This is a genomic window from Mariniphaga anaerophila, from assembly GCF_900129025.1.
In the GTDB taxonomy this organism is placed as follows: Bacteria; Bacteroidota; Bacteroidia; order Bacteroidales; family Prolixibacteraceae; genus Mariniphaga; species Mariniphaga anaerophila.
Genome location: NZ_FQUM01000008.1, coordinates 57,672 through 115,342, shown reverse-complemented (window position 1 = coordinate 115,342; position 57,671 = coordinate 57,672). Strand labels below are relative to the sequence as shown.

General features: G+C 41.0%; 50 protein-coding genes and 1 tRNA gene (2 of these 51 cut by a window edge). 31 read left to right on the top strand and 20 right to left on the bottom strand.

Annotation, left to right across the window (positions count from 1 at the left end; translation table 11 throughout):
- Positions 1-100, bottom strand: the 5' portion of a protein-coding gene (locus tag BUB08_RS16060) for an NfeD family protein (RefSeq protein ID WP_073002925.1). It extends 1,304 nt beyond the left edge of the window; 100 of the gene's 1,404 nt are visible here — the first part of the coding sequence; the start codon lies at positions 98-100; the stop codon falls past the left edge of the window.
- A gap of 166 nt (positions 101-266) precedes the next feature.
- Between BUB08_RS16060 and purB the strand changes: the two genes are divergently transcribed.
- Positions 267-1,613 carry an adenylosuccinate lyase gene (purB, locus tag BUB08_RS16055; protein WP_073002976.1) on the top strand — a complete coding sequence of 449 codons (1,347 nt, stop codon included), beginning with the start codon at positions 267-269 and terminating at the stop codon, positions 1,611-1,613.
- Positions 1,614-3,434: an ABC transporter ATP-binding protein gene (locus tag BUB08_RS16050; protein ID WP_073002924.1), complete on the top strand. Its 1,821-nt coding sequence runs from the start codon at positions 1,614-1,616 to the stop codon at positions 3,432-3,434.
- 141 nt (positions 3,435-3,575) lie between these two features.
- Here the strand turns inward: BUB08_RS16050 and BUB08_RS16045 are convergent.
- The 3 genes from BUB08_RS16045 to xerD form a co-directional block, all read right to left on the bottom strand.
- A tRNA-Trp gene (locus BUB08_RS16045) sits at positions 3,576-3,648 on the bottom strand.
- Positions 3,649-3,826: 178 nt separating this feature from the next.
- Positions 3,827-4,582, bottom strand: coding sequence for a tRNA pseudouridine(38-40) synthase TruA (gene truA, locus BUB08_RS16040; protein WP_073002923.1), 756 nt, complete (start codon positions 4,580-4,582; stop codon positions 3,827-3,829).
- A 163-nt stretch (positions 4,583-4,745) separates the two neighbouring features.
- On the bottom strand, positions 4,746-5,645 hold the full coding sequence (gene xerD, locus BUB08_RS16035; RefSeq protein WP_073002922.1) for a site-specific tyrosine recombinase XerD: 900 nt from the start codon (positions 5,643-5,645) through the stop codon (positions 4,746-4,748).
- Between the two features lie 136 nt (positions 5,646-5,781).
- On the opposite strand from xerD, the gene aroQ reads away from it, so the two are divergent.
- Entirely contained in the window at positions 5,782-6,201 is a 420-nt protein-coding gene (aroQ, locus tag BUB08_RS16030; RefSeq protein WP_073002921.1) for a type II 3-dehydroquinate dehydratase, read from the top strand.
- On the opposite strand, the gene BUB08_RS16025 is transcribed toward aroQ, so the two are convergent.
- The gene (locus BUB08_RS16025; protein WP_073002920.1) at positions 6,194-6,844 is read right to left on the bottom strand and encodes an outer membrane lipoprotein periplasmic chaperone LolA1; all 651 of its coding nucleotides are present in this window, start codon (positions 6,842-6,844) and stop codon (positions 6,194-6,196) included. The genes aroQ and BUB08_RS16025 overlap by 8 nt on opposite strands.
- A 9-nt stretch (positions 6,845-6,853) precedes the next feature.
- Positions 6,854-9,268, bottom strand: a complete 2,415-nt coding sequence (locus tag BUB08_RS16020) for an FtsK/SpoIIIE family DNA translocase (protein WP_073002919.1) — start codon at positions 9,266-9,268, stop codon at positions 6,854-6,856.
- 267 nt (positions 9,269-9,535) lie between these two features.
- Between BUB08_RS16020 and arcC the strand changes: the two genes are divergently transcribed.
- Genes arcC through BUB08_RS16005 form a run of 3 tightly spaced genes read left to right on the top strand, consistent with a single transcriptional unit; the run spans position 9,536 to position 12,726 of the window.
- Positions 9,536-10,516, top strand: coding sequence for a carbamate kinase (gene arcC / locus BUB08_RS16015; RefSeq protein ID WP_073002918.1), 981 nt, complete (start codon positions 9,536-9,538; stop codon positions 10,514-10,516).
- 12 nt (positions 10,517-10,528) lie between these two features.
- Positions 10,529-11,527: an ornithine carbamoyltransferase gene (gene argF, locus BUB08_RS16010; protein WP_073002917.1), complete on the top strand. Its 999-nt coding sequence runs from the start codon at positions 10,529-10,531 to the stop codon at positions 11,525-11,527.
- A gap of 44 nt (positions 11,528-11,571) precedes the next feature.
- Complete coding sequence (locus BUB08_RS16005) at positions 11,572-12,726, top strand: hypothetical protein (protein ID WP_073002916.1); 1,155 nt, start codon at positions 11,572-11,574, stop codon at positions 12,724-12,726.
- Positions 12,727-12,750: 24 nt separating this feature from the next.
- Here BUB08_RS16005 and dacB read toward each other — a convergent pair whose 3' ends face one another.
- Positions 12,751-14,196, bottom strand: a complete 1,446-nt coding sequence (dacB, locus tag BUB08_RS16000) for a D-alanyl-D-alanine carboxypeptidase/D-alanyl-D-alanine endopeptidase (protein WP_139249751.1) — start codon at positions 14,194-14,196, stop codon at positions 12,751-12,753.
- A gap of 57 nt (positions 14,197-14,253) precedes the next feature.
- Between dacB and crcB the strand changes: the two genes are divergently transcribed.
- From crcB to eno, 3 genes are all read left to right on the top strand, one after another.
- Positions 14,254-14,634 (top strand): fluoride efflux transporter CrcB, encoded by a 381-nt coding sequence (gene crcB / locus BUB08_RS15995; RefSeq protein WP_073002914.1) that lies wholly within the window; start codon positions 14,254-14,256, stop codon positions 14,632-14,634.
- Between the two features lie 10 nt (positions 14,635-14,644).
- Positions 14,645-15,004 (top strand): DUF190 domain-containing protein, encoded by a 360-nt coding sequence (locus tag BUB08_RS15990; protein WP_073002913.1) that lies wholly within the window; start codon positions 14,645-14,647, stop codon positions 15,002-15,004.
- 193 nt (positions 15,005-15,197) lie between these two features.
- On the top strand, positions 15,198-16,499 hold the full coding sequence (gene eno, locus BUB08_RS15985; RefSeq protein WP_073002912.1) for a phosphopyruvate hydratase: 1,302 nt from the start codon (positions 15,198-15,200) through the stop codon (positions 16,497-16,499).
- A 436-nt stretch (positions 16,500-16,935) separates the two neighbouring features.
- On the opposite strand, the gene dnaK is transcribed toward eno, so the two are convergent.
- Complete coding sequence (gene dnaK, locus BUB08_RS15980) at positions 16,936-18,870, bottom strand: molecular chaperone DnaK (RefSeq protein ID WP_073002911.1); 1,935 nt, start codon at positions 18,868-18,870, stop codon at positions 16,936-16,938.
- Between the two features lie 270 nt (positions 18,871-19,140).
- Here dnaK and BUB08_RS15975 point away from each other — a divergent pair, with 270 nt between their 5' ends.
- Positions 19,141-20,250 (top strand): acyltransferase family protein, encoded by a 1,110-nt coding sequence (locus tag BUB08_RS15975; RefSeq protein WP_073002910.1) that lies wholly within the window; start codon positions 19,141-19,143, stop codon positions 20,248-20,250.
- Between the two features lie 26 nt (positions 20,251-20,276).
- A complete protein-coding gene (gene mntA, locus BUB08_RS15970; RefSeq protein ID WP_073002909.1) occupies positions 20,277-20,660 on the top strand; it encodes a type VII toxin-antitoxin system MntA family adenylyltransferase antitoxin in 384 nt (127 codons plus the stop codon).
- Positions 20,661-20,672: 12 nt separating this feature from the next.
- Here mntA and BUB08_RS15965 read toward each other — a convergent pair whose 3' ends face one another.
- A complete protein-coding gene (locus tag BUB08_RS15965; protein ID WP_139249750.1) occupies positions 20,673-21,965 on the bottom strand; it encodes a hypothetical protein in 1,293 nt (430 codons plus the stop codon).
- Between the two features lie 160 nt (positions 21,966-22,125).
- Here BUB08_RS15965 and panB point away from each other — a divergent pair, with 160 nt between their 5' ends.
- Entirely contained in the window at positions 22,126-22,941 is an 816-nt protein-coding gene (panB, locus tag BUB08_RS15960; RefSeq protein ID WP_073002907.1) for a 3-methyl-2-oxobutanoate hydroxymethyltransferase, read from the top strand.
- A gap of 33 nt (positions 22,942-22,974) precedes the next feature.
- Positions 22,975-23,691 (top strand): RluA family pseudouridine synthase, encoded by a 717-nt coding sequence (locus tag BUB08_RS15955; protein WP_073002906.1) that lies wholly within the window; start codon positions 22,975-22,977, stop codon positions 23,689-23,691.
- Here BUB08_RS15955 and BUB08_RS15950 read toward each other — a convergent pair.
- The gene (locus tag BUB08_RS15950; RefSeq protein ID WP_073002975.1) at positions 23,669-24,151 is read right to left on the bottom strand and encodes a cytidine deaminase; all 483 of its coding nucleotides are present in this window, start codon (positions 24,149-24,151) and stop codon (positions 23,669-23,671) included. The genes BUB08_RS15955 and BUB08_RS15950 overlap by 23 nt on opposite strands.
- Before the next feature lie 177 nt (positions 24,152-24,328).
- Between BUB08_RS15950 and BUB08_RS15945 the strand changes: the two genes are divergently transcribed.
- From BUB08_RS15945 to BUB08_RS15920, 5 genes are all read left to right on the top strand, one after another.
- On the top strand, positions 24,329-25,270 hold the full coding sequence (locus tag BUB08_RS15945) for a glucosaminidase domain-containing protein (RefSeq protein ID WP_073002905.1): 942 nt from the start codon (positions 24,329-24,331) through the stop codon (positions 25,268-25,270).
- Between the two features lie 655 nt (positions 25,271-25,925).
- A complete protein-coding gene (locus BUB08_RS15935) occupies positions 25,926-26,858 on the top strand; it encodes a Ppx/GppA phosphatase family protein (protein WP_073002903.1) in 933 nt (310 codons plus the stop codon).
- A gap of 126 nt (positions 26,859-26,984) precedes the next feature.
- Positions 26,985-27,731 (top strand): glycosyltransferase family 2 protein, encoded by a 747-nt coding sequence (locus BUB08_RS15930; RefSeq protein WP_073002974.1) that lies wholly within the window; start codon positions 26,985-26,987, stop codon positions 27,729-27,731.
- A 5-nt stretch (positions 27,732-27,736) separates the two neighbouring features.
- Positions 27,737-29,779 carry an LTA synthase family protein gene (locus BUB08_RS15925; protein WP_073002902.1) on the top strand — a complete coding sequence of 681 codons (2,043 nt, stop codon included), beginning with the start codon at positions 27,737-27,739 and terminating at the stop codon, positions 29,777-29,779.
- A 29-nt stretch (positions 29,780-29,808) separates the two neighbouring features.
- The gene (locus BUB08_RS15920; RefSeq protein WP_073002901.1) at positions 29,809-31,227 is read left to right on the top strand and encodes an ArnT family glycosyltransferase; all 1,419 of its coding nucleotides are present in this window, start codon (positions 29,809-29,811) and stop codon (positions 31,225-31,227) included.
- 40 nt (positions 31,228-31,267) lie between these two features.
- Here the strand turns inward: BUB08_RS15920 and BUB08_RS15915 are convergent, their stop codons facing one another.
- Genes BUB08_RS15915 through BUB08_RS15900 form a run of 4 tightly spaced genes read right to left on the bottom strand, consistent with a single transcriptional unit; the run spans position 31,268 to position 37,093 of the window.
- A complete protein-coding gene (locus BUB08_RS15915) occupies positions 31,268-32,704 on the bottom strand; it encodes a glycosyltransferase (protein WP_073002900.1) in 1,437 nt (478 codons plus the stop codon).
- A 9-nt stretch (positions 32,705-32,713) separates the two neighbouring features.
- A complete protein-coding gene (locus tag BUB08_RS15910) occupies positions 32,714-33,421 on the bottom strand; it encodes a VTC domain-containing protein (RefSeq protein WP_073002899.1) in 708 nt (235 codons plus the stop codon).
- Positions 33,422-33,424: 3 nt separating this feature from the next.
- The gene (locus BUB08_RS15905; protein ID WP_073002898.1) at positions 33,425-34,105 is read right to left on the bottom strand and encodes a DUF4956 domain-containing protein; all 681 of its coding nucleotides are present in this window, start codon (positions 34,103-34,105) and stop codon (positions 33,425-33,427) included.
- A gap of 15 nt (positions 34,106-34,120) precedes the next feature.
- Positions 34,121-37,093 carry a right-handed parallel beta-helix repeat-containing protein gene (locus tag BUB08_RS15900; protein ID WP_073002897.1) on the bottom strand — a complete coding sequence of 991 codons (2,973 nt, stop codon included), beginning with the start codon at positions 37,091-37,093 and terminating at the stop codon, positions 34,121-34,123.
- Between the two features lie 341 nt (positions 37,094-37,434).
- Between BUB08_RS15900 and BUB08_RS15895 the strand changes: the two genes are divergently transcribed.
- Positions 37,435-38,892 (top strand): T9SS type A sorting domain-containing protein, encoded by a 1,458-nt coding sequence (locus BUB08_RS15895; protein ID WP_073002896.1) that lies wholly within the window; start codon positions 37,435-37,437, stop codon positions 38,890-38,892.
- Here BUB08_RS15895 and BUB08_RS15890 read toward each other — a convergent pair.
- Positions 38,889-39,767 (bottom strand): metallophosphoesterase, encoded by an 879-nt coding sequence (locus BUB08_RS15890; protein ID WP_073002895.1) that lies wholly within the window; start codon positions 39,765-39,767, stop codon positions 38,889-38,891. The genes BUB08_RS15895 and BUB08_RS15890 overlap by 4 nt on opposite strands.
- A gap of 195 nt (positions 39,768-39,962) precedes the next feature.
- Here BUB08_RS15890 and BUB08_RS15885 point away from each other — a divergent pair, with 195 nt between their 5' ends.
- Positions 39,963-41,921 carry a DUF2079 domain-containing protein gene (locus tag BUB08_RS15885; protein WP_073002894.1) on the top strand — a complete coding sequence of 653 codons (1,959 nt, stop codon included), beginning with the start codon at positions 39,963-39,965 and terminating at the stop codon, positions 41,919-41,921.
- A 48-nt stretch (positions 41,922-41,969) separates the two neighbouring features.
- On the opposite strand, the gene BUB08_RS15880 is transcribed toward BUB08_RS15885, so the two are convergent.
- From BUB08_RS15880 to BUB08_RS15865, 3 genes are all read right to left on the bottom strand, one after another.
- Positions 41,970-42,722, bottom strand: coding sequence for a hypothetical protein (locus BUB08_RS15880; protein WP_139249749.1), 753 nt, complete (start codon positions 42,720-42,722; stop codon positions 41,970-41,972).
- 282 nt (positions 42,723-43,004) lie between these two features.
- Positions 43,005-43,727, bottom strand: coding sequence for a glycosyltransferase family 2 protein (locus BUB08_RS15870; protein WP_217651635.1), 723 nt, complete (start codon positions 43,725-43,727; stop codon positions 43,005-43,007).
- A 227-nt stretch (positions 43,728-43,954) separates the two neighbouring features.
- Positions 43,955-46,051, bottom strand: a complete 2,097-nt coding sequence (locus BUB08_RS15865; RefSeq protein ID WP_139249748.1) for an ArnT family glycosyltransferase — start codon at positions 46,049-46,051, stop codon at positions 43,955-43,957.
- A gap of 145 nt (positions 46,052-46,196) precedes the next feature.
- On the opposite strand from BUB08_RS15865, the gene BUB08_RS15860 reads away from it, so the two are divergent.
- The 3 genes from BUB08_RS15860 to BUB08_RS15850 all read left to right on the top strand — a co-directional run bounded on the left by BUB08_RS15860 (position 46,197) and on the right by BUB08_RS15850 (position 50,409).
- Positions 46,197-48,416, top strand: coding sequence for an APC family permease (locus BUB08_RS15860; RefSeq protein ID WP_073002890.1), 2,220 nt, complete (start codon positions 46,197-46,199; stop codon positions 48,414-48,416).
- 78 nt (positions 48,417-48,494) lie between these two features.
- The gene (gene coaD, locus BUB08_RS15855; protein WP_245820212.1) at positions 48,495-48,977 is read left to right on the top strand and encodes a pantetheine-phosphate adenylyltransferase; all 483 of its coding nucleotides are present in this window, start codon (positions 48,495-48,497) and stop codon (positions 48,975-48,977) included.
- A gap of 7 nt (positions 48,978-48,984) precedes the next feature.
- Positions 48,985-50,409, top strand: a complete 1,425-nt coding sequence (locus BUB08_RS15850; protein ID WP_073002888.1) for a TlpA family protein disulfide reductase — start codon at positions 48,985-48,987, stop codon at positions 50,407-50,409.
- Here the strand turns inward: BUB08_RS15850 and BUB08_RS15845 are convergent.
- Positions 50,397-51,014 (bottom strand): NUDIX hydrolase, encoded by a 618-nt coding sequence (locus tag BUB08_RS15845; RefSeq protein ID WP_073002887.1) that lies wholly within the window; start codon positions 51,012-51,014, stop codon positions 50,397-50,399. The two genes, BUB08_RS15850 and BUB08_RS15845, sit on opposite strands and share 13 nt — an antisense overlap.
- Before the next feature lie 42 nt (positions 51,015-51,056).
- On the opposite strand from BUB08_RS15845, the gene pyrE reads away from it, so the two are divergent.
- Both pyrE and BUB08_RS15835 read left to right on the top strand, forming a co-directional pair.
- Positions 51,057-51,689, top strand: a complete 633-nt coding sequence (gene pyrE / locus BUB08_RS15840) for an orotate phosphoribosyltransferase (protein WP_073002886.1) — start codon at positions 51,057-51,059, stop codon at positions 51,687-51,689.
- 7 nt (positions 51,690-51,696) lie between these two features.
- Positions 51,697-52,146, top strand: a complete 450-nt coding sequence (locus BUB08_RS15835; protein WP_073002885.1) for an SRPBCC family protein — start codon at positions 51,697-51,699, stop codon at positions 52,144-52,146.
- Positions 52,147-52,171: 25 nt separating this feature from the next.
- Here the strand turns inward: BUB08_RS15835 and BUB08_RS15830 are convergent, their stop codons facing one another.
- Positions 52,172-52,915 carry a biotin--[acetyl-CoA-carboxylase] ligase gene (locus BUB08_RS15830; protein WP_073002972.1) on the bottom strand — a complete coding sequence of 248 codons (744 nt, stop codon included), beginning with the start codon at positions 52,913-52,915 and terminating at the stop codon, positions 52,172-52,174.
- A gap of 156 nt (positions 52,916-53,071) precedes the next feature.
- Between BUB08_RS15830 and rsfS the strand changes: the two genes are divergently transcribed.
- The 6 genes in view from rsfS to BUB08_RS15800 are tightly spaced (at most 18 nt apart) and all read left to right on the top strand, a layout consistent with a single transcriptional unit that may run on beyond the window.
- Complete coding sequence (rsfS, locus tag BUB08_RS15825) at positions 53,072-53,443, top strand: ribosome silencing factor (protein WP_073002884.1); 372 nt, start codon at positions 53,072-53,074, stop codon at positions 53,441-53,443.
- A gap of 8 nt (positions 53,444-53,451) precedes the next feature.
- A complete protein-coding gene (ftsH, locus tag BUB08_RS15820; protein WP_083570811.1) occupies positions 53,452-55,533 on the top strand; it encodes an ATP-dependent zinc metalloprotease FtsH in 2,082 nt (693 codons plus the stop codon).
- 18 nt (positions 55,534-55,551) lie between these two features.
- Positions 55,552-55,758 carry a putative signal transducing protein gene (locus BUB08_RS15815; RefSeq protein WP_073002883.1) on the top strand — a complete coding sequence of 69 codons (207 nt, stop codon included), beginning with the start codon at positions 55,552-55,554 and terminating at the stop codon, positions 55,756-55,758.
- Positions 55,755-56,585 carry a phosphatidate cytidylyltransferase gene (locus BUB08_RS15810; protein WP_083570810.1) on the top strand — a complete coding sequence of 277 codons (831 nt, stop codon included), beginning with the start codon at positions 55,755-55,757 and terminating at the stop codon, positions 56,583-56,585. The genes BUB08_RS15815 and BUB08_RS15810 overlap by 4 nt, the downstream gene beginning before the upstream one ends.
- A gap of 6 nt (positions 56,586-56,591) precedes the next feature.
- The gene (locus tag BUB08_RS15805) at positions 56,592-57,257 is read left to right on the top strand and encodes a phosphatidylserine decarboxylase family protein (RefSeq protein ID WP_073002882.1); all 666 of its coding nucleotides are present in this window, start codon (positions 56,592-56,594) and stop codon (positions 57,255-57,257) included.
- Positions 57,254-57,671: the 5' portion of a CDP-alcohol phosphatidyltransferase family protein gene (locus BUB08_RS15800; protein ID WP_073002881.1), read on the top strand. Its footprint extends 329 nt past the window's final position; only the first 418 of its 747 coding nucleotides appear in the window; its start codon is at positions 57,254-57,256; its stop codon lies off the right edge, out of view. Before BUB08_RS15805 ends, BUB08_RS15800 begins: the two co-directional genes overlap by 4 nt.

The window sequence follows — 57,671 nt, the reverse complement described above, 5'->3', positions numbered from 1 at the left end:
TGAGTTTATACACCAGTTTTTCGGCCTTCTCCTCTCCTTCTGCAAACAAAAAAAGCGGGAAAAAAATCAGTACAAATAGTAAATTCCAAAATTTATTCATTGTTCAAGTTCTTTCGTATTGACAAAACGATTTAACCTGATTACAGGTTCTGCAGCGAAGTTATAAATAAATCAGCCACATCAAGCGAAAAAATAACGCCCTTCAAAAAAAAACCTAATTCGCCTAAATTGCTACCTTTGCGATGCATTTTTTAAGAAAAAATAAAATGAATCAGAACAGTTTGACAGCCATTTCGCCGGTTGACGGCAGATATCAGAATAAAGTAGAAAACCTTTGGAAATATTTTAGCGAATATGCCCTGATAAAATACCGTGTGTTTGTAGAAATCGAATATTTTACGGCGCTTTGCGAAATTCCGCTGCCCCAGTTAAAAGATATTACAAAAGAACAACTCCTTAAACTCAAGGAAATACACCAGCAGTTTTCCATTGAAAATGCAGAACGCATAAAAGAGATTGAAAGCGTAACCAACCACGATGTTAAGGCTGTTGAATATTTCATCAAAGAACAGTTCGACAAAATAGGATTGGCCAAATACAAAGAGTTTATTCATTTTGGACTCACTTCGCAGGATGCCAACAATACAGCTTTGCCTTTAACCATTCATCATGCTTTAACCGAAGAATATTATCCGCTTTTGCAGCAACTAACGAATAAGCTCGAAGAATTATCAGCACAGTGGAAAGACATTCCGATGCTAGCAAAAACTCACGGGCAACCGGCATCTCCAACCAAGTTGGGAAAAGAAATCAGGGTTTTTATTGAACGGATTCAGGTTCAGTTGGAACAGCTAAAAAGTCTGCCCTGTTACGCAAAGTTTGGTGGCGCAACCGGAAATTTCAACGCACATTTTGTGGCATACCCAAATATCGACTGGCAACAATTTGCCAACTCTTTTTGCAAAGAAAAGCTGGGGCTCGAGCGCTCTCAGTTTACTACTCAAATTGCGCACTACGATAATTACGGAGCTATTTTCGATGCCATAAAACGCATCAACAATATTCTGCTCGACCTTAATCGCGACATGTGGAGTTACATTTCGATGAATTACTTTAAACAAAGCATTAAAAAAGGCGAAGTAGGTTCGTCCACCATGCCACACAAAGTAAACCCCATCGATTTTGAAAACTCCGAAGGAAACATCGGAATTGCCAATGCCGGATTCGAACAACTCTCGTCGAAGCTTCCGGTATCGAGGCTGCAGCGCGACCTGACAGACTCTACTGCAACCAGATTTATCGGCGTTCCTTTCGGGCACACAATTATTGCCATAAAATCAACACTAAAAGGGCTGGGAAAATTGCTTCTGAACCCGCACACCATTGAAAAAGATTTGGAAGAAAACTGGGCGGTTGTGGCCGAAGCCATTCAAACCATTTTGCGCCGCGAATTTTTCCCGAATCCATACGAAGCGCTGAAAGATTTGACCAGAAAAAATGAGGTAATTAACAAACAGTCCATTCACAACTTTATTGATACATTAAACGTTGATGACGCTGTTAAAAAGGAATTGAAGCAAATTACACCGCAAAATTATACCGGAATTTTTTAAATGAAAGACTTTATACATCTCCTTCGACGGTTTATCCCGCCCTACAAATGGAAACTGGCATGGAACATTGTTTTCAACTTTCTGAGTGCCATTTTCGGAGCCTTTTCATTTTTGCTGCTCATCCCTTCGCTCCAGATTCTTTTCGGAACGCAGGAACTGGTAACAATTAAACCGGAATTTACTTACAGCATTTCTTCGTTTTCAGAATATGCGAACTACCTGATTAGTCAGGTGATAATAAAATACAACCATGAAAAAGCATTAATTTTCATCGGAATTTTCATTATCATCACCGTTTTTCTGAAAACAGGTTTTTATTACTTGGCCAATTACATGATTGTTTTTATTCGTAATGGCGTGGTACGGGATATTCGATCCAGAATTTATAAAAAAATACTGAAGTTGCAGTTGGGATTCTTTTCTGACGAACGAAAAGGAGACATAATGGCGCGCATGACCGGCGACGTTACCGAGGTGGAAAATTCCATAATGAACTCGCTGGACATGATGATTAAGAACCCGATTCTCATTATTGTTTCTGTTGCGGTTATGGTTTACATGAGCTGGAGTCTCACTCTGTTTGTGTTTGTGATGTTTCCCATTGCCGGCTACATTATCGGGCGCATTGGCAAAAGCCTGAAGAAAGAGAGCCGCAAAGGACAAAATAAAATGGGTGAAATTCTGTCGGTAATCGAGGAAGACCTTTCCGGGTTGCGAATTATCAAAGCATTCAACGCCGAAAACAAAGCCGAAGAACGATTCGAAAAGGAAAACGAAAGCTACTTCAACATTATGAACCAGCTGATGTGGAGGCGTTTTCTGGCTCACCCTATGAGTGAATTTCTTGGCACAGCCGTTATTATTATTGTATTGTGGTATGGCGGCCAACTTATTTTAAACCATAAAAGTTCGCTCGATGCAGCCGCATTTATCGGATACCTTGTTTTCTTCTACAACATAATAAACCCGGCAAAAGCTTTTTCAACGGCACTGTACAGTGTAGAAAAAGGACTGGCTTCGATGGAACGAATTGACAAAATTCTGAACACGCAGGAAACAATCGTCGAAAAACCAGAGGCAACACCAATTAAAGATTTTCACTCAGATATTTCTTATCAAAATGTATCATTTGCATACAATTCTACTCCGGTTTTAAAAAACATCTCGCTGAATATTAAGAAAGGTGAAACAGCCGCGTTTGTGGGACGTTCTGGAAGCGGAAAAACCACACTGGTTGACTTACTGCCACGTTTCTACGAAGTAACGGACGGAAAAATAATGCTCGACGGGACAGACTTACGCGATCTGAAACTGAAAGACCTGCGCAACCTCATTGGTTATGTAAATCAGGAACCAATTCTTTTCAACGATTCGTTTTACAACAACATTGCGTTCGGACTTAAAAATGTTACCGAGGAGCAGGTGATAAATGCCGCGAAAATTGCCAATGCACACGATTTTATCATGGATACTGAAAATGGTTATCAAACCACAATCGGCGACCGTGGAGACAAACTTTCAGGGGGACAAAAGCAGCGAATTTCCATTGCACGTGCCGTAATGAAAAACCCGCCGATACTTATTCTTGATGAGGCTACTTCGTCGCTCGACACCGAATCGGAAAGCCTTGTACAGGATGCGTTGGTCAAGCTAATGAAAAACCGGACGTCACTGGTAATTGCACACCGGCTTTCAACCATCAAAAATGCAGATGTTATTTACGTTCTGCATAAAGGGGAAATTGTGGAACAAGGCACCCACGACGAGTTGCTGGCTTCAGATGGGCGTTACCGAAAGTTGCACAAAATGCAAATGTTTTAAAAAGATGTTAAAAGGCTGCAGAGATGCAGCTTTTTTTGTTTTTCTACGGAGACAGGCTGAAGTAAAACTGTACATCATTTTATATACGACCACAAAAAACAAGCGAGGCTCTGCATATTGCTGAACCTCGCTTTTCGCTTGCACGGGAGGAGAGACTCGAACTCCCGACACCTGGTTTTGGAGACCAGTGCTCTGCCAACTGAGCTACACCCGTGTTTATTTTGCGAGTGCAAATATAGTAATTCATTCTAAATTACCTAAAACTTTTTTTGAATAGCAATGGCCATTTTCTGCAATTATCTTTTGAATAGAAAAACATCTGAAAAAAGAAAAATTATTTCATTCTGAATGACAGCTATTTTAAAGAAAAACAATAGCCGAATTCCCAGAAACTATTCTCCCAAAAGAATTTCTTCGGGATACTCCACATCAACAAGGAAAAGCCCCTGAGCAGGAGCCGAAGCGCCTGCAGCACCTCTGTCCTTTTGTTCTATTATTTTTTTGAAGCCTTCCAGAGAGAGCTTCCCTTTGCCAACTTCCAACAGGGTTCCTACTATTGCGCGAACCATATTCCGCAAAAAACGGTCGGCTTTAATTTCAAAACACAACGTACCATTTTCCTTTTTCCATTCGGCCCGATAAATTTTGCAAAAATTGGTTTTCACATCTGTGTGCAACCTGCTGAAACTTGTAAAATCAGAATACTCAAAAAGGCTTTTTGCGGCGTCGTTCATCTTATTAACATCCAGCTCTCCGTGAAAGAAAAAAGAAGTCTCGGTTTGAAACGGACTTTTTTGCGTTGTAATATAGTATTTGTATGTGCGCGAAAGGGCGCTAAAACGCGCATGTGCTTCCCGGTTCACGCTCCATATTTTCTGAATGGCCACATCCGGCGGCAAAAATCCGTTCATCCGAAATACCAGTTTCTGTGTATCTTCAATCTTTTTCGAAGCGTCGAAATGCAAAATGTAAAACGAAGAATGAACTCCGGTATCCGTGCGGCCGGCGCCTGTAACAGATATATCTTCACGTAAAACGGTTGAAAAAGCCTTCTCAACAGTTTCCTGCACAGAAAGCGCGTTAGGCTGAATTTGCCAGCCATGATAATTGGTTCCTTTAAAACTAAGTTGAACAAAGTAGCGTTGCATTCCGACCTTTTAAATAAAAACAAATTAACAACTTTAATACGAAAATCGCCCAATAATAAAAACCCGTTTTACCTTTTGATTCGCCCAAAAAAGCCAATATTTTCCGAGTCATAAAAAAAGGCTGGAAAAATCCAGCCCCTAAAAATTCTTATATTCAAAAAAACTATGATCTCGGGTGAAATTGATGAATTGTACTTTTCAGGTAATCACGGTCTAAATGCGTATAAATTTCCGTAGTTAAAATTGACTCGTGCCCCAGCATTTCCTGTACTGCACGCAAATCGGCGCCGCCATTAATAAGGTGGGTTGCAAACGAATGTCTGAAAGTATGCGGACTAATCTTTTTATCGAGGTTTATTTTCTGCGCCAAGTTTTTAATTATGGTAAACACCATTACCCGACTCAGCTTTTTCCCCCTCCGGTTCAGGAACAGAACATTTTCACTTTCTTTGCTAATCTTCAACCGTTTGCGATAGCCATTCATATACTTTCCAATCTCTTCAACTGCGCGGCTACTAACCGGCACCAGCCTTTCTTTATCGCCTTTTCCTTCTATTTTGATAAATCCCTGTTCGAAAAACAGGTTAGTCACTTTCAAATTAACAAGTTCGGAAACGCGCAGCCCGCAACTGTAAAGCGTTTCCAGCATTGCTTTATTCCGCTGGCCTTCGGGTTTCTCCAAATCAACTGCATCAATAAGCGTATCAATTTCTTCCATCGACAGTATGTCCGGAAGTTTGCGTCCAATCTTTGGCGACTCCAGCAATGCAGTGGGATCGCTGGAAATTTTTTCCTCGATTAACAAGTATTTATAAAACGATTTTATTCCAGAAATAGTCCGCGCCTGAGTACGTGGACTCACTCCTTTTTCGTTGAGCCATTCCACAAACTTCTTCAGGTGATTCAACTTTACTTTCTCCGGCCCTATTCGTTTAAAGTTTTTACCCAGAAACTCTATCAGTTTATTTATGTCGTTTATGTATGCTGCAATGGAATTTTGCGACAACGACTTTTCCAGTTTAAGGTAATTCTCAAACCCCTTTTTGCTTTCCTCCCATTTCATATCTTTCAATTTTTATTTTTTAAATCCGGTGATTTAAATAATTTTGAAACAACTATTCCTGAATATAGATAATTTAAATCAAACTACGTTTAAATAAACTTAAAGTTACTATAAAATATATTAAAATTGAAATAAAATGAATTTATTGATTATCAACGGTCCTAATTTAAATTTGCTCGGAAGAAGAGAACAAAATATTTATGGTTCAGAGCAATTTGAGGATTATTATGAAAAGTTAAAAACTCTTTTTCCAGATGTCAATTTCAGCTATTTTCAGTCGAATATTGAAGGCGAATTGGTTGATAAAATTCACGAATACGGTTTTTCTGCTGACGGCATTATAATTAATGCAGGAGCATACACACATACATCGGTAGCCATAAGAGACGCAATTGCCGGGGTTACAACGCCTGCAACAGAAGTACACATATCAAACACGCTTACACGCGAAGACTTCAGGCACAAATCGCTTATTGGCCCCGTGTGCCGTGGTTGCATTATGGGATTCGGACTGGATTCTTACCGGTTGGCTGTTTTAAGTTACTTGCTCACCTGAAATCGATGACTTCAACATCGTCGTAATCACTGGCGTTAAACATAAAAAATGAATCGGGCAGTTCGGTTTGAGTATCCATCTTTTTAACTTCAACTCCGTAGATATTCCCGTCGGTTCCGTACAAAAGAGCCGATTTAATCATCTTGTCCGATTTACCCAGAGAAAGTAATATTTTGGAAACCTGAAACTCGTCAGAGTCAGGAAAAAGCTCTATCTGCTCACAGGCGCTGTTTCCTACAGTTTTTTCTCCAATGTATTTCGATTGAAATCCTTTCTCGTAAATCGTAAACACAGTAGAAGGATCCATCAGGTCGCTTCCCCCGTCTTCCATGTTCGAAATAGTAACCTGGTTCCCGTCTTTCATATAATTCCATATTGTTTTTCCGTCAGAAAAAACCTTCACCCCAAGTTCGGGCAAGTCTACCATATACTTTTGCCCTTTCAGTTTTATGGAACCTTCGTTTCGTTCGTCAATGTCCATTTGCTCATTTTGCATAGAAAAAACAAAATCAGCAGAAATTGATTTATACGAGCGCGTTTTTTCGCTTACTTCTTCCAGAATTTGTTTGGCCCGAAGATCTTTCTGTGCGTTACTTAAAAGAAAAGAAGCCAGAAACAGGCCAAAAAGAAAAATACCCTTCATATTAAAATTTTAATTAAAGCTATTCAATAATTGTTCCAAACTGTATTCGTCCTGAAGCAGAACCTGGCGAGCCTTGCTTCCTTCGCTGGGGCCTACCACTCCGGCAGCCTCCAGTTGATCCATAATTCGTCCGGCGCGGTTATATCCAATGGAAAATTTCCGCTGAATCATGGAAGTAGAGCCCATTTGATTTGCAACTACCACTCGTGCTGCGTCGTTAAACAGTTCGTCCCGGTGGTTCAAATCCACCTCACCCGGACCAACCTCATCTTCGCTCACATACTCAGGCAGCAAAAATGCGCTCGGGAAACCTTGCTGTTCCGAAATAAACGTACAAATATTTTCCACCTCGGGAGTGTCAATAAAAGCACACTGAACACGAGTCATATTACTTCCCTGGGCAATAAGCATGTCTCCTTTACCAATTAACTGATTGGCACCGGGCGTGTCCAAAATTGTGCGGGAGTCGATCATCGAAGCCACTTTAAACGCAATTCGCGCCGGGAAGTTGGCCTTAATTACCCCGGTAATAATATTGGTAGACGGACGCTGCGTAGCAATTATCATGTGAATACCCACTGCCCTTGCAAGCTGTGCAATACGAGCAATCGGCAATTCAATTTCCTTGCCGGCAGTCATAATCAAATCGGCAAATTCGTCGATAACCACAATTATGTATGGCAAAAACCGATGCCCTTTTTCCGGATTCAATCTGCGGCCGATAAATTTCTTGTTGTATTCTTTTATGTTACGGGCATGCGCCTTTTTCAGCAAATCGTAACGCTGATCCATCTCCACATTCAACGAGTTCAGAGTGTTTTTTACCTTCTGAATATCGGTGATAACCGGCTCCTCTTCGTCGGGCAATTTAGCCAGATAATGTTTTTCCAGCACCGAATAGAGGTTCAGTTCCACCTTTTTCGGGTCGATAAAAACAAACTTAATTTGCGACGGATGCTTTTTATAAAGCAGTGACGTAATAATTACGTTAATGCCTACAGATTTACCTTGCCCGGTTGCACCTGCCACCAGTATGTGCGGCATTTTTGTAAGGTCGAACATGTAGGTTTCGTTAGAGATGGTTTTCCCCAGAGCAATGGGCAGGTCAGCTGTGCTTTCCTGAAATTTCCGTGAGCTGAGAATAGACCGCATGGACACAACCTCGGGTTTCCGGTTTGGCACTTCAATACCAATTGTTCCGCGCCCCGGAATAGGTGCAATTATTCGAATTCCCAACGCTGCAAGGCTTAAAGCAATATCGTCTTCCAGGTTCTTTATTTTTGCAATACGAATACCCGGCGCCGGAATAATTTCATACAGCGTGATGGTAGGGCCAATGGTTGCCCTGATTTTTACAATTTCTATTTTATAATGCCGAAGGGTTTCAACAATTTTATTTTTGTTGGCAAGCAGCTCCTCGTTACTCACCTCCGCGTTTCCCGAACTGTGCTCTTCAAGCAATTCCAAAGAAGGAAATTTAAATCTGGAAAGCTCCAGGGTCGGGTCATAATCTTCCATTCCTTCGCCTGTAAAATTCGCTTCAACTTCCTCTTCCTTTTTATGGTGAACGGTCAGCTCCAAACCTTCCTCTTCTTTTTCTTCCGGCGCCGGCTTAACTTCCTGATGAACCTCCTCTTCTTCAGCGCGCTGAATTTCCATGGGTTCTTCATCTGCCACATCCGGTTCAAATATCGCCTTTATATTATCTTCCTCGTCAATCACTTTTGAAATCGAATCATCAGAAATCAAAGGCTCTTCTGCCGGGCTGTCTTCTTCTGAATCTTCTTCGGCCACAATCTTCTCCCGTCTTTTAAATATATTTTTTACTGCAGAATATACTTTTTCGAAACGGACGACGAGAATCGACAAACCGGAAATAAAGAGCAGCAACAATAAACCAATTTTACCGATCAGCGTGCTTAGCCAGCTTCCTAACACAAAACCGTACTGCCCCCCGGGATAGATAAAAGAGGATGCACTGGTTTTTGGAAAAACGAATCCTAGAAACACAGAAAACCAGATGACCGTCAACAGTGTATAAATTACTGTTCGCCTGTATTTCACCAAATTCCTTCCCAATATTTTAAACCCGCTTACCACAAACAGATAAATAAACAGGAACGACGCTATGCCAAAACCGCGATTCATTAATTTTTCAGAAAGAAATGCGCCGGTTTTTCCGGCTTTGTTTTCAACTTTCACATCGGAGTTAAAAACCAGTTCTTTCCACGACAAGTCGAGCTTGCTCTGGTCGGCAGCGCCAAAAAACAAAAAGGAGATAAAGGCAATCAGCAAATAAGCCGATATGAGCAAAATGAAAATTCCCAAAATAAATCTAAACTTTTCATTCAGAAAAAAAGGCTGCGTTTTTTGTTTCTTCTTCTGCTGCTTCGAATTTCCGGGCTTTTTTGCTTTAAATGCCATGTTGCTTCGCTTGTTTTTATTAGTCGGCAAATTTAACCAAAAAAATGAGGTTCCCGGTTTCTTCCTCGTTCAAAAAAGGAACAGGTAAAAATTAAAATTAAAAACAAAAGCCGCTCTTTTCTTTCGGATTAACAACCGTTTGCCACTCATTTTTAAAATTTATAAGATACTGTTTTATAACCACATATAAAACAAAAAAAGCTGACTAAAATCCATCTATTTATTTTATCCTTTTTTTATGTTTGTTTCCTATCAAATCATAAAACCATGAATAAACTGGCAGTGGTTGCATTGGGCGGAAATGCCCTGTTACGCAACAACGAAGAAGGGACAATAGAGCAGCAGGAACAAAATGCTGCCGACACGGTTGAAAACCTTGTTCACCTTATTAAAGACGGATACGAATTGGTAATTACACACGGCAACGGGCCACAGGTTGGAAACATTCTGATGCGAAACGATGCCGGAGAAAAAATGTACAGCATTGCACCCATGCCACTGGATATTTGTGTGGCAGATTCACAGGGAGGAATCGGGTACATGATTGAGCGCATTCTCCGAAATGTGCTGAACAAACACGGCATAAAAAAGAATGTGATTACCATGGTAACCCTGGTAGAAGTAGACCAAAACGACCCGGCATTTGAGAATCCTTCGAAACGGGTTGGAAAAACATACAACAAAGCAGAAGCTGAGCGTTTGGCCGAAGAAAAAAGCTGGATATTTAAGCCGTCGACCAAAGAGAAAAACGGATTCAGACGGGTTGTCCCCTCCCCCGTTCCAATCGATATTATCAACAAAGAAACCATCGAACTGCTGGTAAACAACGGAAACATCGTAATAGCAGCTGGAGGAGGTGGAATCCCGGTTTATTACGACGAAGACGGCAACGTACGAACAGTAGATGCAGTAATAGACAAAGACCGGGCATCGGGGCTACTGGCAAAAAACATTGGTGCCGACGAGCTGTACATTTTAACCGACGTACCTTTTATTTATAAAGATTACGGGTTACCTACTCAAAAAAAGCTGGAATTTCTGAACTACGCAGACACCTTAAATTACCTCGAAATAGGTACATTTGCCGAAGGTACAATGGAACCGAAAATAAAAGCTTGCCTGGAGTTCATAAAAAACGGAGGCAGCAAAAGTGTGATTACAGAGGCAAAAAAACTGGAAGACAAATCGTTCGGCTCCAAAATAACCATGAACTACGACCAAAAAGACATTGAAAAACAAAAATATTAAAACTGAAATACGATGGCATTCAATCTAAAAAACCGGAATTTTCTGAAGCTTTTGGACTTTTCAGCAAAAGAAATTAATTATTTACTCGACCTGTCGGAATCGCTAAAAAAAGCAAAATATGCCGGCACCGAGCAGCCAACATTAAAAGGGAAAAACATAGCCCTCATTTTTGAAAAAACATCAACCCGTACCCGGTGCGCTTTTGAAGTAGCGGCACTTGACCAGGGCGCACATGTGACTTACCTGGGGCCCTCGGGTTCGCAAATAGGATACAAAGAAACCATGAAAGACACAGCGCGTGTTCTGGGGCGCATGTACGACGGAATTGAATACCGCGGATTCGGACAAGAAATTGTGGAAGAGCTGGGCCGGTTTGCAGGCGTGCCGGTCTGGAACGGATTGACAAACGAATTCCATCCCACCCAAATTCTGGCCGACTTTCTTACCATGAAAGAACACTCGGACAAGCCGCTGTCTCAAATAAAATTCTGCTACCTGGGCGACGCGCACAACAACATGGGAAACTCATTAATGGTGGGAGCAGCTAAACTGGGAATGGATTTCAGGGCCGCTGCGCCAAAGGAATGCCAGCCAACTGCAGAATTGCAGGAACAATGCAGGCAGATTGCAGCCACAACCGGGGCAAAAATTTCAATCACCGAAAACGTGGAAGAAGCCGTAAAAGACTGCGACTTTTTGTACACCGATGTTTGGGTTTCGATGGGTGAACCGGCAGAAGTGTGGGCAGAACGTATTGAATTACTGAGACCTTACCAGGTAAATCAGACGGTGATGGATCTCACAAAAAATCCGGACGTTAAATTTTTGCATTGTCTTCCGGCTTTTCACAACCGCGACACCAAACTTGGCGAAGAGATTTACCAGAAGTTCGGCATTGAAGCCATGGAAGTCACCGAAGAGGTTTTTGAAAGCGATGCTTCAGTTGTATTCGACCAGGCAGAAAACCGGCTTCACACCATAAAAGCAGTTATGGTTGCCACGCTGGCATAATATAAACTATTGTAATAACACTTCAAAAATCCAGTTCTTAAGGCATGAAAAAATTTGTAATTGCCTCGCTGCTTGTTTTGGTGGCAACAGTTGTTTATTCGCAAAACGATCTGTTAAAAGAAATCATGTCCTACTCCGACAGTACGGAAATGATGATTCGAAACGGAAAAAAACTCATTCTCGAAAAAACCGTTTCAGGAGATCACCAGAGCGCCAACAGCACGCTTAACTATATAAAATCGAATGCCGACAAAAGCTACGTCGTACTATTTCCGGTTGAGGAATTGCTATTTTCTTTGGCAACACGAAATTTCCAGTTGTTTTTGTACAACGCGAAAAATTTTGAAACACTGCTCGAAGACAAAACAAAAACAGTAGCCGGCGTAAATATAACACCCGGACTGAACGAATATCTTACCAACGAAATACCCTTTATTTCAGAAGATTTGGATAATACCCAGCTTGCGGAATATGACAAGGAAGTTATCAGCATGTACATCAGGTACTACACCGGCGAGGATCCAACCGGGCTTCGCCAGTCTGTAAAAAAATACCAGAAAACCTACCCTGATTCTGAATACTCCTATTTTATAAATGGTATAAAAAGAACGACAAACAACGGCAGGATGAACTTTACCTTTGGGTATGGCAACGAATTTCTTTCAGGCGACATTTCCGAGACATTCACAAACCGACTGCACGTATTAAGCATGGAGATGGACGGATTCATTAACCAGTTGTACCTTTCGCTTTTCCTCGACGGAAGTGTAAACCGCGTGTTTTCCAACATCGATTTGCCAATAAAAGACACCGACCTTACCCACACAAAAGACCAAAAAGTAAGCAGCCTGAAATACGGAATAAAAATCGGGCGCACCGTGTTTTCAAATAAAAGGCTGGTGGTTTATCCGTTTCTCACTATCGGCGGTTATCAGATGAACTCTCAATCGGACATAATCGATAAAAACGATTCAAACAACACGAAAAACAACCTAACCAGTTCCTTTCTTGCCGGGGTTGGTGCTGCAAGCGACATTATGCTAATAGAATGGAAATCGAAGTCTGCGTACGAACCTGACGGGTTTCTGTTTATCCGACCGCAAATCGGATACGACCAATTCCTTTCGGGCAAGAAACATACGCGAGGCAGTGATTTTTATTTCATGATTTCGCTGGGTGTCAGCTTGGGATCGTTGTAGAAAACTGACTTCAAAACAAATAAGTCATTTTCCATTACGATACACTTCGTAAAGTAATTTTTCAATTTCAGCAATTGCGTTTAAATGCGAGCCCGAAAAATGGTTAACCATAACAGAAAACGAATACCGCTTTCCAGGTTCGGGCGAAATGTAACCGATGTAACAACGGACACGCGTCATGGAACCACTTTTTGCGCGGAGTGAATTTTGAGGAAACAACCTGGGGTCGAAATAATGAAGAGTTCCGTTGCCTGCAGATGGCAAAGACTTCCAAAAATCATCGGAATATCTTCCGGATTGATCCATATAATTCAACACTGACACAAGAAATGCAGGAGAAACAGCATTGAAATGAGACAAGCCGCTGCCATCTTCCATAATAAGCTGTGAAACATCCAGCCCTTTGCTTTTCCAGAAATCAACGATGAGATTCAATCCTGATTCCCGCGTGCCTGTTCCGTTTTTTTCTGCAGCAACTTGCTTCACCAGGTGTTCGGCAAACAAATTTACACTTTCATGATTCAACACTTTCACAATCTCGGCAAGCGAAGGAGATTCCGTCACGTAAATCAACTTAAAATCTGCAGGTTCAACTTTATTTATTTCTGAATCTCCCGACACAAAAATTCCTTTGCGAGCCAGGTGAGCCAGAAAATCATCGGCCAAAAGCTTTTCGGGGAAAGGATTTGAAGCTCGTATTGTAAAGCTTTTCCTGTTTTTGGGGATAGTGCCTCTCACTACCCGGTCTCCGTCAAACGGACTTCCAAAAACATAAGCCAAATCCCGGTTGCTGTCTGACGACAGAACTTCGTTTCGCATTGTGAGTCCTTTTATCTGAGGGCGCATTGCAACAATTTCTGTGGGTAGACCGGCTTTCGGTTGCGAGCGAAAACTGATTCGAAAAAGATTGTCGTAAAACGTAAGTGCACTGGCACCTGCACCGTAGTAATTTCCCATGTCTTCCCAAATCCAGGTTGGCGGAACCGGTTCGGTGTCGTACAACGAGCAGTCCAAAACAAGGTGCCCTTCAACTTTTTGTATGCCGGCAGCCCTCACCTGCGCGGCCCACGTTTCCAAAAATCCCGACGCCGGATAATAATTTCTAAAATATTCTGAACCGAGGCTCGGATCTCCCCCGCCAACAATTACAAGATTGCCTTTCAGCACTCCGTTTTCAATTTTTCCGGAATAACCGAGCTTGGTTTTAAAATGGTAATCGGCGCCAAGAATTTCGAGTGCTGCAGCCGACGTAACAACTTTCAATACCGAAGCCGGGATAAAAAGCTGTTCGGGGTTGTGTTCAAAAAAGGTTTTGCCGGTAGCCGATTCAACAACCTGAATTCCAACCGAAGCATTTCTGTATGCTGGTTGCTCCAAAAAATTCTGAAGTTGTTTTTCGAACGATGTCTGGGTAAACGCCGGAGCCCAGATAAAAAGAAAACCAATGGCCAAAAAAAAACGTACTTTCATTTTTGTTACTTTTACCACCCAAAAATAACAGAATACGAGAGATCAAAAAACAACCGCATGTTAAGAACAATATTATTGGTAGGTAGTGGAGGATTTATTGGAAGTGTGATGCGCTACCTGGTGCAGTATTACGTAGAAAAAACGCTTACCAGCACTTTTCCGTGGGGAACTTTTGTCGCCAACATTGCAGGTAGTTTTATAATAGGAGTAGTATTTGCCCTTGCCGAAAAAGGAAACCTGCTGAGCGCTGAATGGCGGATTTTTCTGGCAGTGGGAATTTGTGGCGGTTTTACCACCTTCTCTTCTTTTGCCTACAATAACTTCTCTATGTTAAGCGATAAGGCGTGGGGCTCGCTGCTCCTGAATGTGGGAGGAAACTTATTCCTCGGAATTTTAGCCGTATATCTTGGAGTTATTCTCGTTCGTTTAATCTTTTAAAATTCAAACTATGAAAATAGAAAGCCAGGCCGGGATACTAAAAATTTACGTAGGCGAATCAGACAAAATACACGGGCGCCCGTTGTTCGAAGAGATTGTGTTTGAAGCCCGAAAAACAGGCATGGCCGGCACTACTGTTTTTAAAGGAATTATGTCGTTTGGCGCCAGTCATTCGGTACACACCATGAAAATATTTGCACTTTCGAGCGACATGCCGGTTGCCATAGAAATTGTTGATTCGGTTGAAAAGCTGACCAACTTTGCAGTCCGAATAAACGAAATGATGGACGAAAGCCAAAAAGGCGGACTGATTACCTTACAAAAGCTGGATGTACTCCGGTACGAGGTAGGACAAAAATACAGAAAATAAAAACACAGGGTTATTAACTATTCTATCAAAATTCAGGTTAACCCTATATGAAATATAACAAACCTTATGCAACGAGAAGATAATGGAAACAGAACATTTTTCTTATCTTTGAACGGCATTCTGAAAATCTATGCAACTTATTGATTTTCTGACTAAAACAAGTAGAAGTTAAACAATAAAAAAACAAGTTATCATGTTAATTAGCGACATTAAGGCAAGAGAAATTCTGGACTCACGTGGGAACCCGACAATTGAAGTAGAAGTGCTTCTTGAAAGCGGAGCATTTGGCCGTGCAGCCGTTCCGTCCGGAGCGTCTACAGGTGAAAACGAAGCGCTTGAATTGCGCGACGGCGACAAAAGTCGTTACTCAGGAAAAGGTGTTCTGAAAGCAGTTGCAAACGTAAACGATATTATTGCCAAAGAACTGGTAGGAATGGATGCAACCAACCAGGTTGCCATCGACAGCAAACTGCTGGAAATGGATGGTACAAAAACCAAATCAAAATTAGGCGCAAACGCCATGTTAGGTGTTTCACTGGCATGTGCCAAAGCAGCTGCCGAATATTCAGGTCTGCCTTTGTACCGTTACATTGGTGGTGCAAACGCAAAAACTTTACCTGTTCCAATGATGAACATCATCAACGGCGGTTCTCACTCTGATGCTCCTATTGCATTCCAGGAATTCATGATTCGTCCGATTGGCGCTTCTTCTTTCCGCGAAGGCTTGCGTATGGGTGCTGAAGTATTCCACGCACTGAAAAAAGTATTGCACGACCGCGGCTTGTCAACAGCAGTTGGCGACGAAGGTGGTTTTGCTCCTGCTCTCGACGGAACAGAAGATGCTTTGAACAGCATTATCGAAGCCGTTAAAAAAGCTGGATACAAACCAGGCCGCGCAGAAGACGGTGGCGATGTTTCCATTGCCCTTGACTGTGCTGCTTCTGAATTCTATGTTAACGGAGTATACGATTACACAAAATTTGAAGGCGAAGGCGCTGCAAAACGTAACAGCGAAGAACAAGCTGCTTACCTGGAAGAACTGATTTCTAAATTCCCTATCGATTCTATCGAAGACGGAATGAACGAAGCAGACTGGGACGGTTTTGTATTGCTGAACAACAAAATTGGCGACAAATGCCAGTTGGTTGGCGACGACCTGTTTGTTACCAACGTTGAATACCTGAAAAAAGGTATCGAACTTGGTGCTGCCAACTCTATCCTGATTAAAGTTAACCAGATTGGTACTTTAACCGAAACATTAGATGCAATTGAAATGGCACACCGCGCTGGTTATACTTCAGTTACTTCACACCGCTCAGGCGAAACTGAAGACTCAACCATTGCCGACATCGCAGTTGCTACCAACTCAGGACAGATCAAAACAGGTTCATTGAGCCGTTCAGACCGTATGGCTAAATACAACCAGTTACTCCGCATCGAAGAAGAACTGGGCGCAAGCGCTATTTACGGGTACAAAAAAGTATACAGGAAATAATGAATATTCCTTCACACGCATAGTGTGATTACCAAATAAAAAGGCCGTCTTAAAATTTGTTTTGAGACGGCTTTTTTTATACACTTTTGGAATAATGCTCAAATACGATGCTGTTATTGCATAAAAAAAATCTGCTGCAAAAGAAAGTTCGACAACTATTGGTCACCTATTTATGGCTTTAATGAGCTTCTTGCGGTTGCATCGAAAAAAACATTTCTTTGTACAAACAACCTCTTCCCAATAAAACATTCCTGCATGCACCGGCCTCGCTAAACAGATAAGAATAATAAAGTGGCACACTAACAAAAGTCGGCTTTCCAGATTCCGACACACAGCTTTCGAAAAAGCATTTGCCACATTTCTAAAAACAAAAATCGCGGTAAAAAAGTATTTCACCGCGATTTTGTGACGTATTAAATACGTTGTTAATCTCTATTTATTTGACTTCCTCAAAGTCTACATCGGTTACTTCGCCATCGTCTTTTGAACCGTTGTTCTGTGACTGCCCGGCATTTGCATCAGCCTGTGGGCCTTGCTGAGCACCACCTTGTTGTGCGCCACCCTGAGCCTGCGAAGCATTGTACATTTCCTGCGATGCAGCCGAGAACACTGTATTCAGTTCATTCATTGCTGTGTCAATGGCAGCTAAATCCTGACTTTTATGTGCTTCTTTCAGTTTTGCCAAAGCATCTTCAATTGGTTTCTTTTTATCAGCCGGAATCTTATCGCCATACTCTTTCAGTTGTTTTTCTGTCTGGAAAATCAAACTGTCAGCCTGGTTCATTTTATCGGCTTTTTCTTTGGCCTGTTTGTCGGCTTCGGCATTGGCATCAGCTTCCTGCTTCATTCGTTTGATTTCGTCTTCTGACAAGCCGGAAGAAGCTTCAATACGAATTGACTGTGATTTGCCGGTTGCTTTATCTTTAGCATGAACATTCAAAATACCGTTGGCATCGATGTCGAATGTAACTTCAATTTGCGGTATACCACGTGGGGCTGGCGGAATTCCATCGAGGTGGAAACGTCCGATGGTTTTATTGCCCGAGGCAATTGGCCGTTCACCCTGCAACACATGAATTTCAACTGAAGGCTGGTTGTCGGCAGCCGTGGTAAATGTTTCAGATTTTTTTGTAGGAATGGTAGTATTGGCCTCAATCAATTTGGTCATTACACCACCCATGGTTTCAATACCTAACGAAAGCGGAGTTACGTCAAGCAACAAAACATCTTTAACTTCACCGGTAAGAACACCACCCTGAATTGCAGCACCCACGGCAACAACTTCATCCGGGTTTACACCTTTCGACGGGCTTTTACCAAAGAATTCTTTTACTTTATCCTGAACAGCAGGAATACGGGTAGAACCACCCACCAAAATCACTTCGTCGATGTCGCTGGCTGTTAAACCTGCATTTTTTAACGCTTTTCTACATGGTTCGATGGTGGCGTTAATTAATGTATCAGCCAATTGTTCAAATTTTGAACGAGTCAGTGTTTTTACAAGGTGTTTTGGAATTCCGTCAACCGGCATAATATATGGCAGGTTGATTTCAGTCTGAGTTGAGCTTGACAATTCGATCTTAGCTTTTTCTGCGGCTTCTTTCAAACGCTGCAAAGCCATTGGGTCACGTCGCAAATCAACTCCTTCGTCTTTCAGAAATTCGTCTGCCAGCCAGTCAATAATAACGTGGTCAAAGTCGTCACCACCAAGGTGAGTATCACCATCGGTCGATTTCACTTCAAACACACCGTCACCTAATTCCAGAATAGAGATATCGAATGTTCCTCCACCAAGGTCGAACACGGCAATTTTCATGTCTTTGTCCATCTTATCCAAACCATAGGCCAACGATGCAGCGGTAGGTTCGTTGATGATACGGCGAACTTTCAATCCGGCGATTTCTCCGGCTTCTTTGGTTGCCTGACGTTGTGAATCGCTAAAATATGCAGGAACGGTAATAACCGCTTCACTTACTTCTTGTCCCAGGTAATCTTCGGCTGTTTTTTTCATTTTCTGCAAAACCATAGCAGAAATTTCCTGAGGCGAATATTTGCGGTCGTCAATCTGAACACGCGGCGTATTATTGTCTCCCTTTACTACTTTATAAGGTATACGTTGAACTTCTTTGTTCATTCTGTCAAACGATTCGCCCATGAAACGTTTGATTGAAAAAACCGTTTTTGTAGGATTGGTAATCGCCTGCCTTTTTGCTGGGTCTCCGATTTTACGTTCTCCATTTTCAACAAAAGCAACAATTGAAGGTGTCGTGCGTTTTCCTTCGCTATTGGGTATCACCACAGGTTCGTTACCTTCCATAACTGCCACACATGAGTTGGTAGTCCCTAAGTCGATTCCAATTATTTTTCCCATTTTAATAATTTATTTCGTTACTGTTTAAATTTTTCTTTTCAGAAATTTCACTAAAAACTGAACCCTGAATATCAATGACTGTGCCACCGGAGAAATTGACAAACGATCCGAAAATATGACACAACCAGATAAAAATTAGCGAAAACTTCTGTCAAAACCCGGTGACAAAAAGGCAGAATTGTATTTTAACCCCGTTGGCCGGAAAAGCAGACCTATTATTTCAATTACACAAAAAAGTTTGCTATTTTCGGACTTTCAATCATCAATAATATGACAACAAAACCTACACGTACCGAACCCCGGAAACGACTCCATTCTCTTGATGCTCTTCGCGGATTTGACATGTTTTGGATTACAGGCGGAGGCCTTTTAGTAGTAACACTCTCGCAAATAACTGGTGCCGACTGGCTTGAAAGTCAAATGCGCCATGTTAAGTGGGACGGATTTCATTTCTACGACCTGATTTTCCCGCTGTTCATGTTCATCTCGGGCGTGGCCATTCCATTTTCAATCATTTCAAAACTGGAAAAAAATGTTCCTCAGCGAAAGCTTCTTGTCAAAACATTTAAACGTTTCATTCTGCTTATCGTTTTGGGTATTTTATATAACGGAACTTTTCGTAATGGTTTTGAAGACGGACGAATTGCAAGTGTGCTCGGACAAATCGGTACTGCATACTTTTTTGCAGCTGTTATTGTCATCTATTTCCGTTCAATCCGCAGCCGATTAATCTGGCTGGCTAGTATTTTAACCGGCATTGGAATAATTCAGTTGCTCATTCCGGTTCCGGGAGTTGGAGCAGGAATTTTAACGCCCGAAGGATGCATAAACGGATACATCGACAGGATGCTTCTTCCGGGACGGCTTCACGGCGGAACTTTCGACCCTGAGGGGATTCTTTGCAGCCTCTCGGCAACAGGAATTACTTTGATGGGAACTTTTGCCGGAAGTATATTACGCAGCAAAAAAACCAACGACTGGCAGAAATTGGGATATTTATCTGCTGCCGGCGTTACAAGTATTGTTTTGGCGCTTATTCTGTCTACATTTTATCCGATTATAAAAAGCTGCTGGACCTCCCCGTTCAATCTGCTTACAGGTGGCATTAGTTTTTTACTGATGGCTTTATTTTATCTGATTATTGATCATTGGGGATTCAAAAAATGGGCTTTTTATTTCCAGGTAATCGGAATGAACTCTATCTTTGTCTATCTTTTTGCCCGCATTGTTGATGTTTCACGCATAACAGGATTTTTCCTCGGATGGCTGGCAAAACCACTAGGCGAAAATGGCAACGTGCTTTTGATTGTCGGTAACCTCGCGGTAATTTGGCTGGTGCTCTATTTTATGTACAAAAAGAAAATCTTCATACGGGTTTAAAAGGCACATTTAACAATTAGACAAGTATGTTAGACAGAGAGTTAGAAACAAAAATCATAGATTTTCTACGAGAGAGGTTTGATAACCTTTCCGGACTATACGTTTTTGGAAGTTACGCAACAGATTTACACACTTCTCAGAGTGACCTGGAATTGGCATTTCTGTCCCCTGATAAAATTTCAGTGGCAGACCGCAGAGATATGCAAAAAGCACTGGCAACGTTGATCGATATTAATATCGATCTGATAGATTTAAAAGAAGCATCTGTTGTTTTACGGGCAGAAATTTTAAAAGCCGGAAAACAAATTTACTCTGGCAATAGTTACGAGTGCGACAAATTTGAGATGGTTACCTATTCTATGTACGCAGATATTAGCGGAATTAACCTGCGGATGACAGGCTCAAAATAACAAACAAGGCAGCTAATACCGGCTTCTGTATACCGAAACACTTAACTCCGGCCCGGGCAGAATAAATTGTTCAGTGGAAGCAATGCGCCAGGCCAGTGTTGTTTCAATTCTAATTTTTGAATTGACCTGGCTGAAGTGTTGTAAATAAGGAATAAAATTATGCCTGATTGGCCCCATCTCATCAAGACTGGGAACTGCCACTCCCGGAAGATATTTCAATCCGAATCCGTATTCTGCCCTGAGATTGGGATACCAGCTCCAGCCCAAATCGGTTTCCAGCAAAATCCAGTCGGTTCTTTTGTAGCTGTTATAGCTTAGTCCGGCACTTATATTCCTGTTCCATTTATGGCTGCAATATTTCTGATTTTCGTACCTCACGTAACCTCCGTAAACAAAATCGGGTTCGCGGTTGAAATAGTTAAAAAACGGTCCAAACTCAACCCGTGAACCACTGAAACGCGTTCGAATCTCCGACAATTCCCAATCGGCCAAACTGGCTTCGGGTCTTTTCAAAAACAGTTTTTCTTTCAGAAAATCGGAAAACTGCTCCCATTCCTGGTCTGCAAAGTGCCCTGCACGCACATCGCGTTGGTGCTTAATCCGGGCAATTTCGCGAGCCACTTTCATAATTTCGGCATCAGAAAAAAGCCTTCCCGGATAGTACTTTTCCAATAACCAGGCGGCAGTCATGTAATGGTTCATCGGCACTACCCGTCCAATTCCCCAACCGGCTTTTGCCCGAAGGCCATACCGTAACTTCGAGAGTTCTGACTCCTGATTATATGGAAATATTGCCTGATTTGTATCAGTAAGAGAACCTTCTGTTTTCCGTTTAAACAAATCATAAGTTCCCCACGCGTTCACACTCACCAGTGTATAATTTTTTCGGTCGAAATAAAATCGGGCGGTATAATTTGCCTGAACATTTGTTCCCACTCCTACCAGTTTTTGCTCCGCATCAATCGACTGAACAGCCGAACTGTCAATCCAATCTCCTTTTCCCAAATAAGGGCCGGCTTCAAATGCAATGTTCCAGGCCTCCTGACGGTATGGCAAAAAAATCCAATTGCGGCTCTCCCACCGGAAACTGGCCATTCCTTTTGTGAGTTCTTCAAAATTCCGAAACTTTTCGGTACGGTACTCTTCCCTTCCGGAGTCAAAGGAAAAAACAGCACCGGTATTCAGTTCACGCTTAATAAAAAAGTACAAAGCAGAACTGTCAGCAAAACTTTGTGCCTGAGTTTCCACAAAAAACATGAATGAACCAATAATTACCAAAAGAACACTTGCCAAAAACTTTCTCATATTCTGAATCATTATTAAAAGACAAATTAAAGAAACTTCCTGCAATCCCAAACCAGCTGTGGTTAATAAAAGTTAAGTGAATAGAATTCATTGCAAAAAAACTATTTTGCAGTGGCAAATCCTTTGGCTATTTTTGTAGCCAATTCTGAATTAAAGAAAAATGTCAGTACAAAGCCAAATAAAAAGGGTAACCACGCACCGGTTATCAGAAATGAAACTGAGGGGTGAAAAAATAAGCATGTTGACATCTTATGATTACAGCATGGCCAGTTTAGTAGATGAAGCAGGAATCGATATTATTCTCGTGGGCGACTCGGCGTCCAACGTAATGGCCGGGCACGAAACCACATTACCCATTACCCTCGACCAAATGATCTACCACGGCTCGTCTGTGGTACGGGCGGTAAAACGCGCGTTGGTTGTAATTGACCTTCCTTTTGGCACATACCAGGGAAACTCACGCGAAGCACTCAATTCTGCCATCCGAATAATGAAAGAAACTGCTGCAGATGCTGTAAAACTCGAGGGCGGGGCAGAAATTATTGAATCTACAAACCGAATTTTATCGGCAGGAATACCGGTTATGGGGCATCTCGGATTGATGCCGCAATCCATTCACAAATACGGAACTTATACAGTAAGAGCCAAAGAAGAAGAAGAGGCTGAAAAGTTAATGCACGATGCCAAATTACTGGAAGAGGCAGGTTGTTTTGCCATTGTACTGGAAAAAATTCCGGCAGCACTGGGAAAACAGGTAGCCAGCGAACTTAAAATTCCCGTTATCGGAATTGGCGCCGGAGGAGGCGTAGACGGACAAGTACTGGTTCTCCACGACATGCTGGGGATCACCCAAAAGTTTTCGCCACGTTTTCTGCGTCGCTACCACAACCTGGCAGCCGAAATTAAGGGTGCGGTTGGCAATTACATTGAAGATGTAAAGTCGATGGATTTTCCCAACGAAAAAGAACAATACTAAATCCGCCTGAGCCTTGTGCTCGGCGCTTAAACTGTGAAGGTGGAAATACTTTACGAAGACAACCATATCATTGCCGTTAACAAAGCCTGCGGAGAGCTGGTTCAGTCTGATATTACCCGGGAGCGAACGCTGGTGGATGACATGAAAGACTACCTGAAAAACAAATACAACAAGCCGGGCAATGTTTTCGTTGGTCTTCCCCACCGCCTCGACAGGCCAACCAGCGGCATTGTGCTGCTGGCAAAAACAGGAAAGGCACTGGAACGGCTCAACAAGATGTTTTCGGAACGTGATTCTATTAGCAAAACATACTGGGCCGTGGTAAACAAACGTCCGCCAAGACACACCGACACGCTGGAACATTATCTCAAAAAAAATCAGGAACAAAACAAAAGCTACGCTTATTCCAAGCCGGTGCCGGGAGCAAAGTATGCGCGACTAACCTACCGCCATGTGGCAAGCATCGAGCGATACCATCTTCTGGAAATCAGTTTATTTACCGGCAGACATCACCAAATAAGGGTGCAACTGGGAACAATAAATCTGAAAATAAAAGGCGATTTGAAATACGGATTTCCACGTGCCAACAACGACAAGGGAATTCATTTGCATGCCCGGAAGCTGGAATTTATGCATCCGGTAAAGAAAACGCCGATAACTATTATTGCAGAACCGCCGGATGATAAAGTCTGGAACGAATTTGTAAAGCTTTTTCGCGAAAACCAGTTTAGTCCAGTGATTCCGGTTTAAAGGCAAACGGAAGTAAATTATCAATCCCGTCGAAAATCTGAATTTTTTTCTTACCGTCTAAAATAATACGGATGGAATGTTTTTGCCTGATTTCCGTCTCAACCATTGACTGGCGGCAGGAACCGCAAGGTTTTACCGAATCATCTACCAATCCGCGGTCGCCATATGCAGTTACAGCAATTGCTTTTACAGCTACATCAGGAAAAGTTGCCTGCGCATAAAAAAGCGCAACGCGTTCTGCACACAGTCCGGACGGAAATGCAGCATTCTCCTGATTATTTCCGGTAACCACCTCGCCATTTTCCAAAAGTAACGCTGCTCCTACATTAAAGCGGGAGTACGGAGCGTATGCCCTGTCGGAAGCTTCGCGTGCAGCCAAAACAAGCTTTTGATCGGCCTCGGGTAACTCCGAAACCGAGGAATATTCATATACGAAAATCCGCAATTCTTTCGTTCGCATATTAATGATTTTGTTCAAAAGTACAATTTTATAATGTAGTGCAGGAGCAAAAAGCAAAACAAAAGCAGCACAAAAGTGATATTCACGTAAAGATGTTCATAAAACATTGGCATTTTACTACCACAGCAATCAGAAACCGCCTATTTTAGGCATCAAAATCTGAAAAACAAAGTAGCAATGAAGCAGGGATTCATCATATTTCTATTTATTACAATCGTTTTTACGGCACAGGCTCAAATGTCAAGGGAGCAGTATATTCTAAGATATCAGCTACTTGCCATTGAAGAGATGGGTCGCAGCGGAATTCCTGCAAGTATAAAAATGGCCCAGGCCGTACTTGAGTCGGGAAACGGAAACAGCGAGCTTTCCCGAAAATCCAATAACCATTTCGGCATAAAGTGCAAAAGAAGCTGGACGGGGAAACGGGTCTATTACGATGATGATGAAAAAGGCGAATGCTTTCGCAAATACAAATCGGTTGAAGAATCGTACATCGACCACACCAATTTTTTGATGAGCAACCCGCGTTACGCATTCCTGTTTACCTTGCCGCCTACCGATTACAAAGGCTGGGCAAAAGGGCTGAAAGAAGCGGGGTACGCAACCGCACGTCATTACGACAAGTCGCTTATTAAAATAATTGAAGACAACCAGCTTTACAAGCTCGATCTAAAACAAACAATTCGTCCGTTAACAGTAAACTCCCGGAATACTCCGGTTCACAAGGGCATTTCAAACAAGTTGGTTATCAATCCGTACGGAGGACGCCAAATTATCAAAATAAACGACCTGAAAGCAGTTGTTGCCCGCGAAGGCGACACCTACGAAATACTGGCACAATCGCTTGGAATTGAAACATGGGAGCTGTACAAATTTAACGACCATGGAGCTGGATACCGCCCGCAACCCAATGAAGTAGTTTACATTGAAACAAAACACAGAAAGGCGTCAAAAGATAAATTATACCACACGGCGTCCCAGGGCGAAACGATGCACTTTATTTCGCAAATGTATGGATTGAAACTGAAGCCGCTTTACCGCCGCAACAGAATGAAACCGGGAGAGCAACCGCAAGCCGGAGAGGTTATTTATTTGCACAAAAAAAGGCCTGCACGTTAGAAACTTCTGCTGCAAAAACAGAAACAACACCTAAAAGCAACGCATTAACCGACGTTTTTGTATTTGAACGGGTTATGCTTTTTTCGCTTATAAAACGGCATTAAAAGAACAATGTAAATCTTCTTTTAAAATTCATGCTCCGGGTAAAAAACAACCTGGCAATTTGAATTTGGTTCACAAAATTCTTTCTACCTTTAGCGCATGAAATGGGGGATAGAAGTTTTAAGAACCATCCTAAAACTCCCGAAAAAGATGTTTCCCGCACTTGTTGCAGGAAATATTTTCCGTTTGGTATCACCGCAACTTTCTCATCAAAAAGTCACAAGACAGTTTCAACACCCTGCAAAACAAAAGTGGCCCGACAATGAATTTTCGGGCAATTCTAAAACTCAAATCCAGAGGGGTGAAACCGCAGTCTCGATTCTTTCCCGGCGGTGTCTTTTTCAGTCCATACAAACAATTGAACAGCATTTCTTTTTGAAAACACATCCGGAAGGAAGCGAAAAAAATAACGCTTCATTCAATACAAACAGAAGCCTTCCCCATATCAACACACACACTCGTTGGACAAACATTGCGTTTAAAAGAATCAGGGTAAAACTTACATTTGAACATTTTTCAATTTTAAAGTATTGTTTCACTTAAAAAGCACGAGATGAGGGTAGCTGTTATTGACTTGGGCACAAACACTTGCAATTTATTAATAGCGGAAGTTAACAAACCGAGGTTCAACATATTGCATCAGAGCAAGCAATTGGTAAAAATTGGCGACAGCAAGATAAAATCCCATCAGATTAGTGAAGAAGCCACCGCTCGTGTTACCAAAGCAATTTTAACACAAAAAAAAATTATAGAAGAACATAGGGTCGAAAAAGTGTGCGTGTTTGCAACATCAGCCGTTCGCGACGCCGTAAACAAAATCCCGTTTCTCGATGAAGTAAGCGAAGAATCGGGATGGATAATAAGGGTGGTTTCCGGGAAAAAGGAGGCCGACCTCATTTTCAAGGGAGTTCTGCTGGCCCTTGGTAATTTAAGAAATCCGTCTGTCATTTTAGACATTGGCGGAGGCAGCAACGAGCTAATCATAGCTCACAAAAAAGAGCTAAACTGGAAAGAAAGTCAGCCTGCGGGGATGTTCCATGTTGTTACACAACTTGCCATATCCGACCCCATAAAACCGAACGAAATTGAAACCCTGAGAAACTTTTATTTCGAATGGCACAAAGCGGCCTTTGAGCAGTGCAGCCTTCACAAGGTAAAAACACTTGTTGGATGCTCGGGTACTTTTGATACAATTGCAGATATCATCGATCAGGTTAATCCGGAAGAAAAGCCACGAAAAAAACAGGAAATAAGGATGGCAGACTTTTGGAGGGTGTACTACTTGCTTGTGGAATCAACCCGGGAACAACGCATGAACATAAAAGGGATGGATCCGGTTCGCATCGACCTCATTGTCCCGGCAATGATTTTAATTGGGTTGTTGGTTGAAGCCTCAGGCATTTCGCAAATTATCCAGACGAATTTCGCCCTTCGAGAAGGTGTGCTGTTTGAATTAATGGAATCTGACGCCAATCCGGTTTTTTAGTCAGGAAAAAACTATTTCATTAAAATGTTCTGCCATTCGGGTTAGCGTAAAAGCAGATATATTTTTCATTCATATAAACGCTCTCCTTTTTTCTTGCTATTTTTACCGCTCATTAAAAAAAAAGGAATGATTAACGGGAAAAAAGTTGTAGTTGTGTTGCCAGCATACAACGCCGCCAAAACACTGGAAATTACATACAACGAAATTGATTTTACAATTGTAGATGATGTTATATTAGTAGACGACCTTAGTAAAGACGAGACCGTAGAAGTGGGCAAAAAACTAGGGATAAAACACATCATCGTTCACGAAAAAAACACCGGTTACGGCGGAAACCAAAAATCGTGTTACAACAAGGCTCTCGAAATTGGTGCCGATATTGTAATTATGCTCCACCCGGATTATCAATACACCCCGAAACTTGTTCCTGCCATGGCCAGCATATTAGGAAGCGGACTGTACCATGTTGTTCTCGGCTCGCGTATTTTGGGGAAAGGCGCTCTCAGAGGCGGAATGCCGCTTGTTAAATACGTTGCAAACCGTGGACTAACATTCATTCAGAATATATTAATGAATGCCAAACTTTCGGAATACCACACCGGATACCGCGCGTTTACCCGCGAAGTATTGGAAAATGTAAACTACAACGCCAACTCCGATAATTTTGTGTTCGACAACCAGATGCTTGCCCAGATTTGGTACGCCGGATACGACATTGCAGAAGTTACCTGCCCCACCAAATATTTCGACGACGCATCGAGCATTAACATAAAAAACAGCAGCATTTACGGCATTGGCGTTTTGCAAACGTCGTTGCAATTCAGGCTGCAAAAATGGGGGCTTATAAAGAATAAGATTTTTCAACCCAAATAACAAAAATGAAATTAGCGAAATACTTGCGATATTGCATTCTCCTGATTCCTGTTGTTTTCTTGTGGGGCGGATTCCACATAACGCATGCGAAATACGGAAACGACCCTAACTACGTTTACCTGGCTAACGCCACCGCCATTTGCGACGGACAAAGCGTGGGATATATCGATCATCCGGGAACAACTGTCATGCAAATTGGAGCATTGACTATTTCGTTTAAACACCTGTTTTCAAACCCAGAAAATGTAGACCTGGTAACAAATGTTCTGAAAAATCCACTCAAGTTTATGGATGCCATTCAATATGTACTGGTAGTCCTGAACTCGTTAGTGTTGTTGCTGCTCGGCTGGATTGCCTACAAAAAAACAAGATCGTTGTGGGCTGCGCTTTTATTACAAGCTACAACATTAATCAGCGCGAATACACTTGACCATATATGGACAAAAGTAGAGCCCGAACCCCTTCTGTTTTTTATCACCTGCATATATGTAATTACAATACTCTATTTCACTGCTTCTGAGAACAAAAGCTCATACAAATTTGTATTTCTGTTCGCTTTAATCACCGGTTTCGGGCTGGCAACAAAAGCCACATTTCTTCCTCTGGTACTTTTTCCGTTAATACTATTCAAAGGTGTTAAAAAGAAAATGATTTTTTCAGGCAGTACTGTTTTGTCATTTCTATTGTTCATAATTCCTGCAATTCCCGAATACAAACATATGTATTTCTGGTTTAGAAACTTAATAAACAGAACCGGAAAATATGGCCACGGAGAAAAGGGATTAATTGACTTTTCCTCCTATTTTCATAACATGCTGGAAATATTCAAAAATAATCCGATATTTTTTGTTGTCACCGTAATTGGTGTACTATCCGTAGTTCTGTACTATATAAAACGAGCTGAAAGCAAAAAGCTAAATAAAGACAACTCTGACGTTCGTATCCTTATTGGGTTAGTTGCTTCCAGTATTCTGGGCGTTTTAATTGTTTCCAAACATTATATTGTTCACCCAAACCACTATTTGATTCCGGTGCTCCTTTTAACAGGTATAACCATACTTTTTATTCTGAAAGTATTGACGATACCACAAAAAATCGTATTGCCGGTAATGACAATCTCTCTACTGCTATTTCTTTCGTTCAGACAACCGGGAAAAATTGAATATGCAGATTATGGGTACAAAATAACAAATGAAGAGATTGACTCTACCGAATTAATGCTGACAAAAAATTATGCAGATTACACACGGATATACTATTATCCATATTCATTAAATAAATTCTCAGCCCTCAATTTTGGAGATGTTTATACAAAAAACAAGATGCTGCCTTACCTGAAAGAATTGTATCCGAATACATATTTCTACAATTCTCATTATGATTTTTTTCAGCATTGGAATGCAGAGATACTCTTGGAAGATATTATTCAGCTTAACAGCTCTAAAATAATTCTGGTTGGTGGCCCGATGGATGAAAAATTGGCGGAAGAAATGACAGAAAAAGGATTTCCTCTAAAAAAAATTTACAAAGGGCGTATTCAGGCAGTTTATGAACTCGACACCCTGGCATATCAGCAAATTGCGCGAAAAAAAACAACAGAAGAAATAGCGTCCTGTGGATTTGAAACAGTGGATAAAAACCAAACCTTCTCAGGTCTGAATAATGAATTATTTGGTAGCGCTCTGTCTCGAACCAACGAAGTTGCAAAATCGGGGCAATATTCCATAAAAATGGACAGCAATACAGAATTTGCCATGGAATACCTTATGGACAGCTTAAAAAGAGACGAATTATATGAGGTGAAAATTTGGCGGAAATCTGATAATAACAGTGCACGTCTGGTGATAGGCTCCACCGCACCCAATGTTTTTTACAAGTCACAAAACGACTATATTACGTCTTCTGGCGACGGTTGGGATTTACTACGAATTAATTTTCAGGTAACTTCTGAAATGGAAAAAACGTCACTTAAAGTCTATCTTTGGAACAAAGACAAAAAACAGGCTTATTTTGACGACTTATCGATTGAACGCGTTTCATACAACTAAAATCGAAATACACAAAACGAATTAAACCGATGAAAATAAGTGCTATAAAACTCAAGAACTACCTATTTATTGTTCCCCTGCTTTTTGTGGTAATTGTAAAATTTCCCCATCTATATTTACCATATTTTTGGGATGAAGCGTGGTCTTATTTTCCGGCAGTATATAAAATGTATGAAAATGGACCGGGATTGCTTCCAGGAGCACTCCCCCTATGGGACGCCAAAGGACACCCGCTATTCTTCTTCTTTCTGTCATCACTTTGGATGAAACTAGTGGGCACTTCTGTTTTTGCAGTGCATATATTGCCTTTACTTATTTCTTTGGGAACGTTGACTGCCACTTTCTTCCTGGTAAAAAAACACGCCGGTTTGTGGGCAGCCAATATTGCAGTGATGTTGTTTAGCGTACAATCACTTTTTCTGGCTCAGGCAACTATGCTTCTTCCCGAAATGTTAGTTACACTGCTACTGCTACTTTCTACAAATGCCTATTTAAATAAAAAATTAGCGTTGTTTGCTTTATTGGCTTCTCTGATGGTACTAACCAAAGAGACCAGCATTATTTTTATTGGAGGATTCCTCCTTTTTCATTTTATTATTTCACTGATTCAAAAAGAGAATCTGTCCAAATTTGTAAAAGAAAGCTTGTGGTTGGTCGTTCCTATTTTTATTTACGGAGCTTTTCTAATCCTTCATAAAAAAGAATTTGGCTCGTACTTTTTTAATGAACATCTTAACTATGTTCAGGCGGATTTTACTACTATTCTTAGAAAATTGAAAATTGCTGCCGGAATTATTTTTACCCGGTATGGAAGAATTATAATACTGGCAGCGGTCATTTTTGCCCTGGCTTCTGTTTTAATCAGGAAGAGAAAAATTGAGAATGGCAAATTACTGGCATTAGCAACTTTGCAAATTATTGTTTTTGTATTGTTCTCGGCCCTAAATTTTTACACCCAGCGATACATGCTAAGCCTTTTAGCACTCTTCATGGTTATTGCCGGAGTTATTCTCTCTCAATCTAAATTTGAAAACAGAATTGCAAACAGAATAATTCTTGTGGTTATTACAGCGATTCCTCTTGTCTATACATTTACGCAGAAAACAAATGCAGACAGCGATTTAGGCTATGCAGAAGTAGTAAAAACACACCAGCAGATGGTTGAATTTTGCGAAGGACAGGGCTGGCACGATGAATCAATTGCAACAAGCTTCAACCTCATATTTTGTTTACGAAATCCCCATTTGGGATACCTTTCTTCTGAAAAGAATTTTAAAAATGTCATGATATTAAATAAATATCGTGATGCTGAGATCTTTTTAAACGAATGCACATCCTACGGAGTTACTGCGCAAATGGATACGATTAAAAATGAAAATAAACTTATAAAAGAATTCAAGCTAAAACATGCGTGGGGAGAGATTTACACCAACAAAGCCCTGAAGTAATATTACGTGCAGACAATTTTTCTGAGTAGGTTACTTGTTTCTACATGAATTTGATTTTAAACAAAGCAAACCACCACATTTTCAGCAGTAACAAACCGTGTTTAAACCTCGAAATGTTGGTATCGCCATAAATACGTTCCTGGTAGCGGATGGGCATATCAATTATTTTGAGATTCAGCTTGAACGCACCAAAAAGCAAATCAAAATCACCAAACGGGTCAAAATTCCCAAAGTACGAACGGTTTGCGGCCAGCCTCAGATAATCTTTACGGAACATCACTTTGGTACCGCACAACGTATCTTTTACCGGTTGTTCCAACAGCCAGCTAAAAGCCAGACTAAAAAATTTGTTTCCAAGCGTATTTAAAAACCGCATGGCATTTTTTTCCATCGGATAAATTAGCCGAGTGCCATTTATAAAACCACCCTTGTTGGCAGCAATGGCATTGTAAAACTTCGGCAGTTGTTCCGGCGGCACTGTCAGGTCTGCATCCAAAATCATTAATATATCACCGGTTGCAACGTCATAACCTGCACGAACGGCATCTCCTTTTCCTTTTCCGGGCTGCTGAAGAATTTTTATGTCGTGGGTATCTTTGTACTTTTGCTGAATCTGTTGAACTTTCTCCCAGGTATCATCGGTAGAATTTCCTTCCACAAAAATGATTTCAATGTGGTTCCCGAAATCAGGCATACGCAAAATGGCGTTTTCAATGTTGCCGCTTTCGTTACGCGCCGGAATTAACACAGTTGTCGAATACTTACGCTGTACCTCTTCTTCACTAACCTTAGCAACGGGCTGGGCAAAACTGTACTGGTTAAGCGCAAACCAGTTAAACACAGGTAGCCGCGACAAAAATTTGTTCAGAAACGAAGACAAAAGCGGAACATAAAATGGAAACAGCATGGACGAATTCTGCTTGTAAGTTTCAAAACCCGCAAGGTAAAGCAGGTTGGCCAGGTCTTTTCTCGAAATCCAGCTTTGTTTCGGGCCTCTTTTCTTAATTCCTATAAACTCAGCGAACTTAATAAGCGGTTCCCAAAAAATATTGTAATAAGTAATTACAATTTTTGTTTCGGCATGACAAACTTTATGTATCTCCTCAAATACCTGTTGTATATCAACCAGATAACCTATAACATTGGAAAGAACAACTACATCAAATTTTTTATCGAGTTCAATGCTTTCAGCAGGGCAACAAACAAACTTTATTTCGGGAAACTGCTTCTGCGCTTCCTCTATCATTTTCTCGCTAAAATCAATTCCGGTCTTCTCTTTTCCTTTTATTTTGTTTAGCAACTCACCTGTTCCGCACCCAATTTCGAGTACTGACGATTCGTCGTCGATAAAAAAATCCACGTACCGGGTAATACTGTCCCAGTAATAGCTTTTACTTCTACGGTACTTTATTCGGGTTGCTGCCGCCTTGTTGAAATAATCTTTCAGGTGTTGTTTTTTTTCCTTGTAAATATCCATAGCTTTAAGTTAAACAGGTATTTCCGGCCTGAAATAGCTCACCCCGGAAACATATTTAGAGTTTTTATCCAAACGGAAAGGAATCTGATTTGTTATCTGTTCCGCATCATCTTCCCAGGTTTGATCGTATTTTAATTCAATTACCGATTTCCGGTGTTCACTGTGCTTGTGTAAAAATTGGTTCCAGGTTGGCCGCAGGTTGTAATACTCCAGTTGGTCGTCAACCGTAATTCTAAACCTTCGGTCATGCGACTCGAAATAACTTCTTTTGTATGCATTTAGCAATACCGGCTGCAGGCCTGAAAGTTTTATCAAAACGTCGTCGGGCAGGCCGGCACCCGAAAAATAATCCTTCCACAAATCTACGTTATACTGCTTTTCTTCGATTTTAAACGAAGGCAACTTAAACGACTTCTTCGTCCCGGTGAACCCTTTTTTTATTTTGAATTCCAAAACAGGAGATACCACTTCGCCAAACAGTTTCCCGTACCACCTTACACGAACTTTCGAGCGCTGTCCCACTCCAAAAATATTGGCGAAATAGCAATCCATCCCGGTCGTGTCAAAATAGATGTTATTAACCTGCCGGGCAGGAAAAGCAGTTGCAAAAAATGCACTGTTTTGCTTTACGATGGATTCGACCACCTGTCGCGGCACTTTCTCCGCCACAAATTTCCGCTCGTAACGATAAGTATCTAACCGGGTGTATCCTTGCATTTGTTAAAAGGAGTTGTTGTCAACAAACGAAACGCGCGTCTCCGGGCTAATCTCGGTAAGGCTGTTTTTAAATTGCTGAAGGTCATCTGAGCTTTTTATTTCAATCCAAAAACCCGCTTCAATTAAATCTGAAGTTTCGTCAAACCTAACCAGTTTCGATGCTTTAAAAACATGCTGCACCAACTCATCAATTTTACCGAGAGACGGTTTTTCGGTGCCCGTTCCGCTAACGGTAAGAAACAAGTTCTGTTTTCTTGTTTTTTTTGAAGTTAAATATCTTCCCCATATTACTGCCAAAAGAATTAAAGCGGCAACAACTGTTACCACCCGCTGATTTGCGCCAAAGCCCAAACCAATTCCAATGGTAAAAAACAGGTAAGCCAGCTCTTCTGGTTCCTTTATTGCCGAACGGAAACGGACAATTGACAGTGCACCTACCAACCCCAGTGACAGCGCTAACGACGATTTCACAATGGAGATAATTAGCATGGTGGTAAATGCAATTAAAAAAAAGTTGGCCGCAAACGCTCTTCTACCCGAAAGGCTTTTGGCGCATTTGCGATAGGTCCATTCGAGAATAAACGACAAAACCAAAATAATGACGGCATTGATTAAAAATTCCCAAATGGAAATTTGTGCGTTTTCGGTTATTAAAAACCGTTGAAACAGGTTCCACTTATCCATGTTAAAAATTTACTTTTATTGATATAATTTTAATGCTAACTTTTTCTCTCTTCCAAATATTTCAGTCCCATTCACTTTAAGCAACGAGCCTTCTTCAATTTTATGAAAGGTCAGGTTTCCTTTTAACCTGACATTCTCGGCTGAAATGCTTGCCGACCCGTATTCAGGCTTTTTCTTAAATGCCACAAAAGCATAAACTGTTTTCCGAATCTCCGAGCCCTCTATTTCAACCGAAGAAAGATCTTTGGCGGCAACACCAATTGTAGCCTTATTCACTTTACAGTTTTTCACGGTTAGCTGCGAATTTTCGCCACCTGAAATTGCTTTGTCGCTTATTTCAAACATTGTGCATCCCGAAATAAAAACCCGGCTTCCTGAAAAGTCGATGGCATCGTTCCCCATATTCACAAACTCACAATCCAGTACTCTTCCGGTACAAAAATCCGAATCGAACGCGTCGGCAAATGTATCGATAAACCGGCAGTTTTTAGCAAAAAAGTCGGAGCGAACCACATTTAGTGCATCATCGCAATCAACATTCGCCTCAAACGTGCAATAAGAAAAATCTACATCGGCCTCGTAAAAAGTAACTGCCGAAGGCGTTTGCCAGCCGCCTTTTCGAATGCTTCCCAACCGGTAAAAACGCGTATGTTTTAATATTGACCGTTCTGACGCCTGCAAAACATGAACGCCCTGAGAACTTTTGTCGCTGGAGAAAAACTCAACCGTACGCTTTTCTTCTCCCATCGAATAAAACGCTGAAAAGGAGAAAAAGCCGGCTCCGTTTACCAAATCAATTTGTGTTCCGGGCAAAAAAACAACTTTCTTATTGGCAGGAATATAAACATCGCTGTTAAAAACATATTTGCCGTCGAAAATGATGGAATCGCTACTTTCGGTCAATTTTGCCTCATTCGCACTATTCATTAAACGTTGCCTCGAACTGATTTCGTCGCTAAATGCCCAGTGGCTCACATCAGATTCCAGCATCTTTCCGCCTGCATTAAAAAGTATTTTATTAGGCTCGCCCTGCACAGAAATAGTTGCTTTTCCCGGGTTAACCCCGTCGTAAGCAGGCAGTTTCACATTAGGCGAAAAACTCTCGGGCAGATTGTCGGCGACCAAAACACCAACAACAGAAACTTCCCCGCCATGATAATTCAGAACGTCCATTGTTCTGTTCCCCTTGTTGTAAAAAGCCTGAACCAGCCACGGAGTAATATTCGAACCGACTTCAGTAGTATATTGGTTTCTGAATTTCTCGTAATTGATTTGCCTGAACGCACTGTTCAGTCGCTGAACATTATTTTCAATATTCGACAGGTTCTCCCTGACCAGTCGCGCCTGACTGCGAATAAAATCAAAATTGAAATGATAATACGGGAACTCTTGTCTGATTAATCCGCTCAACGAATCGGCCTGATGAGTATATTGCCGCACCACATTTTCAACATACAGGGGATCAGAATACGCCTTCAAATTTTCCAGGTATTTTCGATTAAACGAACTATCGGTAAAAACCTGGTAAAGCATCAACTCTTCTTTATGAAATGTATTCAATTTGGCAGGATCCAAAAGCGAAATCATCGGCTCGTCAATTCGCTTAAAAATACCGCCTTCAATGTACCCATCGAACGCAATCGGTTCCAGCAGGCAGGTTACCGGATTAAAATAAAACCGCTGGTTGTGCCATGTAAAACCGTGGTAAGCCTGGGTAATATCCATTAACGCGTAATACCTGGCCAATACATCAACATCGAAAATTTCCGATACAGGCATCGAACAGGTTTTGTATTGCAGCATCAGCTTTTGAGCTTCTTCGGCCTGCCTGGTTTTTAAAGAATCGGAAGTTACCGAGCCTTCCTTAAACGGAGTAATTTTAGCAGCACCGAAGTAATCTACATCCCAGGCCTTTTTTGTTGTGTTGGCTTCCATAACACGGTTCCAAAACAGGGTTTCGTCGAAACGCACAATTGGGCCTTCACGCCGGTCTCTGTTTTCTATCAGGTGCTTTTCGAAGTGTTCTTCCCATGCATAAATACCTCTCGACCGGTTGTTCAGCACCACCGGAACAAAACCGTAACGGGTGGTAAGCACGTCTTCGCGGGTAAAAATCTGATGAGCCAGCCATTCGTGCAAAAAATTACGGGTTGCCGGGTCATGCACCGAAAACGTACGAACATGGTTCCATGCAAAATCACTTTTCAGCTTAATTCTGAACGACCATTTGTCGCCCTGAATATGATCCATCAGATCGCCTTTTAACCTGACCTCACCGTTCAAAAAATCATTCCCGTCAAAAATAACAGCCCCGGCATAATCTTCATCTTCGTTAACCAGAACACCATTATCAAATGCTTCAATTCGTTTTTTATTGAAATAGTTCAGGTTATTATCCTCCACATAAATGCTCAATGCAGAAAAACGATCATATTCCGGATAATCTTTGTGCTGGCGATGAACAATCTCAAGGTCATCAAAATAAACGGTATCCTGACTGTTGTTCCAGACAAATATTCTTACTTTCCCAAAAAGAAAGTGCGGCGGAGTATATGCTTCCAGGTATATTTTCTGCCATCCGTCTTTCCGCTCCTCTACCACAAATTTCCCGGCATGGTAATACCCTTCGCCACAGTCAATAACAATAACCCCGTTATCATCATTGCTTTTTCGCCAGGCAGTAACTTTAAAATACTCGTCTGCTCCTGCAGTAAAATCAGTAGTAAATCCATAGGGAGTTTGAGGAGTCAATTTCGAGGCATATTCGCCGGAATAAGCTTGTTCTGAAGTGCGGGTCTCAACATTCCCGAACTCCATGGATTGATTTTTTTCGTCGACAAACTTTTTCCCGCTGTTATCCAGTTTCTCGGCGCTGCACTTAAAAATATTTTCAAAATCATCTTCTTTTGTATTGTTGCCGGGAGTACACCCAAAAACAACAATAACAGATATAATTAGTGCAATTATATTTTTATCCGTAACAATCATGCAAATCCATTAATAGGCGGCTAATTTAACAAAAAAGATTCGTTGGCTAAGTGAAATAACGCAGTCTAAACTAAAATAGTATAGAGCATATATCCACAACTACCCCCCGATTCCTTCAACACCTTCTTTTTATTAAAATCGAACATTAAACAGCCTTCTTTGCAATACTGCAATTCAAGTCCTGTTATTTGTATATCTTTTTTGCAATACTCATAAAAATCAGAGATACTTAAGCTTTGCCAGTTTTGTTTGTAACAGCAAGCTACCCCATCAAAAACAATATGCTTAAATTTTAAATCTTAAACAATATTTTAACTTTGTAAAAGCTTTTACATCACATCATGAGAAATAGGATTAAACACATTTTATCAGTCTTTTTTGTACTGCCTTTAGTTTTTAACCTGTATGGGCAAGATGCAATATTTGTTGGCAGCACCGAAGAAGACATTGCAAATTCAATAGTGCAGTATGAAAACAGCTTTTATATTTTGGGCACTTCCAGAAAAAACAGTAAAAGCGCAACAGATTACTTTGTTATTGTACTTGATGAGAACGGTCGTTTGGTAAAGGAATATTTATTTGGCGGTGTTCATGGTGACATAGGAAAAGATATAATTGTAGATGAGAGTGGAATTTATCTGCTGGGAAAAACCTGGGATGGAGGCTATCCGAACAACGATATGTTTTTGCACAAACTGGATTTTGATCTAAATCTAAAATGGTCAAAATTTTATGGCGGGCAAAACAACGATTTGGGACACAAATTCATAACGACTAAAAACAATGGTTTTGCCATGATCGGATTTAGCACAGGAGTTGATTTAACCGGCGATGTTTATTTTGTAATAGCCGATAAACAAGGAGAACTATTGTGGGAAAACCATATGGGAGATAAATATGTAGACCACGGTTTTGATGTAATTGAAAATGAATTGGGGGAGTTTATTATTGCCGGCACCATGGGCGGTTTTTATAATCCGACAAGCACAGACTACCATAATCCGGATGCAGATATATACATCATTAAAACAGACGCAGAAGGACAAGTGATTTGGAAAAAAACTTACGGAGGAGAAAAACACGATTGGGCAAAATCAATTATTCATGCCCCCGGAGGAGGATACTATATATGCGGCTCAACCCAAAGCGAAGGTGCCGGAAATTTTGATATGTTCCTGATGAAAATTGATGACGACGGAAACCAATTGTGGTTCAAAACATTCGGAGGAAATAATTTTGAATACGGAGAAAGCGTTCAGCTAAGTACTGATAATACACTGTTTTTACTTGGAACAAGTGCAAGTTATTCAGACAACAAAAAGCCAGACCATTTTCTGGTTAAAACAGATTTAGATGGGGAAGTTATTTGGGAAAACACCTACGGAGGAGAGGGTTCTGATTACAGCAGTTCAATGGTATGCACAGACGACTCCGGCTGTGTTTTTACGGGCTGGACAGACAAAGGAGCTTACGGAAGAAAAGATATTGTATTGTATAAAATAACCAAAGAAGGAGATGCAAAAACATTTTCAGAAAATATTCCTCTCGACAGAGAAACCCTGGTATATGTCTATCCTAACCCCGCCAGACAGACAATCAATGTAGAAGTAACTTCAGACAACAACAATCCGCTGTCTTTTTCTCTTTTTGATCCGCTCGGAAGAGTGGTGATGCAGAAACAAATTGAGGCGAATGAAAAAAACACAATTCAGGTCAGAAAAGAAAGCGGACTATACTTTTACAAAATTGTAGAGAATTCAGGCATTGTGCACGCCGGGAAAATAGTTATTCAGAATTAATATTGATATCCGGAAAGGATATCGAGGTCGACAAATTCCCAGGTTAGACTGCCTGTTGCCGGAACATGTTTAAAGATTAATACATAATCGGGATCTGCCTTTTTTCTTTCTTCCATGTCTTTGTAATAGCTTTTATGCAACCCTGCTCCCAAAAAACGAATGCCATCATCAGAAGTATAATCGATTTTCCTGTTTCCCATATCTCCTATAATGCAAATAACATCAATTCCCCTGTTTTGCACCTTCACCAGTTTCGGGTAAATTTCATCGAGGAAAGAACTTTCGTCAGAAAAACAATTGAATTTGAAATAGGTGAGATTGCTTTGAGCGTAGGAATAAGGAGATGGCGGCAATCCGGGAACATTTTGCCATATACCATGATGCATTAACATTATTAAATGTGAAGAGCTTTGGATAGTATCGCAAACATTCATAATCATTTGATACTGGTCGTCCAATTGTTCACAATCGTATGGTGTAAGTGTTGTATTTAATACGATGTAGGAAATTCCCTTGTAATGACTCGTATTATAAGTCTTCTTTCCTGTTAATTCTTCCAACCAAATCCAGTTCCCGTTTCTTGCATCATGATTTCCCATAGTCCAGTGAGAATTTGGATGAGTCAGATTAAACAGACTATCAATGTACTCTAGAATTCGGTATTCTAAAAGGCTTTCAGAACAAACGTCTCCCCCCAACCAAACTCCGTCATATTGCTCCAATTCAATTTCATGCAAACGTAAATCAGCTTTATAACCGGGCACATACCATTGATAAGTATGCCCTAAAAAAATATACTTTGTTGTATCTTCCTGGGCTGAAATATTTAAAACTCTAAAAAGAAAGAAAAAAAGAAAAAAAGAATTCCTTAGCATCACATCATCATTTAATACATTGCAGGTTACAAAATCAGCGCTTGCGAGAACAAATAGTTGACTTTCATTTCCAAAGATACGTTTTTTCGTTAATCATGAGGAATGGAAAGAAGAACAGCACAAATTTCAAAGAAAGGAATAAGAAAAATTTTTATGTTTGCAACACAATTAATCTATTGAATACCATTTATGCAAATGAAAATCCGCAATAATCATATTCCGTATTTAGTATTAGCTTTATTTGGAATTCTTTTTCTTTCAATAGGTATTTTGAACCACTATTTTTTCAGAACTTTTACCCACGATTACGGTAACTACAATTTTGCATTCTGGGATTATTCTCATTTTAGGCTAAGTCCCATTCCAACATTCAGGGGAAATTTTTTGCAAGACCATTTCTCTTTTACGCTGATGTATTTTGCACCTACATACTGGTTATTCAACTGGTTAACGGGTTCTTATACACTAATCATAATTCAATGCTCTTTCATTTTAATAGGAGCTTGGTACACCTATAAACTAATCAAACTTAAGACCAATAATATATGGTTGAATACAGGAGTACTGATCTACTATTTCGTTTTACTGGGGAGATACACTGCTTTTTCAAGTGATGTCAACCTGGCAATAATATCGTCGTGTTTTATTCCAATATTTATCTACTATTTTGAAATCAGGAAATACCTTGTATCGCTGGTTATTCTGATCCTTTCCCTGCTATCAAGAGAAAATATTCCTTTATGGTTCATTTTTATTTTCATAGTTCTTGCTATCGAACACCGAAAAGAGAGTAAGGTAGTTCTGTATTGCCTGGCAGGAATCGCTATTTCGACTGTTTATTTTATACTTCTATTTAAAGTGTTTATTCCTGCCATTGAAACTCCCGGAGTAAAATATGCTCTGTTCAATTATTCGGCATTGGGCTCAAGTCCCGGCGAAGCATTGTTGTTTTCAATTAAAAATCCTCTCGAAGCATTCAAGCTATTCTTCATCAATCACCTTGACAACCCTGCATACGATGGTGTAAAAACTGAATTTTACTGGGTATATCTAATCTCCGGTGGATTTGTACTATTGACCAGGCCACAATACCTTATTTGGTTCATCCCGATAGTTGCACAAAAAGTATTAAACGATTTACCTTCTCGCTGGGGAATTGCCACTTATTACTCTATCGAAGTGGTGACACTACTCCCTCTCGCTGTATTTTTAGCTCTATCCTCATTTAAATCAAAAACAATACAAAACATACTTGTTGTAATGGTATGCCTTTTATCGGTAACAACAACAATTTATAAATTAGATAAAAAAAACAACCAAGTTCCCAGACTCCTAAATACAGCGAAGGTGAAATTCTATGACAAACAATTTTTCATCCCTCCTTTTGATGTAAAAGAGGTAAACAGACTTCTAAAAAAAATTCCACCAAAGGCAAAAGTAAGTGCATCTAATGTTCTGTTACCTCATATTGCACAAAGGCAACATATCTACTTTTTCCCAGTTGTTAAAGATGCTGAATACCTCATTTTTTCTGTATTCGACAATAACTATCTATATCCTCATTCTCTTAATGAAGAGAAACGAAACGAATACTTATCAGATCCCAACTGGGATATTATTGCCAAAGAATTCCCAGTGTTTTTGTTGAAACGAAAGGACTTGTCAAATAGACCTTTTAAAAAGAAGAATTTATTTGCAACCATTGACTCTCTTTCCTGTAGCTTCGAGGGGCTTAATTCAACTGAGGGTGATACGCTTCTTTCAATGAAAGAAAAAACAGAAACAAAAAAGTATCTCTCAGAAGAAAAACCGCTTAGCGGATTGCACAGCATTAAGCTTACCAATAAAAACAAGTATAGTACAAGAATATACATCGACGATATAAACCGGATAAATTATCTGGAAATTAGTGCATGGTACTACGGTTCTGAAGAGAAACAATTAAATATAGTTGCAGATTACGGAAAAGAGGTCCGCTTTCATAGCAACGTGTGTGATTCGATAAATCCTGCCGGATGGAAAAGGCTGATCTTGAAATTTTGGGTACCAAAAACTCAAAACAAGTCTGACTGTTCTTTCTATTTTGTAAATAGTGGAACTCAACCTGTGTATTATGACGATTTGCTCGTCACAAAAAAGGAAGTTGGTAAATAATCCAAAGTGAAACAGAAACAATACAGGCTCCCCAAAATGCAAACATTGTTAGTAAATTCCTTTCGTTTTAAGAGTTGAATCAAGATCATGGAATTTCCAGTCGAGCCATCGATTCTCCGGTACATGTTTAAACTCAACAACCCAATCGCGGGCAGAATTTTCCCGTTCGACCGGATCTTTATAATAGCTACGATTCAGCCCGGTTCCCAAAAAGGTAATCCCATCTCTGTTCGTAACCTCAAAGCGTCGAGACCCCATATCGCCCATTATCAGAATCACTTCCACACCGCGTTTTTCTACTTCCAACAAACGCGGATAAATATCATTTAAAAATGAAGCCCCGTTATCGTCACAAGTAAAACTGAAATACTTCAGATTACTCTGTGCGTAACTATAAGGATGCGGTAAATCTGGCACATCTTCCCAAATACAGTGGTGCGCCAAAAAAATTAAATGCGATGAATTTTGAATGGTATCACATAAATCGGTGATTATTCGGTACTGGTCGTCAAGTTGCTCACAATCGTACGGAGTGAGTGTTGTATTTAGAATCATGTATGTAATTCCCTTGTAATAACTAGTATAATATGTTTTCCTGCCGGTCATCTCCTCCAGCCATATCCAGTTGCCATTACGGGCATCATGATTTCCCAAAGCAAAATGTGTATTTGGATGTTTAAGGTTAAACAAACGATGCAGATACTCCAACGTGGTGTATTCAAGTAATGATTCGGAACACACATCACCCCCCAACCAAATGCCTTCGTATTCCGAAAAAATCCATTTTCTCAAGCCGCTCATCTACTTTATCTCCTGCCGTATGCCACTGATAAGTATGCCCTCCGAAAAAATATTTTATGGTATCAGGTTGGGCATAAAGTGACTCACTCCTAAAAATAAAAATATAGATTACAAAAATCCACGTTATATTTACAATATGCATTTTTATTGGTCTATTATGTATTTAACAGTTTGACTACAAAAACTTTTTGCAAAAAGCACTTACGACTCCTATTTAATCACAAAAAAAAAAAGAGACTGTGCAGAAAAAAATATTTTCACCCAAAATTCAACTGCTCTAAATTACCATATTAACAAATTATATTTAATGATACACCAGAAAGCACGAAACCCGTCGCGCCAGCCAATCTTTTTTCCTTCATCGTAGGTCCTGCCGTAATAGGAAATACCAATTTCATAAATCCGAACACCGCTAACGCGCGCCACTTTAGCAGTAACTTCGGGTTCAAATCCGAAACGTTTTTCCTTTAAGTCAAGGCCTTTGATGATGTCTGCCCGGAACAACTTATAACAGGTTTCCATATCCGTCAGATTCAGGTTGGTAAACATATTGGAAACAGTAGTCAGAAACTTATTCCCTACAGAGTGCCAGAAAAACAAAATGCGATGCGGGTTTCCGCCCATAAAACGGGAGCCGTAAACCACATCGGCATTCCCCTCGGCAACAGGTTTTAACATATCGTTGTATTCGCGCGGGTCATATTCCAAATCTGCATCCTGAATAATAACATAATCGCCGGTTGCCTCCTTTATTCCACGGTGCAAAGCAGCGCCTTTCCCCATGTTCACAGGTTGGTGAAAAAGCTTCATGTTTCCTTCCGGATGGCTTTTTATGTATTGTTCGATAACATGTCCCGAGTTATCAGTGGAGCAGTCGTTTACAACAATTATCTCCTTCTCGAAACCGTACTTTAACGAAACAGATAGCACTCGGTCGAAAATTAAATTTATAGTATTTTCTTCGTTATAAACCGGGATTACAATGGACAATACCATAAGTTTCATTCATTAAATTAGTTATTGATACCGAAGGATATTTCCAAAAGTACCACAAATCAAGAAAAGTGCTCAAATTTATTGTTTATATTTCAAATTACCCGATAAAAAACAGAACCAAAATAACATTGAATATCTTATCATATAAAGTGCTCATCGTTTTTTTAGCTGAATACCAACGAACTAAAAATTTGGCACATCCAGAAACTTCCTATCATGCAAAAAATACCAGCCTGTTATTCTGATGTAACTTTAACATCCATTGATTTTATTTCCACCTGCTTCCCGGTTTTATTCCAGATGTAAAAACTCAAAAGTGCTCCGGGAGGTAAATCTGCGGTAAACTCTTCCGTAAAAATAGCTGTTTCCCAATTCCGGCTATTTCCTGTCCATTGCAGAGGGAAAATCCGGTACAACAAATTCTGCTTCTCTTTTTCGACGGACATGACCAGAACCACATCTTTTTCAGCAAAATCAGTCTGACCGCGATACTCCAGTGCCAGCTTAAATTCAAGTTGATTTCTTTTTCGCAATCCGTCCAACGGAATAATCACAGGAGGAGTGTACTCATCTTTCCTGTTAATATGAAGAGATTTTATCTCCTTTCCGAAAAAAAACTCATCAAAATAGGGAGAAAAAAATCCCATTTTTCGAGATAAAGAGTTTGCCAACGAATCAACATTTTGACTGCCCATTGCTTCTACATTCCTTTTTAGTCTCACCAAATAATTTGCAGAAAGCGATTTATCTCTAGATTTCCGGGTTAAAAAATCTAATGAAATCCGATTCATCCCCCTCTGCCTTATTTGGTAAACAGTATCAATTGGCAATCCCAAAAACAACATCTCAACAAATTTATCTTCCTCCGTGTAAACCCACTTACCGGCTTCATTCCGGCTTTCGTACAACTCTCTCCAGCTAACTATACTAATCACCGAATCTTTTGCATTGAAAAACAGTTCATATTCCTCCAGTCCGAAACTGTAAAGTTGACCGACGGCCTCTCCCCTGCCCTCAAATATTTCCAGTACCTGCCGGTGCCCCTGATAACTGTACAAAAAAGGAATTAGTTGCGTGTTTAAATACAAATTGAACACCACTATAACCGTAACAGATGAAAATAATAGCCTTTTCAGACGGCTTCGTTCTGCCAACATAAACACCCCAAAAAGCACAGCAATTGCCAGCAAAAACAGCAATGACATAACAATACCGCTTTCCAGAATTGTAACACCCGCAAAAACCAACAGCGCGCTAATGAGTATTAATACCGATACCTGGACATAAAAAAGCCCTTTTGGCAACGGTGCCTCGCGCTGCAGCCATACTTGCATCCGTCCGCTTGTTATTACTGCAATAAGCGGAACAAACATGAGCACATAATTAGGCGCTTTCCCTTTTGCAATGCTGAAAACGAGCAGTAAAACAAGTATGCTGCACAACAAGGCAGCATTAGTTTTATTCATCGTATTTTGGGTGAACCAACTTTCTATTTCGCCTGCAATTGCAAAAATCACAAACAACGTCCACGGCAGAAATGCCCAAAGCAGATTGTATAAATAGAAAAACGGGTCGGTACTCGAACCGGCCACTTTTCCCGTAACGCGACCAATATTATTGTCAATAAAATAAAACCGGAATCCTTCGGCTCCGAAACTTTTCCACAAATGGTACAGCGTTGGCGAAATGATTATCAAGACCAACAAAACGCCTAAAATCCATTTGGGATGAAAAAGCTGCCGGAAGTCTTTTTTCAGCAACAAATAAGAAAGCACAAACAGAAAAGGCAAAACTGCACCAACCGGTCCTTTGGTTAACATTGCAAGGCCAACGCCCGTAAATCCCAAAACAAAATGTATCGAATTGCCTTTTTTCAGGTATTCGGCCAACTGCCAAACAGCAAAAACAACCGCTGCCTGCAACACCGAATCGGTGTGAAAATCCAGCAGGTAAAGAAAAAACATTTGAGAGGTGCCCGTAATTAACGCGGCCAAATTTCCTGCATGCTTTCCGAATAACAACTTTGCCAGCCGATACGAAAAATAAACACTGCTTACCGCAAAAATGAAAGGTAACAATTTAAATGCCCAGTTTGAATTGCCAAACAACTGAATACCCAAACCGGCCAGCCAGAAAAAAAGATGTGGTTTTTGTTCGTATGGTTCCCCGTTAATCTTTAGATTCAGCCAGTCGCCCGATTCCACCATCTGCCGCGAAATAGCTGCATACAAACCAGAATCCCCGGTCAGGTCTATAAACAAACCGAAAAACCACGCTGCAAATCCCACAAGAAAAGCAACCGTCCACAAACTTCGTTTTAAAAGTGAATTCAAATTTTAGTGCAAAAAAAATCAGTACAACAAAATAAACGATTTGACCGGACATCTTGTGCAAAAAAATCTAATTTGAAAGAAATTCGGTTTTTGGTAGCATAATTTTCGATATTTCACCAAATTTACCCTCTGAAAAGAAACTATTATGGCTAAATCGCTTGTAAATACACATGCCAAATTTGGGACTTTACCTGTTTTTTTCACTGCGCTTTCTACCATTTTAGGAGCTATTTTGTTTCTACGGTTTGGCTGGGCGGTTGGTCAGGTTGGTTTTTTAGGAATCATCGGAATTATCATACTCGGACATGTGGTAACTATTCCCACGGCTTTTGCCGTAGCAGAAATTGCAACAAATCAGCGGGTTCAGGGAGGCGGCGCTTACTATATAATCAGCCGGTCGTTTGGAATGAACATTGGCGGAGCAATCGGGATTGCGCTTTATCTTTCGCAGGCAATCAGCGTTGCATTTTATGTAATTGCTTTTGGCGAAGCGTTTGAACCGCTTATCGACTGGATTGGGAAACAGTACGGTTTTTTTATTCCTGACCGGCGATGGATTTCACTCCCTACAATGGCACTCCTTTCAGTAATAATCCTCACCAAAGGGGCGAACTTTGGAATGAAAGCATTGTACGTTGTAGTTGTCATTTTATTTACTTCAATTCTTTTCTTCTTTCTGGGCGATTCGCCAATAAAACCGCAGGAAGTTAATTTACATGCCCGTGTAGAAAACCACGAAAATTTCTTTTACGTATTTACCATTATTTTCCCTGCATTTACGGGGCTGGCCGCAGGACTTGGCCTGTCGGGCGATTTAAAAGATCCGCAAAAATCCATTCCACGCGGAACGTTATGGGCCACATTTGTTGGCATGATTGTTTACATTGCAATTGCCTGGAAATTTTCAACTTCTGCCAGCCCGGAAGATTTGGTTAGCGACCAACTGATAATGAAACGAATCGCACTGTGGGGGCCGATTGTTCCGGTAGGACTTGCTGCCGCGTCGTTGAGTTCAGCTCTGGGCTCAATAATGGTAGCGCCCCGAACGCTCCAGGCGATCGGATTTGACGATATTTTTCCGCAAAACAATATGAACTCGTGGTTTGCGCGGGGGAAGAAAAAAGATAATGAACCGGTAAATGCGTCTCTTATTACCGTAATAATTGCATTTGCGTTTGTCGCTGTTGGCGATGTCGACTTTGTTGCCCAGATAATTTCTATGTTTTTTATGGTAACCTACGGCGCCATTTGCCTCGTTTCGTTTTTAGAGCATTTTGCCGCCGACCCTGCGTACCGGCCAACCTTCAGATCCAATTGGCAGCTTTCTCTGGTAGGTGCACTATTTTCGTTCTGGCTCATGTTTAAAATGAATGCGCCTTACGCTGCTGTTTCGTTGCTAATTATGGGAATAATCTACTACATCATCATGCTTGGGAACGAAGACAACCAGGGCTTGAACAAGCTTTTCAAAGGTGTAATTTTCCAGATGAGCAGGCAACTGCAAATAATACTTCAACGCGCCGATAGTTCGGACAAGCAAAACAGTTGGCGACCGTTTGGAGTTTGCATTTCGCAGGATACATTCAACCGCCGGTCTGCTTTCGACATTATGCGGTGGATTTCCTTCAAATACGGATTTGGAACTTATATTCATTTTATAAAAGGATACCTGAATGCAAAAACCACGGGAGAGTCTAAAGAAGTACTCAACCGGTTAATACAACTGGCACACGGAAGCAAGAACAAAGTTTACCTCGATACCATTATTTCTCCGTCGTACACCTCGGCAATTGCCCAGGTAGCCCAGCTTTCAGGCATCTCGGGCAAAGGGAACAACCTGATTTTATTTGAATTTTCGAGAACAGATCCGCAAAACCTGAAAGAGATTACCGCCAACTATAAAATTGTTGAGTCAGCCGGATTCGACGTCTGCATACTCAACTCGTCGTACAAAAACTTTGGGTACAACAACGAAATTCATATTTGGATCAGACCGGATGATTACCGAAACGCCAACCTGATGATTTTGTTGGGGTACATTATTTTAGGCCATCCCGACTGGAAAAAAGGAAAAATCAAAATTTTTGCCCTTTACCCGAAACAAACGATGGACGAAAAACGGAAACAGTTACTCGAGCTGATAAAAGCCGGCAGGCTTCCAATCAGTCCGTCTAATGTAACAATGATTTCGTTTGAAGAAGGCCACCGAAAAGAAGTAATTGCCCGTTACTCGGCAGATTCTGACTTAACGCTAATTGGCTTTACTTCGGAAATGCTTGAAAAAACCGACTATTTTACAGATGGTTGGGGAGACCTTGGGAACATTCTGTTTGTGAACGCCAACCGCGTAAAAACAATAAACTGATGCAACACGCCGTTTGTCGGCAAGCAAGGTTTTAATAAATATGTTCTTATTTTTACAAGAAATTAGTTAATCGTAATAATGAAAACAGCCATATTTCCCGGATCGTTCGATCCGTTTACCATAGGACACGAATCGATTGTGCGCCGCGCCCTGCCAATGTTCGATAAAATTATTGTAATGATTGGTTTTAATGCCAACAAAAAATCGTTTTACCCTTTGGAGAAAAGACTAAAATGGATCAATCAGGTTTTTAAAGATGACGACAGGGTTGAAGTAACTGTTTATGAAGGCCTCACCGTTGATTTTTGCAAACAGGTAAATGCCAACTACATTTTACGTGGATTGCGCACGTCTTCCGATTTTGAATACGAACGGGCCATTGCGCAGATGAACAAAAAAATGCATCCGGAAATTGAAACATTCTTCCTGCTAACATTGCCGGAACACACTCCGGTAAATGCCACCATCATTCGCGATATCGTTTTCCACGGCGGCGACGCCAGCATGTTTCTGCCCAAAGGATTAAACATGGACGAATTTAAAATGAAAAACAAAAAATAAGGTTTTAATGCTCAGAGCAATTTTAATTGCGTGTTTCATTTTTGCAGGTTCTGTAATCACTGCGGCCCCAACCATTATTAAAGGAAATCAAAAAGAATACGCCGGGCGGCAGCTCCGGTTTTTCAGATATTCCAATCCGGTTACACAAGAAAAAGTACCGGTTTTTAGTCTGGACGTGCTCGAAAACGGCAGTTTCTCAACCGATGTGCTGGTAGAACAAACCACATTTGTTTTTGCCGACTTTGGTGTTTACCACGGCATGCTGTTTCTGGAACCCGGAAAAACATTCAATCTGTTATTGCCGCCGCTCAGGGAAAAATCATTTGCCGATAGCAAAAATCCCTATTTTCAACCGGTAGAATTTTGGTTTGCTTCAGAATCAGGGGAAACACTAAACGACCACATTTCGGCATTCGACAGTCGGCTGAACCAACTTACTGACGAGCATTTCAATTCGCTCTATTTTAACCGGTCGAAAACTGTTTTTGATTCGATTCAAATCTCTCTGGAAAACCAGTTTGCAGAAATTAAAAACCCTTTGTTTTTATTGCATAAAAAGCTAAAACTAAAGGCAGTTGAAGCTGATGCACTCCGTTTAGAGGCCGACAAAACAGCTCCGGTATTCCAGGGAATAGAAACACAATTCTGGAACTTTCCGGCTTTTATCCAGCTTTTTGATAAAACATTTGGCAGCCAGCTCAGCTTCGAAGCGAGGACACTGGAGGGCAGTTCAATCAGACAGGCGGTTGCATCTGGCAACATCACCTTCCTCAAAAACTTTCTGGAGAAAAAATACAACGTAAAAGGTTCGTTTTCAGAGCTTGCTTTACTGAAAATGCTACACGATGCTTTTTATTCGGGCGATTTTTCACAACAAGATATTTCGAAACTGGCTGGTTCGGCAACGTTCCTCGAAAACAAAAACAGTTTTGTTCGGGAAACGGCAAAAGCGGTTTTCGAAAAACTGGAATTCCTGAAACAAGGAAGCAAGGCTCCGGTCATTTGCCTGAAAAACACAGATGGCAACCGGGTTTGCACAAACGAAATTCCGGAAGGAAAAGGAAAATTTAAATACCTGATTTTTGCTGATACGGAAATGATAATCTGCCGCGAGCACCTGAAATACCTTGCACGCACCGAAGAGCAATTTCAAAAGCACCTCCAAATTATCGTAGTTCTGCGCAAAACCGATCCCATTGAAACGAAAATATTCCTCGACAAAGCCAATGTTCCCGGAATACATCTTGTGGATGAAAAAGGCGAGTTTATTGAAAAGTACCGGGTAAAATCGTTCCCCACCTGTTTTTTACTGAACGAAAATCACGAAATTGTTTTTCAGCAGACAAAGGCTCCGCTGGATGGTTTTGAACAACAGTTTGGCAAATTTCTTCAGCAAGAGCTTTTTGAGCGCCAACGAAATCAATCGCGGTAAAAAAGAATTACCTGTTTCAAATTTTCATAAGTATTGGCCAGCACTTCGTCCAGTTCGTTCCGATGGAACCAGCGCACCTCGGTAATACCTTCTTCCTGCTGCGGAACAAGCTCGCCATCGCCATATTGCATTTCAAACCAAAAAGTTTCTTTTACTACCCATTGCCCTTCTGTTTTTGGATAAGGCGACTGGTAAATATGAAAAGTAGAAGGCAACTGCCGCTCAATTTGATGCCCTGAAATTCCGCACTCCTCGCCTACTTCGCGCAATGCAGTGTCGCGTGGCAATTCTCCTTTTTCAATTTTACCTTTGGGCAGATCCCATTTTCCGTTTCGAAAAATAAAAAGCATCCGGTTTTCGGAAAGTATTACCCCTCCTGCCGCAGGGTACTCCAAAAACGTAGAACGAAAAAGCTTAAAAAAAAGCTCAGGCTGCGGAGTGGCCAGAAATACGTCTTTTAAATCTTCGTTAATAAAAGAAGAAAACCAGTTTTTTATGTTTTCTGCGGTGGCCTTTTCGTCAAATTTTACCACCAGGTTATTTTTTAAACTATTCTCGGGAGCACCAATTCTTATCAATCGGTCATTCAGAAAAACTTTATACATTTGCTTTAATATTCAATATTTGATTAAAATATACATCAGATTATGGAACAAACACAAATCGAAGTTACAAAAAAACTCCTCGAGATTGACACTATAAAAATTCAACCGCTGAGCCCTTTCACCTGGGCATCGGGATGGAAATCACCCATATATTGTGATAATCGCAAAATCTTGTCGTATCCGGAAACCCGGTCGTACATACGCGACAAATTTGTTGAACTCATTCGGCAAAAATATCCGCAGGCCGATGTAATTGCCGGAGTGGCCACGGGTGCAATTGCACATGGTGTTTTGGTTGCCGACAAACTGGGTCTGCCATTTATCTACATCCGGTCGAAACCAAAAGGACACGGCCTGGAAAACATGATTGAAGGCGATCTGAAACCCGGACAAAAAGTAGTGGTTATTGAAGACCTTGTTTCTACAGGCGAAAGCAGTTTAAAAGCAGCCGAAGCTGTTAATAATTTCGGAGGCGAAGTAATAGGTATGCTTTCCATTTTTACCTATAATTTTGATTTAGCAAAAGAAAAATTTGCAAAAGCCAACATTGAGTTGACTCCGCTCAGCCGCTACCAGGTTTTAATTGATACAGCACTGGAAACCGGTGAAATTTCGAAAGACCAGGTTGAAACGTTAATGAAGTGGAGAAAAGACCCCGCCAGTTGGGGGAAATAGAAAAATTATGGCAGTCACCAAATACGTAAGCGAAACTAAAATAGTAGAACACAACCAACAGATTGTTTTCGATTACCTTTCGAATTTCGAGAATCTTTCTGAATACCTGAATTCGGGGCTGATTGAGAAAATTACGAAACAGATTCCTCAGGTAAAAATTACGGACTTTGAATCGGATCGCGACTCCTGTCAATTTAAAATTACCGGCATGGGAGTCGCACAAATCCGCATTGTAAACCGCGAACCTTACAAAACAATTAAGGTTGAAAGTTCGGGGGGACTGCCACTTAGTTTCACTTTCTGGATACAACTGATACCCACAACGGCATTTCAAACTAAAATGCGCTTAACATTGCATGCAGAATTAAGCATGATGATAAAAATGATGGTAGGCAGCAAACTGGAAGAAGGGGTCAACCATTTGGCTGAAACGTTAAAAAATCTGCCGTACAAATAACAGGAGCTAAAAAGCTCCTTCCGGGTCAGAGCACAAACTCAATCTCCTTAAACAGGTGCTCCGAATAATTTTCTGAACGGTCTTTCAGTATCAGCTGTCCGAATTCCCCGATTCCGGCAATACGCGCTTCCAAAAGCTTTCCGTCTTTTGCATACTGCGACCATTCGTTCCTGCGGAACAAATGCTGCAGATATTGAGCGTCTATTTCTGAAACCAATCCTGCCTGCAATTTTTCATACCACCCCATTAAAATGTTCCGAATTTCAACAACTGCCGTTTCCGGATTGTAATCAAGCCCTGTCAGTTCTTTCAACGACACAGGATTTGGCAGTTCCTTTGAAAAAACGGTCTGGTTTAAATTCAAACCGATTCCGGCAACCGCCGAATGGAAAAAATTACCCTGAATAGTCGTCTCAATCAGAATGCCTGCAATTTTCCGCTTTCCCACATAGATATCGTTTGGCCATTTAACCGAAACCCCTGACACCTTTGGATCTAACCAGTTGAATAACGCCAGGCTGACAATTTTCGAAAGGTAGAATTGCTTGCACGGAGGGAGAAATTTCGGGAACAAAATAATACTCGACAACATGTTCATTCCCCGGTCGCTTTCCCAGTAATTACCCCGCTGGCCTCTGCCCCGCGTTTGGTATTGTGACAAAACGACAGCACCCTCTACTGCCTTACCCGCCGTAATAAGGCTGTTGGCATAGTTGTTGGTTGAATCGGTTTCGCTTAATACCACAAAATTTTGGTTTTCTGCCTGCATTTTTTCTGAATTTGAAACTTTGTACCAATTTTTTGGTTTATAAAAACACAAAGTTGACGATTTTTTTATCGCATTCAGCAAAAACAAAAGGCTAATTGGGAAATAAAAAAAAGAAGTAAGGCAAAAAATATATCTTTGTAGGGTTAAAAATTATTTATGGACAAACACGAAGAAATTACAAAAAACCTGAAAGACGCGATTCTTGAAGGAATAGATAAAACAAAAGGAAAAGACATAACAATAATTGACTTAAATACAATTCATTACACAGAGTGCGGTTATTTTATTATTTGCCACGGAACATCCACTACACAGGTGAGTGCCATTGCACAATCGGTAGAGGAAACAGTTGCAGAAGAAACAGGTGAAAAATCTTGGCATGCAGAAGGTTACAAAAACTCCACATGGATCTTACTTGATTACGGAGAAATTGTAGTACATGTTTTTCATGAGCAAACACGAAATTTTTACAACCTCGAGGGGCTTTGGGCAGATGCAAAAATAATTAAAGCAGATTCGGAAAATTAGTAACAATTATGGCAGAAATCGACAAAAATAGAAAAGAGACACCGCCTCCGCCGAATAATCCATTCATGGGAGCAAGTAAAAAAACTGACAAGAAAAATCCCAAAGGTCCAAAATTCAACGCTTATTGGGTGTACGGACTAATTGCTCTTGTCTTTATTGGCGTTCAGTATTTCATCAGTTCGACCAGTGGCCCCGTTGAAACCAACTGGAGCGAAGTTAAATCTACCATGTTGGCTAACAATGACATTGAACGCATTGTGGTAGTTAACGAAAAAAATGCCAACATATACCTGAAAAAGAACAGCCTTGAAAAATACAAGCAACAGTTCGAAGAACATTTCGCCAAGCCGTCTGACGCAGGCCCGCATTTCACCTTTACAATTGGTTCGGTTGAAACATTTGAACGCAACCTGAGAGAAGCACAGGAAGGTTCGTCCGAAGAAATTCTGCCGGAATATAAAGAAGAGAGAAACTGGGCTGGCGAGCTTATCTGGACAATTGGCCCTTTTGTACTCATTATTTTACTGTGGCTCTGGATTTTCAGAAGGATGAGCCGTGGCGCAGGTGGCGGTGCAGGAGGAATATTTAATGTTGGAAAATCACAAGCCAAAGTATTCGATAAAGACCAAAAGGTAACCACTACTTTTAAAGATGTAGCCGGTCTGGCAGAAGCGAAACAGGAAGTAGAAGAAATTGTAGAATTTCTTAAACAGCCGGCAAAATTCACCAAACTCGGTGGAAAAATCCCAAAAGGAGCGCTACTTGTTGGCCCTCCCGGAACCGGAAAAACCCTGCTCGCACGAGCTGTTGCAGGGGAAGCCAGTGTGCCGTTCTTCTCCATGTCGGGTTCCGACTTTGTTGAAATGTTTGTGGGAGTAGGCGCCTCGCGGGTTCGCGATTTGTTTAAACAAGCCAAGGAAAAAGCGCCTTGTATTATTTTTATTGACGAAATTGATGCAATTGGCCGCGCCCGAGGAAAAAACCCCAACTTCGGTTCAAACGATGAGCGTGAAAATACACTCAACCAATTGCTTACCGAAATGGACGGATTTGACACTAATAGTGGAGTTATCATTCTGGCTGCTACAAACCGTGCCGACATACTCGACCGTGCGTTAATGCGTGCCGGACGATTCGACAGGCAAATTCATGTTGAACTTCCTGACCTGAAGGAACGTGGTGAAATTTTCAAAGTACACCTTCGCCCACTGAAGTTGGGAGAAGATGTAAAAGTTGAATTCCTTTCGAAACAAACCCCTGGATTTTCAGGTGCCGACATTGCCAATGTTTGTAACGAAGCTGCTCTTATCGCAGCCCGCAGAAATCGCGATGCCGTAACCAAACAGGACTTTCTGGATGCAGTTGACCGGATTATCGGCGGACTGGAAAAAAAGAATAAAATCATTTCAAAGGAAGAGAAAAAGACCATTGCATATCACGAAGCAGGACACGCCACCATTAGCTGGCTGCTGGAGTATGCGCATCCGTTGGTGAAAGTAACAATCGTACCCCGGGGAAAAGCACTGGGTGCTGCGTGGTACCTGCCGGAAGAGCGTTCCATTACTACAAAAGAGCAACTGCTCGACGAAATGTGTTCTGCTCTTGGAGGCCGTGCAGCAGAAGAGCTAATCTTTAAAAGAGTTTCTTCGGGCGCGCAAAACGATTTGGAAAAAGTTACCAAACAGGCTTATGCCATGGTAAGTTATTTCGGAATGAGCGAAAAGGTAGGTAATGTTAGTTACTACGATTCATCTGGCCAGTCGGATTACTCTTTTACAAAACCTTACAGCGAAAAAACAGCTGAATTAATTGACGAAGAGGTTAAAAAGATAATTGACAGCCAGTACCAGCGTGCGAAAAAGGTATTGACAGAAAATGCCGAAGGCCACAAAAAACTGGCTGAAAAACTGTTAGAAAGAGAAGTGATTTTCAGCGAAGACCTGGAGCTCATTTTTGGGAAACGCCACTGGGAGCAGAAACTGATCGAAAATGAAAACGATCAGGAAAAACCTGTACAAAAAGAAGAACAAGCAGCAGAGCCTGTTAATAACACAACAGAGAATAAAGAAAACCAAGCTATTTCAGTGTAATTTCAAAAATATACATCTATGGAAAAAGGTTGGAAAGAAGTATTTCTTACTGCGCATGAATACAAGGCCACTATGGCCAAAGATATTCTTGAAAATGCGGGATTAAAAACAGTTGTAATGAACCAGCACGACAGTGCGTACCAAATGTTCGGCGATTTTGTTATTTATGTGGAAGAACATGACGAACAAAAAGCGCTGGATTTATTAAAAGAACTGAAGCATTGAAAGAGATAGAAAAACGATCGTTAACGGGGGTTGTATACATTTTTTTAATGCTGGCCGGGGCGGCAATTCATCCGTTGATTTTTGTGGTGGTGTTTGGCGCATTTTTGTACCTTACCCAGTTTGAATTTTATAAGCTGGTAGAAACAGCAGGTAATTCACCCAGAAAAACAACAGGACTCACGCTGGGGCTGCTCCTGTTCCTCATTAGCTTCGGAATGGTAAATAACATCATTCCTACCAGATTTTACCTGATTTTCATTCTGGCATTAATGGTTATTTTCCTGTTTGAGGCATTTAGTAAACGCAGAGGAATACTTCAGAACAGTGCGGTAACACTCACCGGTTTTGTTTACGTGGCAATTCCCTTTAGCCTGTTAAATTTCATGGTTTACCCGGGGTATCCTTACTCGCCGGAATTTAATGCCAAAATATTAATCGGAGTATTTTTTATTGTATGGATGTACGATTCGATGGCTTACCTGTTTGGCTCAAAATTCGGGAAACATAAGATTCATAAAACAATTTCGCCCAATAAATCCTGGGAAGGTCTTATCGGCGGGGCAGTTTTTGCTTTGGCAATGGGAGTTGTCAACGCGCTGATTTTTGGCCAGCTTTCTATGCTCAACTGGATTTTGGTTGCGCTGCTTTCAGTCATTTCCGGCACTTTAGGCGATCTTTTTGAATCCATTATTAAACGACGACTGAAAGTAAAGGACTCGGGAACAATTCTGCCCGGACACGGAGGACTGCTCGATCGATTCGATAGTTTGCTTTTTGTGATACCAGTTGTTTATGTTTGGTTAAATTTGTCGGGAAATTTATTATAGTTAGTTATGCAGATTCACAACGAAGGAAAAAAAATAATTCCGGTGGCCTTTTTCGTTTTGGCCGTTATAGACGCAATCATCTATTTCACATTGCGCGACTACCTCATATTTTACGTTTTAATGGCCGCATCACTGTCGCTTGCAGTGCTGGTTGTCTTCTTTTTCAGAGTACCGCAACGCGAAATTGTGCGGAACAAAAAACATGTACTGGCTGCCGCCGATGGCGAAATTGTTGAAATAATAAAAGTATACGAAAAAGAATATTTCAAGGACGAGCGGTTGCAGGTAAGTATTTTTATGTCAGTTTTTAACGTGCATCAAAACCGCGCGCCAATTGGCGGAGAGGTGGTTTATCAGCACCATAAACGGGGTGCATATTATCCGGCCTTCGTAAAAAAATCATCAGAATTAAACGAACGTTGCTCTACTGTTTTTAAAATGGATGATGGCACCGAAGTTCTCTCGCGCCAAATTGCAGGAACAGTTGCCCAACGCATTGTCACTTACAAAAAACCGGGGCACAAAATCGAACAGGGCGATGAATACGGTTTTATCCGTTTTGGTTCGCGGGTTGATTTATTTCTGCCTCTGGATTCCGAAGTGCAGGTTAAACTTCATCAAAAAACGGTTGGAGGACAAACAGTTGTTGCGTTGTTAAACCACTCCAAATGAATCGGATTGTCAAACAAATACCCAACTTTATAACTTCTCTAAACTTGGCATCAGGGTCAATGGCCGTTATTTTTGCACTCGACGGGCATTTGGTATGGGCCGGGATATTTATATGCTTGGCCGCGGTATTCGACTTTTTAGACGGGTTCTCTGCCCGGCTGTTAAAAGCTTATTCCGAAATCGGAAAACAACTTGACTCGTTGTCAGACCTGATCTCTTTCGGGTTGGCTCCGGCAGCAATTCTTTTCACATTGCTGGAGTTTTCGATGTTTGAAAAAAATCAACCCATTTACCAGATTACAGCAAGCTGGGATCAATGGTTAATCCTCTTTTCTGCATTAATAATGCCTGTTTTGGGCGCTGTTCGGTTGGCAAGGTTTAATGTGAGCCAGGCCGATGAACCATTTTTCAGAG

Excerpts from the sequence above, each read along its gene's own strand:
- purB (WP_073002976.1), top strand. The coding sequence starts at position 267 with ATGAATCAGAACAGTTTGACAGCCATTTCGCCGGTTGACGGCAGATAT.
- BUB08_RS16050 (WP_073002924.1), top strand. The coding sequence starts at position 1,614 with ATGAAAGACTTTATACATCTCCTTCGACGGTTTATCCCGCCCTACAAA.
- truA (WP_073002923.1), bottom strand. The coding sequence starts at position 4,582 with ATGCAACGCTACTTTGTTCAACTTAGTTTTAAAGGAACCAATTATCAT.
- xerD (WP_073002922.1), bottom strand. The coding sequence starts at position 5,645 with ATGAAATGGGAGGAAAGCAAAAAGGGGTTTGAGAATTACCTTAAACTG.
- aroQ (WP_073002921.1), top strand. The coding sequence starts at position 5,782 with ATGAATTTATTGATTATCAACGGTCCTAATTTAAATTTGCTCGGAAGA.
- BUB08_RS16025 (WP_073002920.1), bottom strand. The coding sequence starts at position 6,844 with ATGAAGGGTATTTTTCTTTTTGGCCTGTTTCTGGCTTCTTTTCTTTTA.
- BUB08_RS16020 (WP_073002919.1), bottom strand. The coding sequence starts at position 9,268 with ATGGCATTTAAAGCAAAAAAGCCCGGAAATTCGAAGCAGCAGAAGAAG.
- arcC (WP_073002918.1), top strand. The coding sequence starts at position 9,536 with ATGAATAAACTGGCAGTGGTTGCATTGGGCGGAAATGCCCTGTTACGC.
- argF (WP_073002917.1), top strand. The coding sequence starts at position 10,529 with ATGGCATTCAATCTAAAAAACCGGAATTTTCTGAAGCTTTTGGACTTT.
- BUB08_RS16005 (WP_073002916.1), top strand. The coding sequence starts at position 11,572 with ATGAAAAAATTTGTAATTGCCTCGCTGCTTGTTTTGGTGGCAACAGTT.
- dacB (WP_139249751.1), bottom strand. The coding sequence starts at position 14,196 with ATGAAAGTACGTTTTTTTTTGGCCATTGGTTTTCTTTTTATCTGGGCT.
- crcB (WP_073002914.1), top strand. The coding sequence starts at position 14,254 with ATGTTAAGAACAATATTATTGGTAGGTAGTGGAGGATTTATTGGAAGT.
- BUB08_RS15990 (WP_073002913.1), top strand. The coding sequence starts at position 14,645 with ATGAAAATAGAAAGCCAGGCCGGGATACTAAAAATTTACGTAGGCGAA.
- eno (WP_073002912.1), top strand. The coding sequence starts at position 15,198 with ATGTTAATTAGCGACATTAAGGCAAGAGAAATTCTGGACTCACGTGGG.
- dnaK (WP_073002911.1), bottom strand. The coding sequence starts at position 18,870 with ATGGGAAAAATAATTGGAATCGACTTAGGGACTACCAACTCATGTGTG.
- BUB08_RS15975 (WP_073002910.1), top strand. The coding sequence starts at position 19,141 with ATGACAACAAAACCTACACGTACCGAACCCCGGAAACGACTCCATTCT.
- mntA (WP_073002909.1), top strand. The coding sequence starts at position 20,277 with ATGTTAGACAGAGAGTTAGAAACAAAAATCATAGATTTTCTACGAGAG.
- BUB08_RS15965 (WP_139249750.1), bottom strand. The coding sequence starts at position 21,965 with ATGAGAAAGTTTTTGGCAAGTGTTCTTTTGGTAATTATTGGTTCATTC.
- panB (WP_073002907.1), top strand. The coding sequence starts at position 22,126 with ATGTCAGTACAAAGCCAAATAAAAAGGGTAACCACGCACCGGTTATCA.
- BUB08_RS15950 (WP_073002975.1), bottom strand. The coding sequence starts at position 24,151 with ATGCGAACGAAAGAATTGCGGATTTTCGTATATGAATATTCCTCGGTT.
- BUB08_RS15945 (WP_073002905.1), top strand. The coding sequence starts at position 24,329 with ATGAAGCAGGGATTCATCATATTTCTATTTATTACAATCGTTTTTACG.
- BUB08_RS15935 (WP_073002903.1), top strand. The coding sequence starts at position 25,926 with ATGAGGGTAGCTGTTATTGACTTGGGCACAAACACTTGCAATTTATTA.
- BUB08_RS15930 (WP_073002974.1), top strand. The coding sequence starts at position 26,985 with ATGATTAACGGGAAAAAAGTTGTAGTTGTGTTGCCAGCATACAACGCC.
- BUB08_RS15925 (WP_073002902.1), top strand. The coding sequence starts at position 27,737 with ATGAAATTAGCGAAATACTTGCGATATTGCATTCTCCTGATTCCTGTT.
- BUB08_RS15920 (WP_073002901.1), top strand. The coding sequence starts at position 29,809 with ATGAAAATAAGTGCTATAAAACTCAAGAACTACCTATTTATTGTTCCC.
- BUB08_RS15915 (WP_073002900.1), bottom strand. The coding sequence starts at position 32,704 with ATGGATATTTACAAGGAAAAAAAACAACACCTGAAAGATTATTTCAAC.
- BUB08_RS15910 (WP_073002899.1), bottom strand. The coding sequence starts at position 33,421 with ATGCAAGGATACACCCGGTTAGATACTTATCGTTACGAGCGGAAATTT.
- BUB08_RS15905 (WP_073002898.1), bottom strand. The coding sequence starts at position 34,105 with ATGGATAAGTGGAACCTGTTTCAACGGTTTTTAATAACCGAAAACGCA.
- BUB08_RS15900 (WP_073002897.1), bottom strand. The coding sequence starts at position 37,093 with ATGATTGTTACGGATAAAAATATAATTGCACTAATTATATCTGTTATT.
- BUB08_RS15895 (WP_073002896.1), top strand. The coding sequence starts at position 37,435 with ATGAGAAATAGGATTAAACACATTTTATCAGTCTTTTTTGTACTGCCT.
- BUB08_RS15890 (WP_073002895.1), bottom strand. The coding sequence starts at position 39,767 with ATGCTAAGGAATTCTTTTTTTCTTTTTTTCTTTCTTTTTAGAGTTTTA.
- BUB08_RS15885 (WP_073002894.1), top strand. The coding sequence starts at position 39,963 with ATGAAAATCCGCAATAATCATATTCCGTATTTAGTATTAGCTTTATTT.
- BUB08_RS15880 (WP_139249749.1), bottom strand. The coding sequence starts at position 42,722 with ATGAGCGGCTTGAGAAAATGGATTTTTTCGGAATACGAAGGCATTTGG.
- BUB08_RS15870 (WP_217651635.1), bottom strand. The coding sequence starts at position 43,727 with ATGAAACTTATGGTATTGTCCATTGTAATCCCGGTTTATAACGAAGAA.
- BUB08_RS15860 (WP_073002890.1), top strand. The coding sequence starts at position 46,197 with ATGGCTAAATCGCTTGTAAATACACATGCCAAATTTGGGACTTTACCT.
- coaD (WP_245820212.1), top strand. The coding sequence starts at position 48,495 with ATGAAAACAGCCATATTTCCCGGATCGTTCGATCCGTTTACCATAGGA.
- BUB08_RS15850 (WP_073002888.1), top strand. The coding sequence starts at position 48,985 with ATGCTCAGAGCAATTTTAATTGCGTGTTTCATTTTTGCAGGTTCTGTA.
- BUB08_RS15845 (WP_073002887.1), bottom strand. The coding sequence starts at position 51,014 with ATGTATAAAGTTTTTCTGAATGACCGATTGATAAGAATTGGTGCTCCC.
- pyrE (WP_073002886.1), top strand. The coding sequence starts at position 51,057 with ATGGAACAAACACAAATCGAAGTTACAAAAAAACTCCTCGAGATTGAC.
- BUB08_RS15835 (WP_073002885.1), top strand. The coding sequence starts at position 51,697 with ATGGCAGTCACCAAATACGTAAGCGAAACTAAAATAGTAGAACACAAC.
- BUB08_RS15830 (WP_073002972.1), bottom strand. The coding sequence starts at position 52,915 with ATGCAGGCAGAAAACCAAAATTTTGTGGTATTAAGCGAAACCGATTCA.
- rsfS (WP_073002884.1), top strand. The coding sequence starts at position 53,072 with ATGGACAAACACGAAGAAATTACAAAAAACCTGAAAGACGCGATTCTT.
- ftsH (WP_083570811.1), top strand. The coding sequence starts at position 53,452 with ATGGCAGAAATCGACAAAAATAGAAAAGAGACACCGCCTCCGCCGAAT.
- BUB08_RS15815 (WP_073002883.1), top strand. The coding sequence starts at position 55,552 with ATGGAAAAAGGTTGGAAAGAAGTATTTCTTACTGCGCATGAATACAAG.
- BUB08_RS15805 (WP_073002882.1), top strand. The coding sequence starts at position 56,592 with ATGCAGATTCACAACGAAGGAAAAAAAATAATTCCGGTGGCCTTTTTC.